Raw genomic sequence first — 57,671 nt, forward strand, 5'->3', positions numbered from 1 at the left:
TTCGCCCCGCGGCGCGCCCGGCGCGGGGCCCCCCCGCCCGGCCCCGGCCCCCCCCCCCCCCGGCGCCGCGGGGGGGGGGGGTGGGGTGGGGGGGGGGGGGGGGGGGGGGGGGGGGGGGGGGCGTGCCGCCCCCCCCCCCCGGCAGGCTTAGGCGGCGAGCGTGCTTTCCACCTCGGACCCCGAGGGCTCGTCCACGTCCCCGATGGCGCGGGTCAACCCCTCGTCCGGTCCGTCCGCGCTGGTGCTGCTGTCGATGGCGTCCGCGTCGTCTCCGATCAGCAGATCGTCGGGCTCCGGGGTGGCGACGACGCTGAGGCCGGCGCGCTGCTTCGTGCGGTTGGCGGTGGCGTCGATGATGAGCTGTTCGACCTCGCCGACCTGGAAGCCGTTAGCGACGCACCACTGCAGCCACTTGCCGACCGTCGGATCGGGTGCCCGCCACGAGGACCGGGTGATGCCGCTTTCGTTGGCGGCGGCGATGGCCGCGAGGGAGATGACCGAGTAGCGGCCGTCGCTGACGCCCCGGGCGGGAACGCGCTTGGTGCCGGGCCGCTTGGTCTTTCCCGGCGACAGCAGGTCGTCGAGCATTTTCCGGCCGCCGTTGACCCAGGTCGCGAGGACGTAACCGGAGTCGGCCAGCATCTCCGCGATCAGCTTGGCCGTGCCCTTGGGTGGGGTCTTGGCGGTCAGGAACGTGGTCAGCCATTCGCGGCGGACCGTGTTGGCGATCTCCATGGCCTTGTTGTTCTCGATGACCCGTCGCCGTTCTGCCTTCTCCTCCTCGGTCATGGGACCGCTGCGAGTGGAGGTCACAGCGTAGGCGGGAAGGGCGTGGCCGTACTTGCGCCAGTCGGTGCAGTAGCTCGTCTCCGTCAGTCGGTCGTCGTAGGCAAGGAACAGCCGCACAGCGTGCCCGGGGCAGTCGCGGTGCGCCTCGGCGTCGACGCGGTTACCCTCGGCGTCGCGCAGCTCGGTAACCTCCTTGATCTTGGGGTCGTTGTACCGAGGGTGTTCGGACAGCAGCGTCACCCCGGCGGTGACGAGTTCGGCGCGGCGGGCCGCCTCTGCGGCGATGGCGGCACGTTTGCCGCGATAGTCCTCTACCGCGCGGGCGAACGCGAACGGACCTTCCTCGGCCTCCTGTAGCAGGCTTTCGACGCGGTCGGGGTCGTCGGCGAATTCGGCGAGCGCGGCGACCTGGGTGAGGTCGAGCCCGAGGGTGTGTGTGCGTTCGGCGGTGCGCTTGTCCAGGGTGGCGAGTTGCCGGCCGGCCTTGATTTGCTCCGGCTGGTAGCCGGTGCGCTCGGCGATGTCGTGGTCGTTCATGCCGTCGAGGGCGAGTTGTTCGATGGCTCGGGCCTGCTGGGTGGCGGTGAGTTCCGTGCGGTGGACCTGCCGGAGCATGCTGATGATCTGTTCGCGGTTGGCGGCCAGGTCTTCGCGAACGATGACCTGGATCCATTTCTGGTTCGCCTCGACGGCGGACCAGTAGCGCTGCTCGCCGTCGATGATCAGATATGGGCCGTCCTCGTCTGGTCCGAGCGGGGCGACGATGAGGGGTGAGAGCAGGCCGCGAACGCCGTCCTGGTGCAGGTTCTGCACGATGCCGGGCAGGGCCTGCGCATCGTCGCGGGCGTTGCCGGGGTTCGGCTGGATGTTCTTGACCCGGACCATGCAGTGCCGGCCGGGCAGGGCGGGGGCCTCCTGGGCCTCGTCGGTTTCGTCAACGCCTGCATCGGTAGCGGTTGCTTCGGCGGCTTCGGTGAGTGAGGCGGCCTCCTGGGCATCGTTCGGGGCCTCGGTCTCAGCCGGCGGGTCGAGCTGCGGTGCGGGCGCGGTTTCCGTAAGCACGGTTCGTGCTCCCTTCGGGTTGTGGGTGTGTTGGTTTGCCCGGTCGCGTCTGGGGTTGCCGTCCAGAGCGCGCCAGGGCTTGTGGGGGTTGTTGCTGGTAGCGGAGGTGGCGGGCTGCGCGGTGCGCTGTGGAGTTGTCAAGGAACGGTGATCGATCGGTCAGGCCGCTGTGGGTAGCGCGGTGAGGTGCGGGCGGCCGGGTGGGGACGGCATGGTGCAGCCGGTGCAGGTGCTGTCGTCCCAGCGGTGTGGGCTTGCTCCGTCGCCTGCCGGGCACGGGCGGCGTTGTAGGTCGGTGATCTCGGCGCGGTTCAAGCAGATCGGGCACAGTCCCCAATTGGCGGTCGGCGGACCGGAAATGGGGGTGTCGCAGTCAGCGCAACACCGGCCGGCCTGCCGAAGGGCGCGACCGATGATGTCCGCCGTGGAGATCGCGCGGCGGGCAGCGGCGGGGAGGCTCTTCCACGCGGCAGTTGCCTGCACGCGCTGCCAGTCATCGTCGGTTAGTGCAGGGAGGCTGGCGGGGTCTTCTGCCTGAGCGTGGAGGTATGCCTCGACCTCCGCGCGGCCGAACAGGGGGCCGGTCCATTGGAAGGTGCGGGCGAGAACGGATACGAGGTGCCGGGCGTCGGGCTCGGCGAGGTTGCGGGGTAGTGAAACGCCGTGAGGCAGCCCGATGAACAGGGGCATGGTTTCTCCATTGACGGTGGAATGACGTCACGGGGCGGCACGCGTAGGGCGTGCGCTGTCGAGAGCGCGTCCGGTGTTGGCGCGGCCCGTCGATGAGGTGCTGCGGCCGGGGGCCGGGGGCCGGGTGCCGGCGGGCGGCACCCGGCGGACCGGTCAGGCCGTGGCCGCGATCTCCATGGCACGTACGCCGACGCTCTCCATGTCGAACGCGGCATCGGGGTCGCTGAGCGTCTGCGCCGCGCTGGTGACCGCGTGCAGCATTCCCCCGGCGGTGCGGTCCCCGCCGTCGATGAAGTGGTTCAGGATCAGCCGCTGCTCATCCTCGGTGAACCGCAGCCGCTGCCCGACCACCCGAATGGTGTGGTCTGGGTCGGGGATCCGCCGACCCGCCTTCTCTTCAAGCTCCTCGATCGCCCGGCGAACGTAGCGGACGTCGAGGAAGCGGCGCACGGCGTCGCGGGCCTGCTTGCCGATGAGGCTGAGGTTTGCCTCGTGGGTGTCGTTGCTCCACCGGATCGTGCCCTCGTCCATCTTCGCGCCGAGGTGCACGGAGCGAAGCACGTCCTTGGTGATCGTGACGCCGTTGTCGCAGACCTCCACGACCATGCGCGGGGTAACGCTCATGGCACCGGAGCCGGTCTCGCTGTTGGCGAAGACGATTCCCGCGAAAACGGTCGGATTGTCCGCGCCGGTTGCCCCGGTGAAGGGACTGCGATAGTTGCGCAGCAGGGTGGGGGCGAGGGACCTGATGGCCTCGGAGTGCACGCGGACGACCATGCGCCGCTCGCTCAGGTCGCACGCGAGCTCCACCCGCAACCCGGACTCGCGGATGCCGGACAACACCGACATCAAGACATCAAGGTGATCGATGATCTTGTAACCGTCGCTGAGGAAGGCGCGCAGGACTCCGCCGCCGTTGCCGTCGGACAGGCAACGGGCGAGGTAGCGCTTCCCGCGCTGAAGATCAAGCCATCCGTTGACGTTGGCGTCGTAGAGGTGGAGAGCTTGAGTGCGGGTCTTGCGCAGGTAGGCGGTGGGGATGCCGAGCTTTTCGCCGAGTCCAGCGTCGCCGATTTCGGTGGGCAGGTAGAGCCCATCGGCGGGAGTGACGCCGGTGTCGGTGAGGATCGGTTCTGCGCCCGTGATGCGCAGATGACCGGCTTCGGCGCGCAGCATTCCAGTGCCGGCCACGATGTCGAGCTTGTGGGCCTGCTGCTGGCTGAGGATGGCAGTCAGGTCTGCCAGGCTGGCGTGGCGGGCGGTCAGAGGAATGGTGTCGAGCGTGCTAGTCACGGTGATTTCCTTCGGTCGGGAATCGTTGGCATTCGGTCGGGGGTTGCCGCCCCTCCCTCATGTATTTAATGATACATGACATGGCGTTTCGCGTCTAGTCGGAACCCTCTTCCCGAAGGGTGCTTTGGGGGGCTAGGGCATCGTTTCCGTTGACTCGGCAGCAGGCGATGGGAGGGCTTGTGAGGGGTCTGGGATGAGTTGCATCTGTGCGTGGCGAAGGGTAGCGGTTGCGGCATAGATAGCCTCAAGCACTTCGATGAGTGTGGGGTCATGAGCATCTGCGGCTAGCTCCGCCAGCTCGCCGCTGCGTATCTGGCAGAGGTCGAGGCTGCGTAGAACGTCGGACAGCCTGTTGCGGAGGTCGTGACGCCCCAGTGTCATCAACTGTGCTTTCGTGTAGGGCTCGTTTCGTACGGCCCACATGCACCAGCAGGTGAGGTCAATGGAGTCGAGGTGCTGGTGCCAGTCGGTGGGTTCTGTGTCCGGGTGAAGTGCGAGGATGAGGTCACGGCGAGTAGCGGCGTCGTAGGTGTTCTGAATGATGCCTGGCCGCTGATAGCGCTTAGTGTGGGGTTTGGGTGCAGTCGGTGCGGTGCGCCTCGGGTTGGCGGCGTGGAAACTGGATGTGCACGAGCGGCATAGGCTGCCTTTCGGATGGCCAGGGGCACGTATTTAATGATACATGGCTCTGCCATATGTGTCACTCGCGTGTGGGTGCCTTGGGGCGCTTTTCGCGCATCCGTGCGCGTTGTTGAAGATTCTTCCCGGCGGCCTGATCTTCGATCTACCATGTTCGGGGGTGAGGGGCAAGCCTGGGGTATGGGCTTGCGGCTCACCCCCGAACATGGTTGCCCCTTGGGCAGGCCGCCGGGAAGAATCGGCGCTGCTCTGATTCATCCCGGAGCCTGCCTCGCCGGCGAGGCGCCGCGGTTCAGCGGCGGGACGCTGACCCGGCGGGAGGCCATCGGCCGGAGGCCGATTCGAGCCGCAGCGACGACGAGGGCTTGCGTCCGGGCTAGTGGCGGGAAATAGGGGCGGACGCCGCTGATTGCTGCCCGGGGGACTGCCTTGCTTCGCACCCCTCGGGGAGCTGAACCTTCCCCGTCCTACTGTTGATCCACGCCTGCACCCGGCGGCGTTTCCAGTACCGGGTCATCCCCGCTCCGGGTGCTGGCTCTTCGACGTCAAAGCGGGGAAGGTAGCCATCCTCGCCGCGGTCCCACGCCGCCCTGCTGAGGCCGACGTAGTAGTCCCATGCCCCTTGGCTGATGTCGAGGATCTTCCGAAACTCGGTCGCGGAGATCAGTTCTTCTGGATCGCCGACGAGGTCGACGCAGTGAACGCGTGCTTGCCCCGCCTCGACGATCTGCGGCAGGAGGATGTCCCGGACGTGCTCCAGCTCAACGACAGAAAACCACGACTTCTTGTCCTGCTTGACCGGCGCGGGCCAACCAGAACCCTGCTCTCGCTGCTTTGGCGAGGTCTTGAGTCGGACGGTCGCCTCGGACCGGCGGGTCAGCTCGGCTGCGCCGGCAATATCGGTGTGTGGTCGGCCACCGATGTGCCGGATCTCCATGTCTGTCCCTGTCCGCGAGTGGCCAGCGGCTGGAACGGCCGGGGGAACAACGTCCGCGAACGAACGAAGTGGCAACCCCCCGGCCGCTTGAAACAACCAACGTTCCCAACCTCACGCCGCGAACGCGGTGTGAGGCCGAAGAGGTTCCGATGGTAGCAGTCGGTCGACGATCGTCATGGGAAGGACGACCTGACAGGAGGCGGCTCAGGGAGCGGATGACCAGCGCCAACCGAGACGCGGCCACTGCGCCGGAGCCCGGTTGACTCGGCCACTCTGCCGGAGTCTGGTTGGCGTGACGCACGCTAGAGCGCGACGACCTGCCTGGTTGGCCGCCATGGGGGCCTGAGTGCTAGGGCTGTCGTGGCGCCTTCGCATGGGACTGGTCGCTTCGTTGGAGGGCAGCGGTGATTCGGGGGGTGAAGTATCGTCGGTGGGACGGCGCTGCTCGTTCCCCCGTGCGAGCGGCGCTGCTCTATCGGCGCCGACTGATGGCGGCCTGACCTGCCTGAGCAGGCGGGGAACTGCAGATGTGGCCGTGTATACCCAGGCTGTGTTCCTCCGTCACCCCTCCACGTCGGCCAGAGTCTTAGCGACCAGTTCGGCGATCTGTGCCGGGTGCGCGTACCAGCAGTACAGCCCGAACGAGACAGGCGTCCAACTCTCCCCGCTTGCAGTCGGGAAGAGTAGTTGCCAGCTGCCCTCGCTGCTCAGGGACAGGTGTCGGTCCCCTCCCAACTCCCAACGGGTCTCTGAATCCAAGACGTGCACTTCGGTGACCTCGATACCACGGGATCGTAGTTGCTCGATGACCCCCACAACCAGCGTGTCCATATCGAGCGCAGGACTACGGTCATCCGGCACCGCCACCCTGTGCAAAGGCAGCCTGGCGTCTCGCAGAAGGGCTGCGGCCTTGCCGAGCTCCGCTCGGGCGGTGTCCGGTTCGCTGCCGAGTTCGCCGCGCTGGTGCGCGGTGTCGAGCCATACGCCCAGCCCCTCGGCGACGCCAGCGAGGGCATCGATGTGTTGACCCAGTGCTGCCACCACCGCTTCGACGTCGCGAGTGGTCCGCAGCGCGTACGGCTCGCGCAGCACGTCGCTCAACGTCCCGGTCTTCTCCGCCAGGTAGCGAGCACTGGCCACGGCGTACAGCGCGGTAGTGGTGCCCGGCTCGCGGTCGAGCCCTTCTAGGTGCTCGTTGTCATGCTTCTGATCTTGATGGATCTGCTCGTAGTCGTTCTCGACGCTTAGCTCGTACGCGCCGTGGTAGTGAACGGGCACTCCCGCGATGGTTTCGGTTTCGATTACGCTCATCGTCGCCCCTCCCGCACTCGCCGGCGACCGGCCGGACAGCCAGCAAGGTACGCGCTCGGGACCCAGTCTCGGCGCACCCCTTGCCCGGCGCGTTGCTTACCAGAGCAGGCACCGGCAGACAGCCTTCCGCGCGATGCGCTCAGAAACGGACTACAACAAATCTGCGATCGAAATGTGTGGCACCAGCGGTGCGCTCGCCGAGGCTGATATGCCTGCCCGTGGAACGTTCCCACGGACTGCGCCGGCATGGAGACCGATCATCGAGGGGACGGCCTACCGTAATGGACATGCATCAAGCGGAGGTGCCTGAGGGCCCGATACGTGACCTGCCGCTGCTGCGCGAGCAAGCGGGTGTTCGCGACCGTACGGTCGACGACCACATGTTCCGGGTGGGGAACTCAAGCTTCCGGCTCCAGATATTCGCCGGGAACGGTGTACGCCCGGTCGCGGTGGCGACGCAGACTCACCGCGAGGGCGCGGCTTTGATGAACGGGGCGGAGCGGTTCGTCGCGGCGGTCTGGCAGCGGCACTGCCCGGATGAACAGGATCCGCCGATCTTCATCGCGCACCAGCTGCTCGATAGCCAGGACCTTGGACTGATGCACTATGGATTCACCGCCGTTGGCCCCCACACAGTGGGTGCGCCGAGGTGGGGGCCGCGGCTGGGCGAGGCAGAGCTGTGCGTGCTTGTCGGTGGTCCGGTCGACGTGTCGCGCGGAGACGGCTACATCGAGCCAGCGCGGCCGCAGGAAGGCCGGATGCGGTACGCAGTCGCCGCAGTGCTCGGCCTTCCCCGACCCGATCTGCACGGCGACCCGCCCTGCATGCCATCCGGGGCGCCGTGGTGGCGGCGTGTCGGCCGCCAAGTGGCACCGAGGCGCCGCGTCCGCGAATGCTGCTCCTATCACGACGGCGACTGGGGTGCTGCTTCCGAGGCCGCGATCCGCGCACTGGCCCGCATCGAGGCCAGGCCCACGGACGACGGCGGCGAGGACGACCAGCTATACCGCCTGCTTGACGCGTTGCGGACGCTCAGCGACGAGCATCGCCTCGACGAGTGGACGATGGAGGCGGCGGCGAGTCTCTTCACCGATCCGATCCAGCCGCTATGGGGCGAGGGCGGTCCCTACATTAACGGGCGGCACCGCAGTCAGGCCATGCTTGACGCCGGCACACGCCGCACCGTCATCGGCATTTGGGAATACCCCGGCGATGACGCCTGAGCGCACCCGAGGGCGCCTTGCCCGACGGGCTGCCGCTTCTGGAGGCCGGGGACGAACTGGTGTTCGAGGTCTTTACCGGATCTGCCGACGCTGCCGCCTCGGATGGGTCGAGTAGCCACTCTCGCTGCCCCGCTACTAACGGCGCGGCCTCGCAGGCACCGGCCTGGCGGCGCTGCCGACCGCGCATCCCGGCTTGGCTTGGCACACTCTTGGGCAGCCTGCCGGAAGGCCGCGCGTCTGTGGGCCGCTGCCGGCCATGACGCGCCCGGCGGCTACCGACCCCGCGGCATGTGCTCGCACGTCGTAGCCGGCTGACCGAATTGCGCCGGCGGTCTTGCCCGGCTCAGTGCTGAGTCACCCTTTGGTGCCGGTCGAGGCGGCCGGGCCGTACCGGCAAACGGGCAATCGGCGAGGCCAACGCCACCCCGACCGCTCATCTGACGTCCGGCAATCGAACGCATGTACGATCCGGTGGTGGCGGAGGAGGTAGTGAGGCGGTGGTGGAACGGCGTCTGGGGACGCCTGAGTCGGCGCGATGTTTGGTTGATCCGTCAGACGCGATGGAAGGTGGTAGCTCGTACCGGAGACAGTGAAACCGGGCAGATGCTGCGCTGGACGTACGACTCGAAGGACGAGGCCGCAGCGATGGTCGATCGTCTCTTGCGCGCCCACTCTGCAGGGCGGTGGCGCGAACGGCAGGGTGGCACGCCGCCCTAGAAATCGATCCCGCCGCGAGTCAAGTGGCACCTCGTGCAGCACGGTGAGGCGGGCGGCGGCGAGGTCAGGCGCCGCCGCGCCCCACCTGCAGATGTGCCGGTGCCTTCCACCCCGCCTGCCTAGGACAGGAAGTCAATGCAGCGTTGGGGAGGTGATCAGCGTCCGGCCGTCGCGTCATACTCAGCGACAATTTCCCGAGGGATCCGGCTACTCCTTGCCTGAACATGCGCGGTGCCGGCTCGCCCTTGGAGGGAGCCGGTGTCGCGCTGTTCGAGGTTCGGCGTACCGCCGCGCGTCGCTCATTCTGCGTTCTGCCTGGGTGTGGTGGTAGCCGTGACGGCGGTAGGGAGCGGCTGCTCGCGCTCCCGGGATGCGCCTGCTTCGAGCGGCCCGCGCAGCCGTAGACGGGCTGACGGCTCAAGACCGAGTCGGCCTGACGTGTCCACGCGGACGGAGGCTCGACACACCGATGGGGCAGCAGCGCCACGGCCACCATCGACCGCAGTATGGGTCGGGTGACGATGAGCGCCTTCCCCCAGCCCGCGCAGCCCAGTTTTTTCGGCGACGACGGCCCTCTGGGGGACAGCCGCGAGCCGGTGCTCATGTCGCTGAACCCCGTTTACTACGACCTGATCTGGGCCGGCGAGAAGACCCACGAATTCCGGCGCCGGTTCCTGGCGGGCCAGTCTGTGCGCTGGTACGTCTACCTCACCGGGCCGGTGGGCCGGCTCGGCGCGGTCATCGACCTCGGGCCCGCCGTTGTGGATGCTCCGGAGCAGATCGCCGAGATCGCCGAGCGGACTCGCGCCGGTAACGGTGCCTCGGTCTTTGAGTACGTGCGGGACTTGGACCAAGCATTCGCTATCCCGATCCAGCGTGTCGCGGAGTACCCGGGAATGCCGTTGGCGCAGTTGAGGGCTGAGTTGGGTGGGTTTCATCCTCCCCAGGGATACACCAGGCTGCGCAACCATCCCGATCTGCTGAGCATCTGCGAGAAGGTCAGGGCCGGCGCACTGTGCCGCGTGATGACCGTGCCTGGTCACTAATGACCAGGTTGGCTGCGGTGAACCGCGTCGTCAGTCTGCGCAGAGCCGCCGAGGTTGAGTTGTTCCGGAGCGCGGTCGGCATCCTGCCTCTTGCGCTCGGCAGCAACGGGATCGAGCTTTGGCGGCGGGGGAGGACCTCGCACCGGCAAGCGAGGCGTTGCGCGGCCGTGCGCAGCGCATCCGCTCGTGCTGCGGCGTGAGTGCCCTGAAAGCGCACCGGCTGGCCCGGGGTCTGACGGTGGATCAGGCTGTCGCTCAGATCCGCGATCTCTACGAGAGCGTGACAGGGCAGATTGCAGGCTGAGCCGGGAGTAGCTGACCCGGTTCGAGGGTGACGATCGCCCGAGCAGCCGTTACCAGGACCTGCTCTGTCGCTACTACCTGAGCGGTCCGGTGCAGATGGGCTGGGCGGTCGACTGCTCGACCGGCGTCGATGAGCGCTTGACTGCGATGGTGCCGCCGAACACTGGCACTGCGCGGGTGCCTGGTGGTTCCCTGGAACGGGAAGCCGACACCGCCGTGCAGGAGGCCGTCATGTGGCGACGCGATCTGCTCCGCACAGCCGCCGCAGCGGGCGCGGGTGCGCTCATTCCTGCTGGCCTTGTCGATCTGATCGATCAGATCCGCGCCAGCACGGATCGGGCCCTGAACTCTGGGGGCCTGTCCGTCTCCGATTTGGACTGGTGGGAGCAGGCGGTGCGGGAGCACGGGTTCGCGTTCAAGACCCGGCCAGCCGCTGGCCTGTTGTTCGACGTGGTTGCCGACTTCGCCGAGTTGGCCGCCCACGCGCGGCAGCAGCACCCCAGCGATGTGCAGGTCCGGCTCTGTGTCCTGCTCGGTCAGCTCGCCGGCATCGCCGGGAATCTTCTGGTCGACCTCGGTGGGGTCCGGGCGGGACGGCGCTGGTTTGCCACCGCGGTGACGGCCGCCGACGAGACCAACGACCGGTCCTTGCATGCCTGGATTCTCGCCCGGCAGGCCACGGTCGGGCTCTACCTGGGGCAGCCGGCCCAGACGGCGATCACCCGGGCACGTGATGCCCAGCGTCGGGTCGGGAGGGCACGGTGTGCCGGGTCGGTGCTCGCCGCCGCCACCGAGGCTCGGGGGTTGGCGCGACTGGGAGACGCGGCTGCCGCCAGGGTCGCTCTCAAGCGTGCCCGCCTCGGTGCCGAGGAGCTGTCTGACGCAGACCGGGCGAACAGCATCTTCGGGTACCCCGAGCGGCAGCTCGGGTTCCACGTCGCGTCCACCCTGGCTTTGCTGGGGGCGCAGGGTGAGGCCGAGCGGGCGTGCCAGGACGCCTTGGCGTTGTATCCGGCCAGCGAGCATGTGCTTCCCGCGCTGATTCGTCTCGATGCTGCCGCCTGTCTGGTCCGCGACGGCGACGTGGCAGGGTTCGATCAGGCTCTGGAGACTCTTGTCGCGGTGCCCGAGGGGTATCGCACTGCGCTGGTGGTGTCTCGGGCGCGGGAACTCGCCGCCGTCTCACCCGGTGCCGGTCCCGGCGTCTGTCGTCGTGCGCGGGACTTCGGCACCGCCGTCGACGCACTCGTTTGATGATCTACCGGCGGTGCTGATGCCGCCGGCATCGGCCGTCGGTGGTGTGCCGTCTGGGGCGTGGTCGGGCAGGCCGGGGCGCGGCGTGCGAGCACAGCATCACCATCTACAGCCCCAGGAGAGCAGACGTGCACCCCGTGCGGTGGGCCCTGAGCCACCGGCGGCTCAGGGGAAGACTGACACTTTCGGCGTTCCCGGCGGGCTGAAACGCGCTCGGCCCACCTCGCGCGACAACGGAGGTGGGCCGAGCGCGTTCGTCAGGTTCAGGCGGCGGCGTGCTGGTCGAGGAACTGGATGAGCTTGAGCGGGGAGCCGTCGAAGTGATCGCGGACGCGCTGCTGGATGGCGCGGACGTCGTGGCCGGGCAGGAAGTCCCGGTCGGTGTCCTCGCCGCAGCCGCACGCGCAGGGGCGCATCAGGTACGTCTGCTCCTCAGGCAGGTCGCAGTAACCCACGGGGTTCTGCGAGCCGTTCGCGACCGGGTCAGGCTGACCGAGGTACGCCTCCCGGACCGGGTGACCGGCCGGCAAGGGCTGTCCTTCGAGGGCGCCGCGTACACCGGTCGCGGTGGTGTGCTCGCTGTAGCCGGTGATCTCGGCGACCGCACGGACGACGCCCTCACCCACGATGAGCGCGAACCGCTGACGGCTTGCCTTCTCCCGGTTCATCTTCCAGACGCCCCGGCCCGCCTCCCACGCCTCGTCTTCGGTCATGCGCGGGAAGCAACCGACGTGCGCCCTGCCGAGCGGGTCGCCCTGCACAGTCTCGTAGCCACCAAGCTTCAGCCGAATCGCCATCGCGTCTCCTATCTAACTGCACGGGAATCTCGTAGACATCATTGCATCACACAGAACCTCCCATGAAGAGTAGCTTTGATGTCTTTCTGTTGCCGGATTGCATAGTTGGTGGCCGTGCTCGTGGTCTCGGGCTAGTCAGGGTGCTCCGCCCGGGATCCGGTGTCCGGCGAGCCCTTGGAGGCGCTCGCAGAAACGGTCCATCGGCTCTCCTGCAAGCCCATCGTCTTGAGGTAGCGCCCCAGGTGCACGCCTAGATCAACTTCTTAGCGGTGTTTTTTCGCTGGAAGCTACGACCGGCCCGAGGGGCACTGCCGCCTTGGCGGGGCCCCTCGTCGCGCGGATCATGCCCAGACGTCGACCAGGGTCGTCAGGGTTACACCTGCGGGTAGGTCGTCTGCGCTTACCTCGGGGTGGTAATCCGTGTGTGCTCGCGGTGGCCGGTCCGCGGTGAGGACGTGACGGATGCGGCTGGCTAGGACGCCCGCTGACGCGACGCCCACCGCCGTGGGGTGGGTGAAGACGTACAGCCCGACGACGTCGCGGGTGCCGCCGGCTGCGCTGAGGTTCGCCGCGAACATCAACTCGATCGCCTGCCAGAGCAGCGCCAGGTCATCGGAGGTGACCCCGGTACGGGCCGCTTGGCCGGGCGAGTAGTGCAGTCGCGTCCGGTAGAGGCCGTACGGCACCGTCCACTTGATGCCCATCGCCGTCTTCTCGCCCTTGTCGACGTCCTCCTGCCGGGTTGGGGTGACCCGAGTGATCGCGTGGTCGACGGCCAACACCGGGTCGAGGCTGCGAGCGAACCCCATCTGCACCGGGCCCCGGATGCTGGTCGCTGTGTTGCCGGAGCCCTTCCCTCCGGTGAGCACCTGCCCGAACATGCGGCAGTCGAAGTAGCGCTCACACAGCGCGGCGACGGGGTCGTCGGGGCTGGCCTTGAGGACATGGCCCCATCGGGTGTTGAGGGCGTGCCCGGCCTCGACGAAGATCCCCGCGCGGGGGTCGTCGGGGCGCAGCAGCGGGACCATGTCGCGGATGCGTCGCTTGATGGCCACGTCCGTGACGATGCCCTGGCCGGTTTCGTCGTCCATGCGGGGCGAGTTGTTGTTGTCCGGGTCGCCGTTGGGGTTGCCGTCGGTGACCTCGAACAGCAGCACGGCGTCGTGCCGGAGGGTCGGGTCGAGGTGCGCGTCGGTCACTGGTCAGCTCCGTACCACTCGCCGGTCTGCTGGTCGAACCGCAGCACCGCGCCGTCGATCACGCACACGTCGCTGCGGTCGCTGGGGTCGAGTTCGGCTGTTGCCTCGTCGTCGTAGCCGTCGATCTTGCGGATCAGGTCGTCCCAGATGTTGTCGCCCTGGTAGCTGTTGAGCTGGTTGACCCAGACTCCGACGGAGACGATCCGGACCGCGACCGGGTCACGGTCGTCGGCAGCGCGCATGATCTTGGAAACGTGCTGCTGGGTACCGAGCAGTGCCGGCCCGATCAGGTCGACCTGACGCAGGCCGGTGGCGCGCAGCACCGCACCGCGCTCGGCGACGAGGGCGTGCACGATCCGGGGGCCGACGACCTCCCAGAGCCGCTGCGTGCGGGTCAGCTCGTGGTACTGGGCGATCAGGTCGGGGTGCTCGGCCGCTGCGGTCAGCACCTCGTCCAGGACAGCGCGCACCGTGGCGTCGACCTCGTGCGGTTCGACGTCGTATCCGCCGGTTGTCATGAGTCCTCCCTGGGTTTACCTGATCGGAGTCGGGCGATGGCCGTCGCGAGTAGTGACCCGGCGCCTCGCTCAAGGCGAACCATCACCCGGGCGACGCCATCCGCGAAGCGCGGGAACGGGAGAATCGGGGGTGCCTCGTCTAGGCGCTCACACCACTGCGGGGTGCGGTGCGGCCACCGGGCGCGGGCCGACCACCGGCGTCGCATCAGGTGCGACATTGCCGTGGTCGCCGTGATCGACGCGACGGCCTGCCAGGACCGGCCGCTGTAGTCGCCGTCGACCAGCAGCATGATGACCAGCGCGGGCAGCGCTGCGGTGCCGAGCACGCTGACGAGCTGGTAGCCCTCCGCGCGGTGGTACGCCTCGGACGCGAGCCGGTTCGGCTGCGGGGCGTCCATCACAGACCGCCGGCGTCGATCAGCCAGAGCTGGCCGCCGTGGGCGTGGACGTTGCCGTGCGCGTTGAGGTCCCCGGCGCCCTCCAGGAGCGGATACGGGCCGGGGACGCTGCCGTCGTCGGGCAGGTAGGGCATGGCCACGACGGTGCAGGTGAGGCTGCCGCCGTGTCCGTCGGGAATCGTGATCTCGTGCAGGGCGGCTGCCGGGGCGTGCGTGGCGCCGCCCTGGCGCAGGCCGGTCAGGGTGCGGACCTCCTGCCGGTTGGTGGTGTCGTCGCCGAGCTTGTAGACGGTGCCGGCGCGGTGGTCAACGTAGACGGTGCGCCGCGACCCCTGACCGATCTGCTCGCACCCGTCAGGCTCGAAGTCGATGAGCCCGTGGTGGTAGAAGGCGATCCGCTCGGCGGTGTCAGCGTTCCCGATCAGCGCCATGACCAGACAATACAACACCCCCTGTTGTATTACACAGCAGGGGGTGTTGTCTTCGCGCTGATCACCTCGCCGACCCCGCAGTCAGAGGTAGTAGGGCAACTCGGGCAAGACCCCCTCAGCCTGAAACTCGATGCGGTCCCGGCGCTCGCGCTCGGTCTCTTCGCGGCGGATCTGCTGAACGCGCTCGGTCGACAACCCCAACACGCCAGACAGCTGGGTCGGCGTTGCGCCGAGCAGCCAACCCGCCAGGATCAGCGAGTCGCGCTCCTCGTACGCGAAAGTCGACAGGGTTCTGTGCTGATCAGCCGTGCGGTTGGTGTACCGCAGCAGGGTCATCATCCCGTCCTCAGTGCGCGCGTCGATGATGGCGACGCCGGACGGGCTCTCGATCAGGTGGTAGCCGAGGCCTGAGAGGTCATCCTTGGCCTTGTTTCTCAGCATTTCCGACACCCCCGCTTTGGCGGCCTCGATCACCTCCGGTGCCATGGAGGCGCACGCCGTGGCGATGGACTTGTGGAGATCGCGTTCGCTGTCCTCCCACTGGGCCACGATGGCAGCCCGCGTGTCGACCCGGTTGAGTTCGTCGATGGCGGTGTGGGTGGCCGTGATGTCGTTACCCTCGACGGTCACGCACCATTCGACGGTGTGCCAACCGCGGTACAGCTGCGCAGTGCGGGCGCCGAGGTGGCCAGCAAGAAGCTCCGCCTCGTACGCCCAGGCGACGGTGCGGGTGGTGGTCTCGGGGGCACTGTCCAGGTCGGCGGGACCGTAGATGCGGACCTTGAAGTTCTCCATAGCCGCAGCATAAGCGCGCTTTAGCCAAGACGTTAGCTTGCTTTAGTTTGGCCTGGGTGTGTCGGGCCAGGGGACGGGTGACCGGGTGCGGAGCAACTGCCACCACGCGTGCGGCGCGTCAGCCTCGGTGGACACACCAGGCACCCCCATCACCGGAGCAGGACTTCGCCGTACCCGTCGTCGCACTCGCCCGGTGATCGGCCGCCGGTGCTGATGCCCGCGGCATCGGCCTTCGGTTGCATGCAGTCCGGGCTGGGCGGTACCTTCGGTCGGTGGGCTGACGCGCCAGCGGGGCCCGTTCAGCGTCGGCGGCGTAGCCGCTGCGACACGGTGGGCTTCGGAATCCCCGTTGCTCGGCTGATCTCTGCTTGGCGAACGTCGTCGTCGACCAGCCGCTGTGCTACCCGTGCCCACGTCGCGATGTCTGTCGCCTGCGCGAGGGCATCGACTTCTGCGGCAGTTAGCTGCCGCCCTTGACGTACCCGTGCTGCGATCTGTGCCCGCTTCGTGGTCAGCTGTGGGCGGTGCTGCCCTTCCCTGGTCATCGCTGCGCGTGCTCGATCCGGGTCCCGGTTGGTCTCGAGGGCCTGACGGCCGGTGCTGCCGGCCTGAGCCTGCGGCATCGCGGCGAACCGTTGCAGGGTGGCGGGAGACGCCAGGGACTGTCCGGTCGACAACCCATGCCGCTGGCGGTACTCGGCCGCGGTGATGCCGTGGGCATACCAGGCGTGGGTGCCGAGCGCCCGCTTCCAGTCACCGCAGTCGTGGCATCGCAGCGCCTGGCCGTCCTCGCTGGCATCGAGCTGCGCCCACCGGCCGTACCCGTCGGGGTCGCCGGGGACGGGTCCGATGGCGATAGCCGCGGGCGGCCGGGGCCGCCGATTCGCCGCCTGGCTTGCCTCGGTCCGTCCTCGGCGGCGCACGCCCCAGTCATCGAGGCGGCTCGCCAGCGTCGCCCTGGAAACGCCGTGGCGTTGCGCGAGGACGTTAACGCTCGTACCGGCGAGGTACGCCTCGACGATCTCATCCCGAGGCAGTGGCAGCCGGTTCGGGCCGGTCACTGTGGGAGCTGGGCGTACGCCCCGGTTCAACGGCGCCGGCGGGTCGCGATGCGTCGCGTCGCGGGCATGTTCCTGCCCGGCTGCTCGTAGAACATGAGTGATCGCCGAGGCGTGCACGCCGTGGCGGCGGGCTAGCTCGGTGCCGGTCTCGGGGGCCACGTCCACGGGGTAATTCTTTCAAGGAGTTCCCTGCGGGTACTCGCCCGCCAGGGTTGGTTCTGCTCAGGGAAATGACGGCTCGTAGTCCGCGCCGCAGTAGCGCACTCGCATCTAAGTCGCCGCTGGTGCTGATACCGCGGGCATTGTGCCGGCAGTGACGTCGTTGTTGAAGCTTCGCCGAGCATCGGCGGCGTTGCCGGCCGCCAGGTGGCGGCCAGGGGAGCGGCGAATCTGCGAGCGTGACCGCGCGGTCTCAGCTAGTCGGAGAGCTGGGTTGCCCGGTGGCCGTCAGCCGTGCCAGGCGGGTGGTGATCGCTCCGTGGTTGCGGCCGTGCTCTTCCATCAGCTCGGAGATGTCCGCGCCCTCCGCGGCGCGTCGGGCGAGCCGCTTATCCTCGTCGGGCGTCCAAGGCATGTGTGAGTTGGGGTGGACCGCGCGGAGGTCTTCCATCCGGTAGGCCGGGGTTCGTGGGGGCGCCAGCGGCCGGCTGGTGTTTGGGCCGGGAAACGGGGCCAGGCCCAGGGCGTACAGCTTGTACCGGATGCTGTTGCCGGTGCGCCCCAGCTCACCGCCGATCGTCTCGGCGTCAGCCCCTTCGTGGTGGCGGCTGGCCACGTACGCGGCCTCCTCCTCCGACCATGGCCGGGGACGACGCGGCGAGGGCGGCCGCGTCGATGGTCCGGGGTTCGCCACGGCGGCGAGAAACACCCGCGCCACTAGCGCCAGATCACGGCCCGGCAGGTACCCGGCGAACTCGGCGATGAGGTTGCCCTCGCCGTCGGCGCCGATCACCTCGACGTTCGGGCCGTCAACACCTGTGGTGAGCGTCAGCGTGTAGTGGCGGCCGGCGTCGTTGAGCTCCCACGACAGTGCGGCCGGAGGCGCCGGCCTCGTGGCCGCGGGATTGGCGGGTGGGGGCGGCACCGGGTCGTGCGTGGGCGGCGGCCAAGAGTTGATGGGCAGCCGGTGGAGGTCAAGACCGAACAGGAGCTCGTCCACATCGTCGGTGGCGTAGTGCACCGAGCCGTCGTCGAGTCGGTAGGCGACCTCACCGGTCACTCGATCTTCGATGCTGGCCAGCGCGACGTGCAGCCTCTGCCCGGCGAATGGGCTGTCGACCCCGGGGTCGGTGGCCCCCGGACGGAACGTCAACGTCGCGTACGTTGCGGGGCCCATACCCTGGTACGTCCTGCCAGGGTCGCCATGCCAGGTGCCACTCTCGTCTTTAATCGCATAGATCAACGCCACGAGCGCACCTTACGGTCGGCCACTGACAGTTTCAATGACGTCGCCTTACGTGACCCGCCCGGTTCTCTGGGGTGGCCGTCCTGTAGCTGCGGCCAGCTGCTCCCCGGCGGGCACCTGACCGGCTTCCTTGCGGACCCGGCCGCGCGCCCGGCGCGGTGATGCCGGCGGCATCACCGCTGGCGGGGCTGGTCGGTTTCGAGGCTAGGAGGGGTGCTCAGAAAGCAACGGGGCGGTGAAGGTTCCGAGCGCCGACTGCGCCCGCTCCAGCCCTGCCGGCCCGAACGCGAAGGCGTACATCCGCGCGGCGAACTCGCTCTCGGGGCTACTCGGAGTCGTCGGCCTAGCCGACGAGCCGTGCCTCTTTGTCCCTGGGCGGTGAGCGGTAGCGGTTTGTGGTGGCGCTGCTGCCAGACAGACTCTTGATGTCCGCTGTCGGGCACGACAGGTAGCGGGCAAGGGCTACATAACCGTCGATGCGTCACGAACTCCGCGACACCGTCAACCAGCGTGCCCTGCCGCATTCTGAGTTGCGCGGTGCTGCTGGCCGCCGGTCGTCGGGCAGGTCGGCTGCCGTCGCTGCCCTCGGAAGCGTTGCGGTTGATGCGGTGTTCATCGGCGGTGCATAACGCAGACCACTCTGCCGAGGACCGTCGCTTGGTCACCTGGGATGACCGGGTGGTGACGGCTGCGGGGGACGAGTTCGATGTGACCGTCGCGGGTGCGGTACTGCTTGACGGTGGCCTCACCGTCAATGAGGGCTGCGACGATGTCGCCGTTGTCGGCTACCGGCTGCTGTCGCACCACGATGACGTCGCCGGGGGAGATGCCGGCCTCTACCATCGAGTCGCCTCGCACCCGCAGTGCGAACAGGATGCCCCGGCCTACCAGCTCCGACGGCAGGGACAGCACCTCCTCAACGTGTTCCTCAGCGAGGATGGGGGTGCCGGCGGCGATGGATCCCAACAGCGGCACACGCGTCCCGCGATCGGAGCCGGACTCGGCTTTTGGAGCGCCGACGGAGCTGGGTCGAGTGTCGACCGCCCGCGCGCCACCGGAGGCCCGCCGCAGCAGGCCACGTCGTTGGAGGACCTTCAAATGGTGCGCCACGGAGGACGGGGAGCCTAAACCGACGGCCGCGCCGATCTCGCGCACCGTTGGCGGGTAACCGTGTCGCTCGACCCATTCGTGGATCGTGTCGAGGACCTGTTGTTGCCGCTTCGTTAGCGGGGGCGGATCCGGCGATGGGCCGAGAACGGTCACGTTTGAGACGATACCCGCAATCTTCGATCACCTGTACTAACTAGGGCGTGTCGAATCGCGTCCGCGGTGTGGCCGCAGCGAGTTGTCGAGACGCACGACGCGTGGGTGGCCTGTAGTCGTGTCGGCCAGGGCCGTGTGATAGAGGTGGGCCCCGTGGTTATTGGAAACTGCGAACGCCGCAGGCGGTCCGCTGCGGGGCACGGAGGCCTTCGGCATCGCGGGGCGGTGGCACCAAGACGTGGCACGTGCCCATTCGCTACGCGGTCATTCGGCAATCGCCGTCAAGTCCGGCGGTTCGCCGCCGGTCTTGAAGAAGGTGACTGCCAGTTGTATTGCCGTTTCGGGCCGGAGTTGTAGGTCCTCGGCCGGGTACTCGGTGGGCACCCCACCGAGATCAAATGCCACTCCGTCGCTCGGGATCTCCGCTGTGGGGTCGTGCAGGTAGGCGCCATCGTCGGTGATGTGTACCGCGAAGGCGTGGGTGGGGTGACCGAGCCCGATCTGGATGCCGGGTGGCAGGTCGTCGGGGTCGTCGGTGGTGTCGCTGAAGATGGTCAGCACGACGGGCTCGCCGGCCTGCTGGATTTCGCGGAGGAGGGCTTCTAAGGCGTTGGGGTCGGTCAGTTCGACCTCGTGGTTGTCGCGCTGGTCGCCCCAGTCGTAGGTCCAGGTCACCTTCATGCGATCGCCTTTCCGTTGCCGGTGTAGGTACGCCAGTGGCGTACCTGCCCGTCATCGTCGCGTACGTAGACGGCCAGCTGCGTGCCGGCCGGCAAGAGCCGGGAGAGGATCGTTTCGCAGCCGTAGGGGGTGTAGTCGCAGGGAGGATTGTTCGTCACCACAGCCGCCTGGGTGATCCGGTCGCGGCGCATCCGGGCGGCAAGCTTGGCCTCCAGATGGTCGGTAGTGGTGGCGATGAGCTTGTAGGCCGGCTTGAGGTCGGCGGCGGCGGCCGGGTCGCGGCCCGACTTCAGGGGTATCCGCTTACCACCGATCAACGCGACACCGGAGGTGGGGTCCTTCGCTTGCCGGCGAGGCAGGTCACGAGCGGCATCTTTCAACCATTCGGGCAACGGCTCAGGCGGCGCCGGCACGTCCGTTGCACTCGCAGACGTGCCGCGTGCGGCGGGCGGTTGGCCGATGTCGCCACCACCGCCCGTTATCAGTTTCCCAGGTCACCGACCTGCCGAGCCTGCGCCAGCGCCGTATCGACGTGTTGCCGGGCGGCAGTCCCGCGCGTCCGGACGGTCACCAGGACCTGCAGCACCTGCTGCAGCCGCGCCAGCGTCGGACCAGGCTGCCCTCCCTGCAACGCCGCCGTGACCAACCGTCGCGCGTCATCGACCGCAGACGCCGCCGCCGCGAGATGGCTGTCGACGGCGGTCAGCGCGGCCACCACCGGCGTGAGGGCGGCGATCGTCTCCTGGGGCGACGGCTGCTGCGCCACGGCACCCAGCGACCGCGACGCCTCACCCAAGGCGCCACCGGCCTCCGCCAGGTCCGACCGAGCCGGCCCGAGCACTGCTCGTACTCGAGCCAACCCCACCGTGATGCCAGTAAAGCCGGAGGCCACCGCCCGGACGGCGATCTGCTCGATCGCTTGGTCGGCGGCCGAAGCCTCCTGCTGCGCCCGGTCCACACCCGCCGCCATCGCCTGAACATCGGCGCCAATGGTGTCGGTCAGCGACATCGCGCCACCCTCCGGCTCAGGATCCACACCGAACCGTCGCAGCGTAGGGACGAGCGCCTATGGAGCACAACCAATCGGTGACAGCACCGATCGGTTCGGCAGACCGGCGCGAGTTGTGCCGGTATGCAACGGCCCAAGCCACCCTTTGCGGGCATGGGAAACACTGGCGGGCGCAGGCCTGGCGGCGAGAGCTGCGGCCCACCCGCACTAGCATGGGGAAAGCACTCAACCGGCGGGCGGCTGAGCCGCTCAACTGCCGCCCCACCCCCACGGGAGTGGGGCGCACATCATCTCCAGGAGTGGTCCCGCTTGTTGCGCGGCGCACCCCCACCGGCGTGGGGAGAACAGGGCCTGCACCTGAAGGAGTAATCGCCGTACGGACCACCCCCACGGGCGTGGGGAGCACGCCGGCGGCTGGGCGCCGCTGCGCATCATCGGCGGCCCACCCCCACGGGCGTGGGGAGCACGCCAGGATGAGCGCCACCGTTTCCGGTCGGACCGGCCCACCCCCACGGGCGTGGGGAGCACCCTACAACCCCGGACCCGGTCCTATGAGTGCGGGCCCACCCGCCACGAGCGTGGGGAGCACGGACACGCGGCGACCGAGCGGCGACTCGTGTCCGGCCCACCCCCACGAGCGTGGGGAGCACACCTTGGACGTGCCGTTCAACGCGGCGACTGCCGGCCCACCCCCACGAGCGTGGGGAGCACCGAGATGAACGCCCGCGCGGCCGTCCATGCCTCGGCCCACCCCCACGAGCGTGGGGAGCACACTCCGCGACCTGCGCTTTTCCCCAGCCTTGCGGCCAGATGATGTCGGGCTTCGGTCCTTGTGGATCTATTGGCCCGTTCTCCAGCTGTCGTTGCCGTAATTGATGCCGGGTCGCATTCGCCGAGGTCGGGGTTCCAGAGGGGAAAACATGGGCGGTTGGGGGCGCTCACCGTTCGGGGGCGAGGTTGAGCAGGCCGCAGCCGAAGGACTTCCCGCGGCCGATGCCGGTCAGGATGGCGGTGCGGACGTCGTCGGCGTTGGTGATCACGGCGGTGCCGTCGAAGCGGGTGATGCTGTGGCGGACGTCTTTAATACGGCCGACCGCAGCGGGTTCAGGCTGGACGGTCAGAGTGCGCAGGTCGAGCCCGCTGGTATGGGCTTTGCGGTGCCACCAGTCTTCGGCGGCGGTGCCGAGCAGGGGTACGACTTTCCCGGCGGCGTCGCCGACGGCGACGCGTTTGGACGCGTTCGCGGCGATGCGGTACCGCACGCGCATGCCCGGTTCGAGGGCTTTCAGGAGGGGGCCGATGTCGCGGATGGCGACCTCGCCGTAGCCGTCGGGTAGCCGGGTGAGGTGTGGGGGGATGCAGCTTTGGGCGAGGAGGGTGGGGCCGGTGCGGCTGTGATCGAGGCGGAACAGGACGCCGCCGCGGTGTCGGGCGTGGTCGCCGAGGTCGTTGGGCACGAGGCTCATGACTCTGCGGTGTAGGGCGACGACGTCGCGCAGGTCGTTGTTGCAGCTGCGTTGGCGCAGGTCCAGCGCGATCCGGACGAGCCAGGCGTTCACGCTGTTGTTTCCTTCCGGTAGCGGTCGATTGCGGTGAGGTAGTCGGGGCCGAGCCCGGCGCAGAGTTCGGTGGCCATGCGGTGGTGGGTGACCCAGATCGTTCGGGACAGGTATCGGCGGTGCTTCGGATGGAAGGTCACGGGTATGTCGTTGACCATTAGCTGTCTGGCGTCGGAGCTCGGTGGTGGATGTTCGACCACGAAGTCGACGTCGACGTCGGACGCCGGTTGTCGGGGTGCTCGGCGAGCGAGAGGCACCCGGTGGTAAAGGTCGTGCACCGCGTTCGGGCCGGGACCGTGTAGGAGCAGGGGCGCTTCGGCGGGGCAGGATCGTCGACCCAGGTACGGGGCCCAGACGGGCTGGTCGAGGGCTGCGGCGATGGCGGTGAGGGTTGGCAGCGCTCCGGTTGCCGCCACGGTGAATACGGCGTCGCTGAGGTAGCGGCGGCGCGAGACGATCGTGGCAGTTGCCGCGGGACGTCGGGTGCCGCTGGCGGTCATCACCGTGCGGGCGGGTGGGAGCCCGCCGCCGACGGTGTGGAAGTCAACCAGCGGGGTGCCAGGTCGGTCGACGCGGATGGTGAATTGCAGCGCGCCGAGGTCGTGGTCGCCGTCGTCGATCGGGTGCTCGCGGTGGCGGCCGAGGGCTGCGGCGATCAGGCCGATGAGGGCGGAGCGGGTGGGATAGGCGCGGGTGTCGCGTTCGGTGAAGGTGCTGTGGTCTCCCCAGGATTGCAGGGGACCGGCGAGCCTGATCAGCAGTCCGTTCACCGGTTCTCCGTGGCGGCGATCGCGGCGTGCACGAGGGCGTCGTAGGAGGTGACCCGGGCTCCGAGGTTGTCCAGCGGCTTGTCGGCGGTGGTGGCGTGGGCGTGGTGCAGGAGCCCTTTGCCGGCCAGGAGTTGGTGCACGCGGGCGGTGTAGTCGTCGAGGGCCGCGCTGGCGCGGGTGGCGTAGCCGCCGTTGTAGGCGGCGCGTACGGGGGCTTCGAAGGCGCTGGCCAGGGAGACGGGCCGGTCGGCGCGGACCGTGATGTAGGCCAGGTCGGGCAGGGTGAACGGGGCGGTGGAGTTCTTCTTCGCGCCGGGGATCGCGGTGATGAACGCGTGCAGGAAGTCGGCGGCCAGGCGCGCGGCGAGGGCGTCGTCAGGGATCTTATGGGCCCAGTCGGTGACGTTGTGGCGCAGGTCGGCGAGGTTGACGCTGGCGTACCGGTAGAAGGTGCCGGCGCTGAACTCGGCGTTGTTCATGTGGCCGCTGCCGCTTTCGTCGGCGTCTTTGGTGAGGTCGTCGACGGCGGTGAAGAAGTCGACTTCGGGGCTGGTGTCGTGCACGGTGAAGGCGTGGGCGACCTGGACCGCGCCGTCGACGTGTGCGGAGGGCGCGTCGGCGAGCATCCGGCCGAACAGGTTGATCACTCCGTTGCGGCTGGTGATGATCTCGTTGACCCGGTCGCGAGGCAGGATGGTGTCCTGCTTTTCGCCCTTCTTTGGCTTGGGGCGGGTGGTCGCGGCGGTGAGCGCGTCGTGATGCTCGATGCAGACGGCGGCGAGGTCGTCGAGCGCGCTTTTGGGCAGGTAGAGCAGGACCGATGTGCCGCCGTTGGGCTCCAGGGCCAGGCCTTTGCCGGTGATCGCTGCGGCGATCTGCTGGCCGGCGGTGGCCGCGACGTCGTCGGCCCAGCCGGCGTGCCGTAGCCGGTTGGCCACCTCCAGCGGGACCCGGCGGGTGCGGGCGGCGGCGTCACCGGTGAGGTTTTCCAGTTCGAGCCGTACGGCGCGTTTCCAGCATTGGCTCGATACCCGGGTGCGGTCCACACCGCCGAACCGGACGGTCTTGGGGGAGCCGAGGTCGTCGCGGTTGAGGTTGGCGTACGGGACGGTGTGCAGCAGGTGGATGTCGATGAATCGGGCGCCGGATCGGGTAGTGGTCACGTCGTCTCCTGCAGGGGGTTGATGGTCGCGGTGCGGTAGAAGTCCTGGAGCCAGCGTTTGGCGATGGCGTCGCGGTCGGTGCCCCACCAGCTCAGATCCCGGACGAGCTGCGCCCAGTCGATGGGCACACCGAGGGAGCGGATGCGTCGCACGAGGGCGGGCAGGTGCTGGTGCACGCCGGTGAGGTTCTGCCGGACCAGCAGGTGCAGCCGGGCCTCGGCGGTGGCTTCGCCCATCGCTTGTCGGGGTGATTGGGGGTGTCGTACCGCCATCCCCAACGCTGTGCCGAGGCTCGAACGCCGCACCGGCCCGGCGGCCTTCTCGATGGGCGTTTTGGCGTCGGGCGGGGCCGGTTCGTCGTTCGGCTGGTCGTCGCGCTGACGGCCGGGTTGGGCGGCGATCATCGCCGCGACCGCGTACATCGCCCATTCCTGCGCGGGTGTCGGCTGGTGAGGTAGCCACCGGGCCACGGTGGCGTGCGCGGTGTGGGCCTGCTCCGGGGGGCGGCGCAGGGCACGGCGGAGTCCGGCCCGCCGCCCCGCGTCGGTGCGGCAGACCGAGTGGATGTGCGCGACGAACTTGTCGCAGGTGTCCAGCCCCAGTCTGGCGGGGGCGGTGGTGCTCACAGGGCTTCTCCTTCGCGTAGTGCGGCGGCTAGGCGGCGGTGCGCGCCACGGACTGCCCGGGCGACCCGGGGCCGGTGCGCGAGCCCGTCGGTGGCGTGGTCGATCGCCTCATGGCCCAACCCCTGATACGCCTTCGCGGCCAACTGCCACTGGCGCTCGCGCATGTGCTGCCAGAACAACGGCTCAGCCCGGGACCAGTAGTGCTCCACCGCGGCGCGCACCCACGGTCCGTCCTTCGCCGTGCGGCCCTTGGCGGGCTTGTCGTCGTCGACGGGCTGGGTGGCCTCGCGCCACGCCGCGCGCAGGATCGAGGTCAGCAGGGCGCCGACCTTCTCGGCCGCGGCGTGCAGATCCTCGGCGCCGAAGGCCGCGTCCTCGTCATGCTCAGAGAGCCAACACAGCACCGGCGGTGTCACCGCGGTGAACCATTGCCGGTCCTTGGCCTGCCCATCCTGGTCAAACCCGTATGCCCGGACGCGTAACTGACCGCCGTGGTCGTGCAGCCGGGCGCTGTCGATGATGCGCGGCCGGCGGTGATCCGCCGTGGCGTCGGCGGGCAGGAGCGCGTACACGTCACGCCACAACGCCCGCGCGCCGTCCGCGCGCAGCCGGTACCAATCGCCCTGCCGACTGAGCTTCAGGATCACGTAGGGGTCGGGCAGCAGACCTGTCGGCTGTCGCCGACCCCAGGTCACGTACGCGTCGGTCGCCGTCTGCCCGTCCGGGCTCGGCACGAGCAGGACCGCGTGGTGCAGACCCCCGGTGAGCAGCCCACCCGGCCAGGTCACCGGCTGCGGCGCCCCCAACGGATCGGGGTGGTCCTCGCGCTCCCACGGGCACCGGTCGGCCTCGTCTGGTGCGGTGTGCGCCCGCGGCACTCCCACGACCAGCGACTCGAACAGCGTGCGTCCCACGGGGTGATAGGACATCGAGGTGCGCAACGGCCCGGCGTAGGCGTTACCGAACCGGGCGCCGTTGACCTCTCGCGGCGTGCACTGCCCCGACGCCCCGTAGTACAGCTGCGCCACCAGGTGCCACGCGGCCTCACCCGCCGCGACCGGCATCGGATCGGCGTCCGTGTGGTGGCCGAACCACACCTGCGTGTTGCCGGCCGGACGACCAAAGACGAGCTTGTTCACCCCGGAGGACGTGGGGCACTGCGCGGCCAGGCGCGGGTCCTGCAACCAGGGCCGCACCGGATGGAACAGGTCGAACGCCTCCCGATGCTGGTCGAAGTAGGCGTTGACCCGGTCGGGGTCCAGGCGCCCGCGCCGCATCCAGTCGTCCTGCCGCTGCGCCCAACCGGCGACCTCATCCAGCCCGGTGACCCGCGCCGTGATCGCATACAGGATCCGCCACAGTCCCGACGCGGCCGGCGGTACCGGGACCGCCAGGTCCTCGAAGGTGTGCGCCTGCGTGAACAGCTCACGCAGACCAACCAGACGGGTCTGCGTGCCGGCCAGGACGGGGAGCCACGGCTCGGAGATCAAATCAAAGGAAGCGACCACTGCTCACCCTTCACGACGTGCATCCGTCCGACATTGCTCGCGCCCGCTGGGCGCTTCCCGCCCGCCCGTCCGCCCGCCGAGCCAGGAGCTGCGAAGGTCCTGACGCTTTGTTGGGGTGGGCCGCTGACGATTGACGCAGGCGGGCTGTCGACGGTCGCCTGGACCTACGGGCGTGGGTGTGAGGTGGCCGGGTGCCCTGCCCGGCCGCCCGCCGCACCCCGCACGCGTCGATGGTCAGGCAGCTCACGATCTGCGGCATGCGGGGATTTACCGAGACCGCCCAGTTCTTCACCAAGCTCCTCCAAGCTGACTATGGAAGCAGGTCGCGCCCAACCGATCGCGGACAGTAGTTCACCGTGGCCGACGGGTTGCTACTTTGTGTTGGCGTGTCATCACGATCTTTCGACGACCAGGCCCAGGTCGGCGTCTAACCACACCCGACGGCCGCCAATGTCGATCGGGGCAGGGCCGTTGGGCCCGAGGGTGAACCACAGGGGCTGAACCTCGGCCAGCCAGGCGTTGTGCTGCCAGGACGAGGGCGCCGGCACCGGCGGAATATAGCCCTGCACCAGATTCTCGGGCACCGGAATACTCAGGCCCAGAACCTCACGCACGTCGTCGCGGCTCAACCGTCCGCCCGCAGGAAGCCGACGCTCACGACGCGGGTCCAGCCACTGGCTGCCGTCGCGGCCGAGGTAGCAGCACACCACTCGCGCCGAGTCGGCGCCCAACCTCGTGGCGGCACGCTGCTCCGACAACCCCGAGTCGGTCATCGGAACCAGGTCGTCGAGGGCCGTCGCGTCAGGGATGAGATACAGATCGGCAACCTGCTGCCCGGCAACACCCTTGGCCAGGTAATCGATGTACTCCTGCTCGGCTTGAGGGCTCGCTGACTGCGGGGGGCCGTAGACCGCCTCCACATGTCCCTGCACGTCATCGGGCACCCGGATGCCCGTCACGCCGGCGAGTCTCTGCCGGGTAGAGCGCAACAGGTACGGGTGGTAGACATCGCCCCAGTGCGGCGGCTTGGCGAAGCCCTCGGCGCCGTGCGGCTCCAACACCACCAGCATGGGACGGGTCGCCCACGCTGGGCGCGGATGGTCATGCCGGTGACACCGCCCGGCGCGTTGCAGCAACTGCGCCATCGGCGCGAGGTCGGACACCACCACATCAAAGTCAAGATCAAGTGATTGCTCGATCACCTGCGTCGCTACCACGATCATCCGTTCGGGACGGGTCGTCGCGTCCCGGCCGAGACGACCCGTGATCTCCCTGGTGATCTGCTCGCGCCGCGACGCGGGGAACCGCGAGTGCAGCAACCGGACCTCGGCACGGTCTCCCACCCACTCGCGGATCGCGAGGTAGGTCAGTTGCGCGTCGGCGACGGTATTGCAGACCACCGCTGCCCGGCCACCCTCCTGCAGCAAGGGCGCCAAGCAGGTCCGAATGACCAGTCGCCGATCACGGTGATCTTCGATTCGGCCACGGAGGTGCCGCACCGGTCGCACCTGCACCTGCAGGTCGATCACCCGGCCCGCTGCGACCATCGCCTGAGCCCGTGCCGAAATCGCGAGCACCCGCCCGGACGGCGACGCTGGTACGAACGTCCACCCCGGGTAGCGGATGTCAACCCGCTCCGTCGCCGTGACACCGGCACCACGCTGATAAGCGGAAACCAACTTTCTGACCTGACTTACCGGGATAGTCGCCGACAGCAGGACAACCGGGCACCGGAAATACCCCAACCAGTTCAACAACTTCTGCAACAAGCGCTGCGTGTACTCGTCGTAGGAATGTGCCTCATCGACGATGAACACCTTCCCCGACATGCCCAACATCCGCAGCGCGTTGTGCTTCGTGGTCATCGCCGTCATCAACGCCTGATCGATCGTCCCCGCGCCGAAGGGCGCCAACATCCCGCGCTTGCGGCCCCGCAGCCAATGAGGCGCCGCCACCCTCGCGTCCCCGTCAGTGGACACCGCCGCCCCAGACCCATCCAGCCCGGCCTCAGACTGCGCCTCGTATGCCGCGTTCAACCACGCCATGCTGTGCAACAACGTGATCGGCGCCGGCCCGCTCGCGACCGCCTCCACGAACCGGCGAACCCGCCGATACATCTCATCCGCCGTGGCCATCGTCGGCAACGCGAAGTACAACCCACTCGCCCCGCAGCGCGCGGCCAGCGCCAGCGCCGCCGTCAACGAAGTCTCAGTCTTCCCGTCTCCCGTCGCAGCGGTCACCACCAACATGCCCGGCCCGCTGACCTGCGGCAGCAACTCATCAATCACCGATCGCTGCAACGCGTTCGGGGCGAACGAGAACATCTCCTCGAAACCGGCCGCTCGCAGCCGGGGAACCCCCAACCCCGCCGCGGCCAACAACCGGTCCGCCTCAACGCCCATCTGCTCAAAACGTGCCGCCACCGTCTGTACCGATGCCACCTGCGGCACACACGGCAACTGCCGCCGAAGAAAATCCTCCTGACTAGCCAACCAATCCGCGAGGATCACCAATCCCGTGACCAGCACCAAACACGGGGCAGCCACGGAGATAGGAGCCTTCGGGCTACCCAACGCCTGATCAAGAACCTCAACCAGAGCCTCCCGCTGCCGCGCCCAACCACCACCACCAAGGAACCGGCGGTCACTGCGACTGACCTGATGGAATCGGCCATGGTGACCCCCGAGCGCCTGCGCCACCAAGGCACACGGCCGAGTCCCCGCCAACCCTTCGTTCTCGTAGCCGTAGCCCGCGAGCAATGCCACCAACGACACCTGCGTCGCCCGGTCATGCGGCAAGCGCCCCGAACCTTCACCGCCGTACTCAGGCGCGCCCCGAAGCGCCGAAGCCGCCGCCAGATCCTGCCCCTGAAAACCCGGTATCGCCTTACCAAGATCATGAAGACTCGCCCACAGCATCACCAACCGCCTCGCATGGCCCTCGTCCACACCAAGGCCAGCGGCAATCACCCTTCGCTGACCCGTGGTCAAGTACCGGTCCCACAGTCGACCCGCGACGGCGCCGGTATCCACCAGATGCCAAATCAGCGGGTATGGTGCCAAGAGCCCTCGCCACTTGCCCCACAGTCGAAGATCCACATCGGGTTCGTCGATCGTCATCTGCACTGCCTCTACCACTGAAGAAAGACCACTACGGTGTGCCATCGGAGCAAATCAGAGAGGTACGACAACGAGTCGGGCGTCAACCAAGACCTGCGCCCGCGCTTCTAAACGCCCAGTTCAGGAAGGGTGCTCTCCACGCCCGTGGGGGTGGACCGTGTCCGTCGGGTGGCACTGCCCCGGTTGTGGTGTGCTCCCCACGCCCGTGGGGGTGGACCGATCACTGGACCACGTCCCGGATCGTCTCACCGGTGCTCCCCACGCCCGTGGGGGTGGACCGCAGACAGCGACGGCGGTGAGGTCGCTGGTGACGTGCTCCCCACACCCGTGGGGGTGGACCGGCGGAGACGCTGCAGGGCCGGGCGCGGGCCTGGTGCTCCCCACGCCTGTGGGGGTGGCCCGAAGCAGGAGTTGATTCGCAGGGCGCGCAATGGGTGCTCCCCACGCCTGTGGGGGTGGGCCGGCGGCCGGTAAATACCGGCGGCGCATCGGCTGGTGCTCCCCGCTCCCGGTGGGGGTGGGCTGCCGCCAGCGGCCGGGAAGCGCGCACCCGGCCCGCGTTCCCCACACCCGTGGGGGTGGACCATACTGCCGCGCGGTCAGCCGCATCATGTCCGCGTGCTCCCCACGCCTGTGGGGGTGGGCCGGTCTGGGACACCGTCACCGGCGCGACCGTGGCGCGCCTCCCCACGCTCGTGGGGTGGGCGATCGACCTCACCAAGGGCCAGGAAATTTTCTTCTTGCAGCGCTGGATAGCCCAGCGGGCCAAGCTCTCGCCTTGGTGATCCAGCATGCCCTCGCGAGGTCGACACGCCGCCGAATTAGTACAAGTGGGTCAATTGGTCGGTAGTGTGGCGGTTGTGACAGTCGACGAGTCGCTACCGACGCCGACGCCTCGACAGCGACGGATCCTCGCTGTGATTCAGGGCTGGGTGGATCAGCATGGCTACCCGCCGACCGTACGAGAGATCGGTGCCGCAGTGGGCCTCGGTTCTCCGTCGTCGGTGGCGCATCACTTGAAGATCCTGCAGCGGCACGGTCTGATTCGCCGGATCCCGGGTGGACCGCGGGCGCTCGACGCACGCCCGGCCGTCGTGCCTAACCGGCAGGGTGCAGTCTCTGTTCCACTGCTGGGGGCCATCGCTGCGGGCGCGCCGATCCTCGCCGAATAGCATGTCGAGGATGTTCTTCCCCTGCCCGCCGACCTCGTCGGCCGGGGCACGCTGTTCGCGCTGCGGATGCGCGGCGATTCGATGGTCGAGGCGGGCATCGATGACGGGGATGTGATCGTCGTACGCCAGCAGCCAGTGGCTGACTCCGGGGATATCGTCGCGGCGCTGATCGGTGACGAGGTCACCGTCAAGCAATACCGAGTCCGAGATGGGCGGGTCGAACTCGTCCTCCGCAATCCCCGCTATCCCATAGTCCCCGCCGACGGCGCACAACTTCTCGGCAAAGGTCGTCTGTGTCCTGCCGGCCAGTAAAGGCTTCCTTCGTCGCAGCACCAGACAACAAATGGTCTCTACCTTGGCAGATCATGCAGCTTCGGGAAAGGGGAGCCGGGACACGCCGTACCCGCGCGAGGGCTCGTTAGCCCGGGGTGATCCTGGGCGTTGCCCCGGCTCCCGGCTTACGTCCCGTTTTCCGCTGCGGAGTCGGGTGGGGCAGGGAAAGCGAGGCCCTCGTCGTAGAGGATGCCGGCGCGCAGGCAGTGGTGCAGGCTGCCGAGGAGCCGGGCGTAGATGCGCCGTAAGGCGGCGGGGTGGCGGTCGCCGGTGGCGCGGCGGCGGTCGTAGAGGGCTCGGGCGCCTGGGGAGCGGGTCAGCGTGGCGAAGGCCCAGAGGTGGCCGGTTTCGGCCAGGATCGGGTTGGCCTTGCGGCGGTGGCTGACCTTGCGGGAGGTGCCGCTTGCCCAGGTGATCGGCGTTGCCGCGCAGAGCGCTCGCAGGTTGCGGGCGGTGGGGAATCGCTGTGGGTCGTCGCCGAGTTCGGCGAGCAGTCGGGCGGCAAGGAGCGGTCCCAAACCGGGGAAGCTGCGGTAGATCGCTGTGTGCGGGTGCTGCTCTGCCAGGGCGTCGATCTGTGTCCAGAGGGTGTGCGCCGAGGCGATGGCAGCGTTGAGCTGGGTCAGCAGGGCAGTGGCGGTGTGTCCCATGGCGGTTTCGACTTCGGCGGGTTGGCGGAGCGTACGGGTGTGGAACAGCTCGTGCAGTCGGCTGGCCTCGGCGGTGATGAGACGGGTACGTCCGGACGCGGTCAGTAGCGTTTCCAGACGTCGGTGGGTGAGCCGGGCCGCGCGGGTCGGAGTGGGGGCGGCGGTGAGGACGGTTCGGGCTTCCGGCCTGGTGAGGCCTCCGGGCAGGTGCGCCCATGCGGTCGCCGCCGCGGGGTAGTAGTCGCGGAGCACCGATCGGAGCCGTCGTGCCAGGAGGCCGGCGGTGTGAAGTGCTTGTCGGTGGGCGCGGGTCACCTCTCGCAGCGCGGCGGCCTCGGACGATACCGTCGGTGCGGGTCGGTGGGCGTTTCCGTCGACCCGTAGTACGTGCGCGAGAAGGTGGGCATCGCCCCGGTCGGACTTCCGGCGCTGCGCAGCGAGGCGGCTGCGGTAGTTGGCCACCTGCGTCGGGTTGAGCACAACGACCGGCTGACCCGCCTTACGCAGGGCGGCGACCATCAGACCGCGGCCAGTCTCGATCCCGATCGGGATCGAGCGTCGGTTGCGCCGTACCGCGGCGAGCGCGGCCAGGAGTTGGGCCAGACCGTGAACGTCGTCGGTCACACGTAGGTGGGTGATGAGCTGACCTTGCTCGTCGACCACGGCCACGTCGTGATGACTCTCGCCCCAGTCCAGGCCCGCGTAGTACTTCATGATCGTCCAGTTCAGAGAAGGGGCCTGTGGTGCAGGTCGAGCGCACGGTCTCGCTTGAGGGCTCGACCGCCCAGGATCGCAGCGGGCAAGGACCCGGCCAGCCGATGATTCGATGATCACCGGGTTGGACACTAGATCGACTTACGGCCGGGATCGAGTCACGCCGATCGGTTGCGGGATTGGCCCTACCGTGGCCGGCCTTGCGGAGGCCAGCGACCATCAGACCGCGACTGGTTTCGATCCCGACGGGGATCGAACGTCGGCTACGTTTCACCGCGGTAAGTTCGGCTAGGAGTTGAGTCAGCCCGCTGGCGTCGTCTGTCACGCGCGTGTGGCTGATGAGCTGGCCGTCGGCGTCGACCACGGCCATGTCGTGGTGGCTCTCGCCCCAGTCCGGGCCCGCGTAGTAGTTCATGGTCGTCCCGTTCGAGGGAATGGGTTGTGGTGCTGGTCGGGCGCACGGTCTCGCTTGAGGGCTCGGCGGCCCAGGATCGCAATGGGCATCACCCGACCAGCGGTGTCCGAAGATCACCGGAATGGACACTAGACTGGCTTGCGGCAAAGATCGAGTCACGCCGGCCGTCTCGGCCTTCGTCCGATCACGGGCGGCATGCCCGATACGTGCGCCTCAGCAGCCCCAGCAGGCCAGAAGATCTTTGCGCAGTCTCGGGACCAGGTGAACTGGAGGCCTCGCGAGGCGTCGGGGAACCGCCTGGGGCTGGTGTGCGTCTCACCCTCTGGTGGTTCGCTTTATCCGTAGTGTCCGTCTGGCGGTGTGTGCCGCCGAAGGAGGTCGACGATGCCTCGCCGTGTTACCGCACTGCTCACCCTGACGCTGCTGGCCCTGCCTGCCGCCTGCGCCTCACCGTCCGCGTCCGCCGTGCCGAGCGTGCCGCACGCTGAGCAGTCGTACTGGCCTGCCCAGGATGCGCTCAACGACGCCGCCGAAGCCGTGGATGGCGTCGGCGAGCGCTGGCCCGACGTGTACGCGGACGTGAGCCTCGATGTTCCCGCTGGTGTGCTGCTGGTGCACCGCATACCTTCTGCCGGTTTCGACGAGGCGGTGCGTCAGCTCGGTGTGCACGTCACGGTGCGTTTCGTCGATGCTCAGCATTCCGCCCGGGCGCTCGACCGGTGGGTCGAGCAGATCGCTGCCGACATGGATTACTGGCGGCAGCGAGGTGTGGCCGTGTACGAGGTGGGGCCGACGATCGGGAAGTGCGTCAGCGTCGGCGTCGGTGACCCGCAACGCGACGCCGCTGCGGTCACCGCTCACTACCCGGGTGTGCCGCTGTGCGTGGAGCAGGGCGCGCCGGCGGTGCCGCTCACCGCCGAATGAACCCATGCGCGATGGACCAGGCTGATTGGGCGACTGCGGATCCTGCACCTGAGTCCGACTCTCCGCCAGTTGGTTGGTCTGCGGATAGCAGCGACTCGGGTGCCGCGGGGTCCATTGACCACGTGGATCGTCTAGACGTCGTGGTCGACCGGCAAGGCGATAGAATCGGTCGGCCTGCCTGAAGATCGCCGGCCGCTCGTCCGGACCCGCGGCCGACGGACGCGGTCAACGTCAGACAACGGGCGTTGTCGCACTCGCACCTTACGGTGACGGTTATGGATGCATCCGGAGTTGAGGGGCCACGCCCGCGGAGCGTGGCACTGGTCCGTGAGCATGGCGGGGCGCGTACGCGGACCGTTGACGAGCACATGTTCACCGTCGGGCAGTCGTCGATGCGGTTGCAGCTGTTCACCGCGCCGAATCGGCGGCCGGTTGCGATAGCGACGCAGACTGATCGAGAGGGCGCGTCGCTGGTGAACCGGGCGGAGCGGTTCGTCGAGGCGGTGTGGCAGCGGCACTGCCCGGGCGAGCCGGAACCGCCGATCTTCATCGCCCATCAGCTGCTGATGGGTAAGGATCTCGGGTTCTGCCACTTCGGGTTTACCGTCGCGGGGCCGTTCGCGGTGGCCAGTCCGCCGAGGTGGGGATCGCGGCTGACCGAGGACGAGCTGGCACACCTGGTCGGCAGCCCGGTCGATGCGGGACGCGGGGGTGGCTATGTCGCCCCGGAAGCCCCAGTAGAACCCCGAATGAGCTTTGAGGTCACGGCCGTGATCGGACTGCCGCGGCCGGACCTGCACGGCGAGCCGGCGTGTATGCCGGCCGGAACGACCTGGCGGCGGCGCCTGGTCCGGCAGGTGATGCCGCGCCGCAGACTGCGGAACTGCTGCTGGTACCACAGCGTGGATTGGGCCGCCGCGTCAGGTGCGGCCGTCGCCGCGTTGGCACGAGCAGACACCGAACCACTCAAGGGTGCCCCCACCGATGATCCCGAGGACGCGCGGATGTTCGCCGCTGTGACCGCATTGCGCGCCCAGGGCCTCGACAGCGGGGTGTTGAAGGCTGCTGAGACGTTGTTCCTCGATCCGATCCAGCCTGAAGTGCCCGGCGCCGTCGTGCCGTACATCAACGGGCGACACCGGGCCGACGCGATGCTCGACGCCGGCGTACGCCACACCGTCATCGGCCGCTGGAGCGACCCAGACACCGACCGGTGACCAGCGGTGCGTACCGCGATGCGGCGATCCGGGATCTCATCGCAGCGACCGATCAGGTTGATTGGGTATCCGGGCGCGAGCCGTGGCGCGAGTTCCTGCTCGGGCTGATCCGCGGCCGGTGGCCGCAACGCCACGGCTGGCCGGTCATCCCCCGCCTGGCCACGCAGCGGCAGGACACCGCTCCGCGGAGCGGCCCGGCTGGCGGATGCGGGCGGCGAATCAGCTCTACGACGACGACGGCCTTGACCGCGAGTAGTTCGTCTTCGCGGTCGCCTACCAACTGTGCCATCGGTGCGAAGCTGGCTGGGTGGAGGCGTGGCATGCGCTGGAGCCCTATCGGCTGGAGGTTCCCTTCGGGCCAAGGGCGAATGCGCCTGCGCCGCGACCGGGCTGCTGCGGCGCCGTGGAGCGCGCCCGGATCCGCGATCGGCGGTAGGTCGCCCACTCACTGGTCCAGGTCGCAAGGTCGTGGACCCATACCTGGGTGCTCTTCTCGGCTTTGCCTGCCCACTTCGCGGCGTTGCGGATCGCGAAGTCGTCCACGGCGTCGGAATCAGTCGCAGCCCACGTTGGAAGTTGCGACACCCAGCGTCCTGCTTGGCCGGGGGTGTGGCCGCAGCCGATTAGCCACTGGATCAGCAGTGCCAGTTCCACCCAAGGCGCTGCTTTAGTCGCGAAAGCCCAGTCGACGATGCGTAGGCCGCTGCTGGTCACGATCAGATTGGTCGGGTTGAGGTCAGAGTGCACGAGTCCGTTGCCGGCCATCAGGGGATGCGCGAACCCGAGCCGGTCCGCCGGGCCGTACCAGGTGCCGTTCGGCGCGCGGGTGTTCTGTAGCTCCTTGAGCGTCGCGGCGAGGAGGTCGAGATCGGGACTGGCGGGGGACAGGTCGGGGTGAGGGCCAGCAAGGTGCTCGGTCGCCACCACCAACCAGTCGTCGGACTCGAAGTGCCAGAGGACCGCTGGCGGGTACCGGTCGATGGCCGTGGTCGCCGCCAGCTCGTAGCGTAGTGATCGGACGCAGAGGTCGGCTGAGGCCGCCTTGATGAAGACGTTCGCGGTTGGTCCGGTGACTGTCGCGGCGATGTCCGCGTGGTCACCGTGGGAGGCCGGGGTGACGTCGAAGGGTCCACCGACCCGTTCGGCGATCGCAGCGGTGACGTTGTCAGGCAGATCGGTCCAGGCACTACGCATTGATCATCTTTCTCCGGTCCGATGCTGGGTGAGTTGAGCTCTAGGGCAGCTGAACCTCGCCCCGCCGTGTCAAGCGCTAGTCCCCAGTGGCCCTCCGCGGACTCCGGTTGGCCGGCTCCGGGCCATTTCGGGGGAGAGCTGGTAGCTAACGCGGTCGCTGGACGCGACGGCCCCTGGTTCGGTTTCCGGGCCTTCGAAGCGGGCCGGCGCTCCGCGGGGCACGGCGCCCTCGCTCATCCGCAGGCGCGGCGTCCACGTTACGGGAGCCCGCGTCCGCCCTGATGCGGCGATAGCGGCGCGTCTGTTCAGCGTCTGAAGCGGTACACATAGTGTGAGGGGATGCTGACCATCCTCGCGACGCTCGGCTACGTCCTGCACCCCGACGGCGAGCAGGTGTTGCTGATCCAGCGGGACAAGCGACCCGACGACGTGCCCTTCGGCTACCACAACGGACTGGGCGGGAAGCTCGAGCCGGACGAGGACGTGGTCGCTGGGATGCGCCGGGAGATCCGAGAAGAGAGCGGTCTGGAGTGCCGCGAGGTGCAGCTTGCCGGAACGATCTCCTGGCCCGGCTTCGGCCGCGGCGGGGAAAACTGGTTCGGGTTCCTGTTCCGCATCCCCGACTGGAGAGGACAGCTGCGGCCGGAGTGCCCTGAGGGTGAGGCCATGCCACCGACGGTCAGTGACCCCCAGTGTGAGGTCGGCTCCCGTCCACGCCCGGGTGGAGATGAGTACCGCGTCGCGTTGGCGGGCGCGGGCCTGCAGTGAGCGGATGGCCGGAGGGCTGATGCTGGCCGGCGGTTGCACTACGACCATCTCCATGCCGTCCAAGAGCGCGGCGATGACGGTGAGCCAGTCGGGGCCTGGCTCGGGGACCAGGGCGAGGCGGTCGAGTGGGGTGTCGTGGTCGACGCTGGCACAGAGCGCGCCGAACGCAGGCAGGCCCACCACTGCGGCGTACGCGCCGGTGCCTTTCAGTGCGCCGGCCAGCAGGATCGTGACCAGCGAGATCGGGCCGGCCGCGGTGACGGTCGCCCCGCGGCGTATCCCGCCGGGCCATGGCAGCAGCGGATGCAGAGCGGAGTGGGTTGTGACGATCCGCGCCGTGTCGGGAGCGGCGAGTTCTGCTTCGGCTGCTGTCTGCACCGGTTGGGCGAGCAGCGCCGTCGCTCCGCGGGTCTGGGCGGCCCTGTTGACGCGATCGAGGGCAGCGCGCACGTCGGTGACGCCGCTGATGCGGCCGCCGCCGTTCCATCGTTCGCCCACGTCCTGCTCCGCCCCTCGCTTGCGCTGCGGGGAAGGGCAGCTTACCTGCGGATATGTGATCCGGTTCGCGGTCGAATCGAACATCCGTACGAAGTTCAGAGTAGCAAAGGCTGGCGGAGGCAAGGTGCTGGGGATGATCATGATGCGAAGGCATCGGCGCAGTCCGGGCAGATGGTGACGTTGCTTGGCGAAGTCCTACCGGCCTGTGCTCAGTGTCGGTAGCGGCGTGGCGGGTAGCTGGTTGGGCCGGCCGAGACAGCCGTTGATGAACGACAGCCTGCGCAACTCGGCGAAGGCCGTGTCCGGCTTCTGATCCTGAGTAAGGCGATTGACGCGCTCGTCGTCGGCGCCCACGCGATGGAAGGCGTCCTCGCATATGGCCTCGCTAGTCAGCGCGGTACCCGACTTGTTCAGCGACTCCCGGGCGTGCTCACCCTGCCGGTAAACAGCGTTGATGGCGTCGACGCGGTCCTGGAACTGGTCCTCGTCGAAGATGTCGCCGAGCTTCCCGGACCCGACCAACGCCACGGCCAGGAGCACGACGACGGCCGCCGTACCGATGCCGAAGCCGAAGCCGACGGTCTTGCCGATCCCATCCAGGAAAGCGTCGGAGCGGCTCCGGGGCGGAGGCTCAAGGTGGGCGGGGGCAGGCTCGTCGACTGCGGCGGCGGGCTCGGTAAAGAAGGGGAGCGTACCGACCGGCACCCTTACTGGTCGGAAATCGCTTCCGCTGTGCGCGCCGCCGGTCCTGTGGTCATCCCTCTGTCCCACCCCTTCGACCGCGGCACTGCACGCATCACCTATGTCGTTGACCCAGAGGCATGAGATGCCGCAGATAGAAGTGCGACCACGATGTTGATTGGTTCGTCGAGAACCTGCGGCTCCGCGATTCACCCAGCGTCACTAAGCACTTCTCGTCGCCAGGTGGGATTCGACCACCAGGCGCGGTCGAGCACTTCCTGCGCAATGCGGTTCCCAGTCGTCAGGAGGTCGGCGGTCTCCTGGCGCAGCTGCTGTGGGAGCCATTCTGCAGCTTGCTCGGCGACCCCGCGTTCGATCGGGCCGGACGCGGCCGTCGTTCCTGCAGCCAGCATGGCTTCGTACGCGCTGGTCAGCGGGTATGGCAGCGGATGGTCGTGAGTTTGCAGGTTGGCGGTCAGGGTTAGCGGAATGTCGAGGCCGTCGAGGTCGAGGTCCCCGGCGTACCAGATCCTCGCGGGCGGCTCGCGTAGCTGGAGGTGTTCGGTGACGTGCAGGGTGGGTTCGGCGAAGGCGGCTTCCCAACCGTTGGAGAACGCGACCGCGGCGAACGGGCTGGGGTTGTGACGGAGCGCTCGCCAGGCGGAGTCGAACGTCGACTGGTTCTCGATGAGAAGCAGGTCGCCGCGGTCGGCGAGGCGGGCGGCGCGTAGGGGTGGGATGGGGCGTTCGTAGGCCAGTTCGTGAGGGCTGAGGCGGTGGGCGGCGAAGATGCTGCTGGCTTCGATGCGGGCGAGTTTCTTTTCGTCGCCGAAGATGTCGAGGGAGCGTTCTTCGCGGGCGACGATCGGCGGTGGGCCGGCGAGGTGTTTGAGGAGCCAGGTGTTGATCTCTTGCAGGCTGGCGCGGATCCCGGGGCCGGGCCGGCTGATCCGGGTCCATTCGCGCAGCCACCGCGATATGCCCGGGGCCCAGAAGACGGTGTCGAGGTCGATGCTGATCGTGGCCGGGGCAAGGTCGGTGATGACGGTGATCCAGGCCGGTAGGGCGGGCTGGGCGGTCTGGTCCCAGAGTTTCTTGCCTTGTGGGGGTTCCAGCCGTCCAGCGGCGGCGAGGGTGTCGAGGGCGGTGCGTAGGCGGGCACGGGCGCCGGAGCGGGTGGCGGCGTGCTGCTCGATCTGCGCCTGGATGCTCATCAGGCTAACTAGGGAAATTCGGGTACGGCCGGTGCTCGTGGCATGGGTGGCCAGGGCGTCGTAGAGGCGCTCGGTAAGCGGGGATCCCGCGGTCACGCCGGGTCCGCCAGTACGGGGGCGTCCGCTGGTTCGTCGCTCGCGTTGTTCGTGATCGGGATCGTCGTGCCGAGGGAGGCGTCGGTGATGGACACGACCGCGGAGGACATGCCCAGGCTGGAAACTGCGGGACTGGCGGTGAGGGGCTGGCGGCGTAGCTGCTGCGGGATGGTGGCGGTGGGGATCGCGGCGGGCGCGACGATGGTGTGATTGCTGGCGGTGGTTTCGACTTTGAGTTGGATCCAGTGAGAGAAGGCGCTCAGGGCGTGTTCGTCGCGTGAGGGGGTCATGAGGATGAGCTGGACGTTCAGGCCGCGGGCAACGTGCTGGATAAGGCGCAGCAGGCCGGGTTCGCTGACTTTAGCGAAGATGTTGTCGATGACCAGGAAGGTGGGGTTGTTGGTGCGCATCGACTGCATGAGCGCGGCGATGAGGATGCCGGCGGTGACACCTTCGCCGCCGGAGGTGCGCCGGGCGAGTTGTTCGATCGGGTAGTGGGTGCCGTCGAAGGGGACCTTGGGGATCAGGATGGAGACCGACAGGTTGGCGGTGATGGCTTCCACCAGGCGGTGCATCGGTGACTGGTCATCGTCGGCGCCGGTGGTGATCATCCGCTGGAATGCTTCCCGGAGTTGATCGGTACGGGCTTCGCGGCCGACTTCACTCCAGGTGATGCGCAGGAAGTCCTGGCCGGCCCAGCGGCCGAGTTTCGGCTCGTTCGGGAGCCGGGACTGTTTGGTGGTCGAGACGATGCGTCCGCGAATGGTCTCGATGATGTTCTTGACCGCGCGGGCGGAGGCGTCGAGTTCTTTCTCGAAGTTCTTCAGTTCGCTTTGTACGGCGGCCAGGCGCTGGCTGGCGTTGTGGTGGTTGCTGGCGGCGTTGCTGATGAGTTCGTCGACGGTTTCGGATTTGAGCCGGTCGACGATTTTCGCGGCAGCGTCCTTGGAGGCGCGGCTGCTGCACTGCCGTAATGCCTCGGCGTGGGCGTGGGTGCGGTCCTCGGCGTGGCGGTAACGGCGGTCGACGTTCTCAAGGTTGCCGATGGTCCGGTCGACCAGTGGCTGGAGGTCCTCGGGGTTGAGCCGGTCCAGGGCGGGGGTGAAGGCGTCGAGGTTGCCGCTGTCGGCGGCTTCGTCGAGCGCTTCGCGGATCAGGGTGAGCCGTGCGGTTGCGGGATCGGTGTCGCCGCCGCCGGGGTGTTCCCGGAACCGCAGGTCGGTCAGGTCGATGTGCCGTCCGAGTTTGCCGGGGGCGGCCAGGGTGGTCGCGGCAGTCTCGAGACGGCTGGCGAATCGGTCCTTGACGGTCGAGGTGAAGACGGTCAGCCGGGTCTGGGCGGCGATCGAGGCGTCAAGTGTGGTAGCGGCGTCGGCGCGTTGGCCGGCGGCGTCGCTGATGCTCTTCTCCAGCTGTTGTTGGAGTTGGATGAGAGTGTCGAGGCTGCCGGAGTTCCACTGGACCAGCAGCGTGGCGTTCGCGCCGTCAATGTCTCGGGCGGTGGCGAGGTCGCGGAGCGCGCCGCGTTCGCGCTCGGTGAGTTCCGCGCGGCGTTCCTTGGCTTTGTCGACGTCGTCGCCGGCGTCCGCGAGGTCCTGGTCCCAGGCGGCTTGGGACCTCTGCGGATCGTCGGTGTGGCGCTGTGCGGCGTCGTGGACGGCTTGGGCGTCGAGGTCTTTGAGCTTCTTGGTGATCTGTTCGATGGTCTTGTCCGCGTCGCGCATGGTCAGCCGCAGTTCCTCGTCGGTGACCAGGCCGTCGTACTCGGCTTGCAGCGCGAACACCTGCTCGTGCAGGGCATCGGTCGAGGTCGTGCCAAACGCCGCGGTCGACGTGCCGGGCGGTGCCGGATGGGTGCGCACGACGGCGGACACGACGGTCTGCCGGCTCTGCAGGTCGTGTTCCTTTACAGAGAGCGCGAACCGGCGCCGGCCACAGTCCTCGCGGGTGCGTTCCAGGTCTTGGCCGCGGTCCTTGTCCTGCTGGATCTGCCGTTCGGCGTTGTCACGCCGGCTCTGGGCGTCGGCTTGACGCTGGTCCAACTCCGGAGCCTCAGATTCGAAGACGACCAAGGCCTGCACGCTCCTGGCCTCGTCGAGGGCAGTGCGTTCCGTCCCCCGGTAGCCCTCGGCCTGCTCGCGGGATTCCTCGGCCAGGGAGTTCGCGTCTGCCGCCGCGCGCTCGTGCTCGCTCTGTTGCTCGATGAACGCGGCCTTGTCCTCGTGCAGGGCCGTGATCTCGGCAGCGAGCCGGTCCCGGGCGCCGGCACCGATGCGGGTTCGCCATCGGTCGAGGTCGTGCAGCAGTTGCTCGACGGTGCCGGCGCGGTCTTGTGCGGCATCGCGCTCGTGCAGGGCCTGCTCGTGGCGACTGTTGGCGGTGGTGGCGGCTTCGCGGCCGGCATTCTTGTCCCAGTGTGCGGGGTCGGGCAGCAGTACCGCCCGTTGCGGCTGGCCGGCGCCGGTGCCGGTGCTGAGTTGGAACGCGGCGGCGGTGGTCAGCACGACGGGTGCGGAGAGGTTGAACTCGCCAGCGTGAACGGCAAGCCAGTCCGCGACCTGCCGGTAGTCGTCGTCGATGGTGACGACCAGGCCGTCGGCGACCTCGGGGTGCCGGAGGGCGAAGTCCTCGGCGACGTGCGGGGGCAGGTCGGCCAGGCACTGCCAGCCGGGAAGCACCGCGCGAGTGGTGGCGGTGCGTACGCGTTCGGCCAGGGCCTCGACATCGTGGCGGGGTGGCAGGAGCTGCGTGCGGTTCAGAGCGTCGACGTCGCGTTCGATCTGCCCGGCGACGATGCTGCGGTCGCGGATCTGGGAGCGCAAGGATTCGCGGTGCTCCCGCAGGGCGGAGTCGAGGACGTCGGCGTGCTCGTCCAGCGATACCGGGTCGAGGTCGATCAGGCCCGACGCCAGCAGGGCGGCGCCCAGCTCATCGCTGGTCTGGTTCCAGGTGCGCAGTCGTTGCTCGGCGGTGACAATCTGTTCGCCGACCGTGGTTATCCGGGGTTGCACGGCCCTGGCGTCGGCGGCGGCGCTCTTGCCCGCCGCGGTGGCAGCCGCAGCAGTCGCGAGGGCCTTGCCGCGTTCATCGTGGGCGTCCTGGGCGACCCGCTGATGGCGGCCCTTTGCTTGCTCGCCGGTCTCGGTGGGCAGGACCGTGCCGGACTCACGGAGCTCGCGCCGTAGGAGTTCGCCGTCCTTGCGCCGCTGGGCGACATCTTCGAGATCACGGCGTGCGTCGGCGTGCTGGCCTGCCAGCACCGGCTGCGCGGCGGCGATGCGCTGCAGTTCTTCGCGGGCGGCGGTGTCCTCGGCGTTGATCTGCGTGCGCTGCCCGGCGAGGCCTTCGGCGTCGGCGGTGTAGCGGGCGGTCAGAGCGTGAGCTGCGCAGGCGAGACGATCCCGCAGCGGCGCGGCTTCGCGGACTTTGCGGTCGAGTTGCTCGGCCGCGTGTTGTTTGATCTGTGATGCGGTCGCTGACGAGGCGATCAACGTGCTGGCCCGAGCGACCTGCTGGTGGTGCTCGGCGTCGCCGACGAGCTGGCGGGCGGTGTCTAGGTCCGCGCGGACCTGGTCGAGTTCCATCTCCCGGCGCCGCATCATCGAGGCGGCGTGCTGCTGACGTAAGTGCCGATGGCGCTGCGCCGCGCCGTCGCGTCGTTCCCGGGCGTCATCGACGATGGCGTCGACCCGGGTCAGGGCCGTGCTGGTCAGCGCGGTCCACTGCTCGACCACATGGCTGGCCTGCGCCCACTGGGTGAGGGCGGCGGTGCGGGCGGTCAGCTCGGTGGTGTAGGTGGCGGTGGAGTCGGCCAGCTGGCCGGTGTGCTTGATCGCCTGTTGCAGGAATTGGTCGGTGGCCAGGTTCACCGTGCGGGCGGCGACCTTGCCGCGCAGCCGGCCCAGTTCGGTCGTGATGACCGTGGTGTCGGCGTCGTCGGCGAGGATGTCGATGAGGCTGTTGATGAACGTACGGGAGCTGCTGTAGGTGAACAGCCGGTCGGTGGCACCCTCATCGACGTTCATCCGCAGCAGGAACTGGCGCAGGAAGTCCAGGTCGAAGTTGCGCGATCGGAGTTCGTCGCGCCAGTGGTTGTCGCGGGTCTCGTCGGCCAGTTGCAGGCTGGGATCTTGGTGTTTCGCGGCGATCAGGTGGTCGAAGAACGCGTCGTGGTCGACCGGTTCCCCGGTTGCCGAGCGTAACGGCAGGGTGTCGAAGGTCAGCTTGTCGTTGCTGACGAAGCAGAAGAACCGCTCGTCGGCGCGTTCCTGCGCTTCGTTGTCACGCCAGGCGGCGTAACCGGCGACCAGGCGGGGCACCTGGCCGAACAGGTTCGGTGCGGCGCCGGGGATGGCGTGCTCGCAGACGACGTAGGTGGTCTGGCCGACGGGAATGTAGTCGTCGAACTCCTTGGCCGGGCCGGACTTCTTCTGCGCGCGTTGCGACATCTTGGCCAGGAACTTGTTGCGGTGTGGTTCGTAGAGGTGCATCCACATCGAGATGAAGGTGGTCTTGCCGCCACCGTTCTGCAGCATGATCACGACGTCTTCGGTGTCGGTTCCGGCGCGCATGTCGATGATCAGGTCGGGGAACCGCGGGCGTTCGATACCGACGTTCACCAGGCGGATCCGGGTCGGGGTGAGCATCAGTTCTCCGTCGTCTCGAGGCTTGCGGTGTGCTCGCGCAAGGCGTTGAACAGGGGGTTCATGAGGAAGTCGCGGTATTGCAGTAGCAGGCGCCGCTTCATCCGGTACCGCTTGCGTTCGGCGGGCTTGTCGCGGGTGGTGTCGAGGGTGAGCCCGATCTCGGCGAGCCCGTCGAGGGTTTTGTAGACCAGGTAGCTGGTGGTGCCCCGGGAGATGGCGTGGTCGGTCTTGCTGTAGGCGTCGCGGGAGGTCCACCACGCCCACAGCGGGGTGTCGTCGTCGCTCAGGTCGCTCGGCATGTCGGCACGGCCGGCCTGCTGCTGCTCGCAGAAGTCGCGGATGTACTGCTCCAACTCCTGCACCGAGATCGGCAGCTGGGAGCGTTGCGGGTCGTCGAGGAACGACTCGATGTCGATGCCGGTCGGGAAATGCCGGGCCAGCAAGGCGACGATGACCAGCATCCGGGCCGCCCGATCGTCGGCGTCGCCCTTGTTCCAGGCCAGGTCACCGGTGCCGGTCGGCCACGCCCACGGACTCGACGGCCGGGGGTAGATGATCAGGCCGACGTCCTCGGAGGCGTCGGTGACCTCGCAGTCCACGCCGTCGAGCACCTCGTCGACCGCGGTGCGGAACTCGCCGTCGATCACATAGCGCTGCGCGAGGTGCCGGTAGTCGGCGCCGGCCCCGCTGGCGCCCGGGGTGCGGGTGATGTCGGTGGCGTAGCCGATCAGCCGGCCGACATCGACGAGGTCGGTCATGCGTTCTCTCCCGGTTGGGGGCCGCCGGCGAGGGCGGGTGTGAGCAGAAGGTCGTCGCCGGACGCGCCCGGCAGATCGAGGACGGTGCCGTCGTGGGTGACGGTGATCCGGTCGGGGTCCAGCAGGTCACGGTGGCGGATCAGCACGGCGGCGGCCTGTTCGTCGGCGAACTCCGCGGCGAGCGGCGGCGCGTAACTGGTCAGTACCAGCAGGCAGACCAGATGCGGTAGGGCTGCCTGGTCATCGGCGCGGCACAACTGCGGGTACTCGCGGACCGCCGTGCTCAGCAGCGCCGAGAGCCGGATGGGGCGGCGGATGTCCCCGAGAAGCTGGCGCAAGGCGGCGCTGGTCTGCGCGCTCATCCATGTCGGTGGCGAGGTCAGTTCACCGACATCGAACGGGTCATTGGCGGCGGCCGGGGTGGGCGTGCGTTTGCGGGGCGTGGTGTTCTCGAGCACAGCGTGGGCTGAGACGACCCGCGGCTTGCGTACTCCCATCAGCTGCAAACACGAAGGTTCCAGCAGTTGCCCGAGATCGCGCATCGTCAGGTCCAGCAGCGGCTTGAACAAGCTGTCTTCGGCGTCCATCAGGGTGCCGCTGTAGCGGGTCCAGATCTGCCGGTCCTGTTCCTCCTCGAAGACCTGCTGGACCCGGGCCACCTCGTCCAAGACGGCGGCCAAGGTGTGGCTGCGCAGCTCCAGGATCCGCCGGGTCTGCATCAGCTGCCGCGCTCCGGGCTCCCCTGGTTCCAGCCGTTGTTCCACCCGGGTTTTGAATTCCTCGGTCGTCGTCAACTGCTCGCGAAGCAGATCCAGCAGCCGGCCGATGTGCGGCGCGACGTCGCTGGCATAGTCCACCGAGCGCACGTCGCGGCGCATCTGTGTGATCTGCGCGCGGATCTCGTTGACGGACACCTGCAAGGTCATGTGCTGGCGCTGGACCGAGGCCACGACCTCGTCGACGTCACCGCGGGCCAGCTGCCGCTCCGCCACGATCAGGTCCGCGGCTCGGCGATCCTCCAGATTGAGCAGGTAGAGCCCTTGGTGCATGTTGATCGCGCGGGCGTCCGCCTTCAGCGTCGGCTCTTGCTCGTCCTCGGCGCCGACGACCAGCAGATAGCTCAGCGGCTTCTCCCGCAGCTGGTATGGCTCGCCGGTCCAATCGCCGTAGGGGTGCCGGATGGCCGAGCCGCCGCCGCTGCGGTTGAGCAGCACATCTACTGCGGCGCTCACCGCGTCGCGGTGTTCCTGTCCCGGCCGGTCCGGACCGGCTCGGCGTGCGAGCGGAAGCAGCCCTTCGATCAGCTGCGTGCGGGTCCAGCCGCCAGCTAGACGGTCCTCCAGGACCAGGTGCAGGGCGCCCAGGGCAATTGATGGCAGGTCGTAGATGTCCCAGGACGGGTGGCTGCCGACCAGGTTTTGCAGGCGGATCGCCAATGTTGCGATCATGCCGAAAGATTGCCGTTGTCGCGGTTGCCAATTGTTGACGAAGTCATCCAGTGTCGACTCCACCCGAACCTCAGCCTCCCTCATCCTTTGGATCATTGCTTGTATTCGGCACTGATCTTCAGGCCGTCTGTGTGTTCAGCGGTGAACGTCATCCTGAACGAGCGTTGCGACAGAAATTGAAGACTTAGAACATCTGTTCCCAGCAAATACGCGCCGGAAGGCCGCGTTCGCGGAATATAAGTGCTGGTGGTCAAGCGATCATGCTTTCGGTCATGGTGTCGGTCACTAGTTGATCTCTCTCGGCGGCTGTCGCCCAGTGGATCACGCTTCCGTCGGGGCGTTTGGAGACGACCAGGAGTCGATCGATATTCTCGGCGACGGCTTTGACGTGGCTGATCACTGCGATAAGCCGGCCGCCACGGGTTTGCTGCGCGAGAGCGTCGAGGGCTCCGGCGAGCGCGTTGGGGTCGAGCGCGCCGAAGCCTTCGTCGAGAAACAGCGCCTCGATACGTCCGCCGGAGCGGCTGGCCAGTTCGACGACGGCCAGGGCCAGCGCGAGGCTTGCCATGAATGTTTCGCCGCCCGAGAGCGTTTTGGGGTCTCGGGATTGCCCGGTTTGGCCGTCGATGATGCGGAAGTCGTCGGCGAATCGGAAGCGGTGGCCGGTCATGCCCAGGAGTAGTTCGGAGCCGAGGTCGAGCAAGGTGTGCTGGCGCCGGGCCACGATAAAGGAGGGAAATTTGCCGTCGGCCAGGAGCCGGCAGAGCTCTTTGAGCCCGTCGGTCAAGGGCTGGGCTTGGGAGATGCAGGTGTCAAGCTGTGCGGCTATGGGGATCTGGCGTTGGGCCTCGGCCAGGTGCTTGGTCGCGAGCGTGAGATCGGCGGCGGCGTGGCCGAGGAGGTCGTCGAGGTCGTCGCTCGTGTCGGCTTGCGATTCCGTCAGAGCCCGCTGCATGACTTTGTTCTGGGCTGCGGCGGCGGTTTGTAGTTCGGTCCGGGTTGTCTCGCTTACCTGTTGAAGGCGTTGGGCTGTTTCTTGGATCTCTCGTGCCCAGATGGCACGCGCTTGCAGATCGTCACCTGAAATTTCGGTCAAGCTCTCGGCATTGAGGAGCTCGGCAAGATCGGCGGCACGTTCGCACGTAGTGACGATCTTCATGTGCAGCGCTTGAGAGGGGCGTTCGATCTCGGCCAGATGGCGCTGCTGGAGGGTACGTTCTTGCGCTCCGAGCCCTTCGCGGTGTTGGGCGGCGCGTTCCAGGTCGTTGCGTATGTCGTTGAGTGCGACCCGGCGCTGTTTCGCGAGAGTAAGGGCCGTGTTGATGGCCGCTATCGCCGGGAGGCCCTCGGTCTGGAACGGGACTGGCAAGGTGGCCAGCCGGGCGCCGAGAGCGGTGGCCTTCTTCTCGTACGCGAGCTGCGCGTCGGCCAGCTCGTCGCGCTTTTCAGAGAGTCGCCGCTCGTGAAGTTTCAGAGCCACGGCAAGTTCGGTCGAGGCCTTCAGCGCTGCGGCGCCCGCTTCGGCCGCCTTCTCGGCCTCGGTGGAGGCTGTGTCGGCTGCCGTGCGGACGGCGGCCAGGATGCGGTCGTCCGGGTCGTCCAGGTCGACGGTGCCGAGTAGGCGGGAAAGTTCGGCGATGAGGTCGGTCTGAGTCTTGCGGGCCGTCTCGCTGTCGACCTCGGCGGCGGCTTGCGCGGAGGTGGCGTGTTCCAGGTTTGCGGTGGCGGTCGCTACCGCCTTGTCGGCTTTACGGACGACGGTGTGGGCTGTCTTGACCTTGGAGGTTGCCGTTCCCAGTCCGTCCGGGGTAGGGGCGACGAAGTCGGCGGGCAGTTCATGCGAGCAGATGGGGCATGGGTCGCCGGCGTGGCTGCGGCTCGCCGCGTGTGCGGCCGAGCTGGCGCGTCGGCAGGTCTCGAGGTCTTCTTCGGCCTGGGCGAGCACGGTGTGGGCTTCGCTGGCGGCCTTCTCCGCTGCCGTGAGAGTCGCCTGAGCGGATACGACGGCGGCGTCCGCCTTGGCGCGCGCCTCGTCAGCCTGGCGGCCACGATTGATCTGCGCCCGGACGGCAGCCAGTGCCGTCGTGCACTGCTCGACGTGTTGTGTCTGCTCGTCGGCGTGTTGCTTGGCCGTGCTGGCGGCGGTGTCGGCGTTCGCGGCGTGGGTAGCTGCGCCTTCGGCGTGTTCGCGGTGGCCGGCGAGGCCGGTTCGCTCGGTCGCGAGTGCCTCGGCTTGTTGGTGAAGGTGGTCCTTCTCCGCGTTCAGGTCGGGTTGCTGACGTGCGGCGTCTTCCAGGGTGGCGATGGCCGTGTTGACGGCATCCTGCCCGGTGCCGTTCGCTTCGGCGGTGGCGAGATCCGCTCGTACGGAAGCGATCGCGGCGTCGGCCGCCGCGATCTCCCGCGTGACCCGGTCCGACTCGATGCCCAGGGTCGCGTCGGCGGTCAGGAGCCGCTGATAGGTGTCCGCAGCGTCGGCGACGTGGACGCGTCGCAGGGCCGCCGCCGCGTCGTCGATTTTCTGGGCCCGGTCGGCCAGGCGTTGGCGTTCGCGCTGAGCAGCGGCGATGGTGTTCTTAGCGTCTCGCAGCCGCGTGCGGCGGGTCTCGCTGTCCTGCTTGCGCTGGGTGGCCGCGTTCGCCTCGGCTTGTGGGTCGACGAACATGAATTGCCGCCGACCGGTGATGGTGGCCAGTTGCGGGTGGATGCGGTCGTAGGCTTCGCGGGCCCGGTTCTGCATGATGTCCAGCTGGTCGAGCCCGAGGATGCTCTTGAGGATCTCGGTGCGCTGTCTGCCGGTGGTGTGCAGCAGCTCCTGGAATTTGCCTTGCGGGAGGATAACGGCCTTGAGGAAGGCCTTGGCGTCGAGCCCGATCAGGTCTTCGATGGCCGCGTTGACCCGGTCTTTGTGATCGTGGCGGATAGTTGTGTCGTCAAGGCATTCCAGGACGTGCTGAGCCGTCGGGGATCCGCTGCGGGAGGTGGAGCGCAGGACGCGCCAGGTCCGGTTGCGGGCTCGAAAGGTGAGGTCGACCACGATGGTGTTCATGCCGTCGGCGATGAGCGGGACGGCGCTGCGGTGGTCCCAGGTGCAGCCGCCGTAGAGGGCGTAGAAGAGGGCCTCGAACAGGGAAGTTTTCCCGGCTCCGGTCGGGCCGACGATGGCCATTAGGGACGCGTCGGTGAAGTCGATTGTCTGCTCGGCGCGGTAGGCGCGCAGGCCGGCCAGACGCAGGGTCAGTGGTCGCACGATGCGCCCCCTGCGGCCGTCGGGGCGAGGGTCTGGGCCAGGGCGGTCTCCTCGGCGAAGACGGTGTCGCGTTCTTCGTCGATTCCCTGCCGCAGGGCGGCGAAGACGCGGATGACCTCGGCGACGGCACCGTTCTGGACACCGCCTTGCTCGGCGAGGTACTGGCGGAACTCCTCAACCAGGTCGGTCTCCGGCGCAATGGCGTCGGGTCGTGCGAGTCCGGTGTCGTTGCGCTGGTTATCCGCCAGGTTAGTGATCGGCAGGATCGTCGCGTCCGGGAGCAGGTCGTAGACCTGTTCCTTCAGCGTGGGGATCGGGGCGGGGCTGTGGATGGTGATTAGGCAGATCTCGTCGGCGAAGTCGGCGGCCTGCCTCCTGAGCTCGTCGAGCGTGCCCTCGAACTTGCGCAACCGGCGGCCCCTGTGCAACAGCACTTTTTCGATCTGCGCGGGTTCGCCGGCTTTGACGGTGACCATGACGATGCCTTTGCGGTCGTTGACCTCGCCGAAGTCGAGTTGGAGGGGTGATCCGGCGTAGCGGCCGGTGATGGCGGTGTTGGGTAGCCGCTGGGGTTGGTGGATGTGTCCGAAGGCCGCGTAGCTCACCGGCGGCAGCGCGTCGAGATCGGTCGCGTAGGTCTCGTCGACGTGCAGGGAGCGTTCGCTGTTGCACAGTTGGGCGCCGCCGACGTGTAGGTGGGCCGCGAACATGGCGATGTCACGGTGCGGGTCGAAGTCACGCATCAGGCTGTCGGCCAGCGCGGCTTCGTAGCCGCGGATTCTGCCGTTGTAGGCCGTCCCCCAGGTCTCGGGCGGCCCGAAGGCGTCGACGACCTCGCTGACGTGAACGAAGGGCAGTACCGCCAGGCGTAGGACCTGATCGTCGACGACCGGGAAGCGCAGTACACCGCCGTCGTCGCCGTGGCGCGGCTTGTCGACGAACCGCAGCCGGCCGTTGGCGCCAAGGAGTCGGTTGAAGATCCGGAAGAGGGCGGCCGAGTCGTGGTTTCCCCGGACCACGACCGTCGGGGCGATCGCCGCCAGATGTTGCAGGGCGGCGGCGGCGCGTTCGATCTCGACGTAGCCGGGCAGGTACTGGTCGAACAGGTCGCCGGTGTGCAGGATGACGTCCGGCTTGCGCTCGCGGGCGATGTCGATGATCTCGGCGATCACCGCGTCGTGGTCCGGCGCGCGGGATTCCTGGTAGGTGGCACGACCCAGATGCCAGTCCGAGGTGTGAAGCAACTTCATGGTGTCCTCTTCGCGGATGAGGCAGTTAGCTGGCGTTTCGCGGACGCCGGGTGTCCGCAGATGATCACGCACCGTGCAGACCGCTCTAGTTTGGCAGAACATGGAAGCAAGTCAAGTGGCATGGTAGTGTCGGGTTATGCCAGAATTTCCTGACGTCCGCGCGGCGCTTTCGGACGTGTCCCGGCTTCAGCAGGAACTGACGGCCGCTCTGGACGACGGCAGGCCGGAGGACGTCGACCGGATCCTCGCCGAGCTCACGGTCGCGGAGCGGCGCCGTAATCGGCTCTTGCAGCGGGCCAGCAACGCCTCCCCTTCGGGATTCGACGCCGTCCCGCCGGTCCGCGAGCAGTTGGCGGCCGTCCTGGGCTTGCTGAGCCGCCCGGCGGCGGTCGCGCTGATCAAGGATGCAGCGACCGCACGATTCGGCGAACCGATCCAGCCCAGCCGACTGGCGTCGGTGCGCCGCGACGAGCAGCGGTCGTGGCATGCCGCGAACCGACCCAGCAGCCAGGGCCGCAGCCTTGCACGGCCGGCCTACATCGTCCCGGCGTTGACCGCGGACCGCTTCGCGCCGGTACGCGGGATGCTCGCCATGTCCAGCTGGGCGCTGGAAGTGCGAATTATCGCTCCGGCGAGCCATCGTGTCGACACGCTGCATATCCTCGTTCGACTGATTGACGAACTCGACCGCGATCCGGAAGCATTGTGGGCGCCGAACATCAGGCGCATGGTGTGGCGCTTCGCCCGTTCGGTGGCCGGCGCTATCGACAACCGCGACGGGGTTGGTAACCAGCAGATCCGCGATGCCGCCGAACGCGAACTGGCGCTCATCGCTCCTGACGACACCGCCGAACGTCATGCGGCAGCCGAACGCGCGCGTCGGCAGCTCGACCCGGAGATGCTCCTGTTCGGATCCGCGTTACGTAACGCATCCCTGAATTCCTCCTCGGAGGCAAGTGCATGATCGTCGAAGACGCCCGCGAACGTCTCGTACGGTTCCGTGGCGGTTTTCCCGCGAAGCCGCTTGATGCCCGCCGTATCGCCGGCCTGCTCGAAGCGCCCGGCTGCACCCGGCGGCAAGTCCTTGATGCCGCGTCGATCCCGATGGAGGACCTGGTCCCGCTGCTGGGCGGCCGGTGGGCCGGAAGTAGCCCACTGGCGCTCGATCGTGGCCGGCGCTTCGAGCAGCGCGTCGTGGCCAACGGCATGACCGACCTGCTGCCGTTGGTCCGGCAGAAACTCGGCTTACAGGTGCAGGACATACGCCAACTGGACCTGTCCTCGCCCGAGCTCAAGACCCAGTATCCCGATCCCGAGATCGATCTCACGAGGCTGCGGGTGAAGCTGACCCGAAACGCCGTCGAGCAGATGCTCGACGGCGATCAGGCGGCGATCAATCTCCTACGCCACCCCTATCTGCCGCTGTCGGTCGGCGACATGCCCACGCATCTCGAACCGGACGTCGTCGCGTTCGCCGCTTCCGGGAACCTCGCCCCGCTCGAGATCAAGTCGTTTTCGTGCGTCAACGGGGTCGCCGACCCTGCGAAGGTGTCCGAGGCAGCCCGGCAGATGGCGGTATATCTGCTGGGGCTGCGCACGCTGGTCGGCGATCTGGGCGGGGCCAAGGATCGTGTGAACACAAGCGGGCTGCTGGTCATGACCGAGAACCTGTTCCTGCGGGCTACCGGGCACGTGATCAACCTGCGGCCGCAAGTCCAGCGTCTGGAGCGGACCCTGCGGGCGTTCCCGGACGCGACCAGGCTGGCCCCGTCGGTTCCGGTCTCGATCGAACTTCCAGACCTGCCCGACAAGGACGCGGCCGAAGTAGTCAAGGACGCGGCCCGCGAACAGGCACGCGAGGCGGTCGGCGCGCTGGGGATGCGGTTCGGCGACGGCTGCACCCGCTGCCCGATGCTGACCTTTTGCCGCACCGAGGCGCGACTGCAGGACAACGTCGCCCAACTGGGCAACCAGGCCGCCAACCTGTGCGGCGACGTCGGCACGGTCACGGCTGCCCTCGAACTCGCGGCGGGCAGCCGGAAACCCGACGGCGCCGCCGAGATCGCCGTCGCCGACGAACTGCGCCGGGCCTCGATCGCGCTCGAGCTCGCCGGAGCGCGTGGATGAGCCTAGACGTCCTACTCGGCCTGACCGCCGTCGCGAATCGGCGTGCCGTGCCTCGCGCCAGCCAACGCCACGTGCATCTGCATCTGGCCCGGCGGCCCTTCGTCGTCGTCGGCTACCACGTGCCCGGAGACCCGGGATCCCCGCTCGGCATCCTCTGCGGCGACCGGCGCAAACAGCCGCGGGTCATCGCGGCAGGGGAACCACGCGACTACGACGAGCGGTGGCGCACCCTCACCGAGTTCGCGCTCGACCTCAACGGCTATCTCGGCCGTTACGCCATGCCGTCGGCGCCCAGCCGCCGCCAGGGCCGCAGCCCGGCCCGAGCGTATCCGGTGATCCCGCAGCTTGTGGTGCCCAACGCCGACACCGCACAGTGGCTCTGCCAGGAACTCGGTCTGCTCCTGCGCTATCTACAACCCGAACGCGACCCCCGGATCAACCCCGCGCTGCCGGTGGCCGGGGCGCACCTGTCGTTCTTGGACCAGCAGCGGGTGCCCGGGGCGTCGCTCGTCCTGGCCATGACCGAAGTGCTCGCCCAGCATTGGAAGACCGGCCAGCTTCCGTCGATGGACAGCAACCTGGCCTCGCAAATGGCCTGGATCCGACGGCCCGACACGATCCTGGAGGCGGAGAACGCGCTTCCCGCCGGGCCCGTCCCGGATCCCGAGTGGGAGCGGAAGACGTACACCCGCTCGACCAAGGTCTTCAATCAGCTGCGTGGCGTCGCCGGACGGCCCGGCGACGCCGTTCGGGAAGCGTCCAACACCGTGTGGGAAGCCTTGGAGCCGGCCTGGAACGCGGTGTGGGAATCACTGGATGCGGTCGACGAGCTTCCCGAGGCCGAACACGTCCTCGAACGCGCTCGTGGCGATGAGATGCAGTGGCATCGTCACGCCGAACGCGTGCGCGGCAACCGCGCCTACTTCCGGCGCCGGCCGCGCCAGCTCCAAGTCTTTCGGTACCTCAACCGGTTGGAACGGCTGACCGGCAACCTCGACCGGCAGATGGCTCTCGATGACCCGCAGATCATGGCCCGCCACGTCGCCTCCGGCGATGCGCTCTGCGGAACGGTCGTCAAAGTTCTGCCGGAAGGCACCGGCCGTCAAGGCCGCCGCCAGCCCCGGCCGATCGTGCACATCAGGCCAGATCTCTCCTTCGCCCGCCCGCTGGGAACCCACCTCTGGTTCCAGTGCGCCGTCGAGACGTCCCGCGCCGGAACCCCTGTGCGGCCCACCGTGGAGCTAGAAGTCACCGGGCTCGAGGCCGACGGCATCATCGAACTGACCGTCGTCAGCAACGCGATCAAGCGCGAGCACCACCGCCGGCTTCCGCTACCCGACACCCGTCAGGTCTTCGCCCCGTTCGAACCGCCGACGTTCCGCCCCGACGCCATCCCCGACGTTCTCCCCTGGACGCACCGCGAACCCGAGGCAGACTGATGACCGCCGACCCTCGCACCGCCCACACCGCAGCCGTCGACGAGGTCTGGCACCTGCTCGACACCGGAGCCCAGGCCGTCATCGTCAACTCGCCGCCCGGAGCAGGGAAATCCACGCTCGTCCGCGCGACCGCCCGCCGGATGGCGGCCAGCCACGGTCAGATCCCGATCATCACCCAGACGAACGAACAAGCAGACGACCTCGCACGCGACCTGCTTGGAGATTTACGCGACTCACCAATTCGCGCCGGCCGGTTGCACGCCGAGAAATACACACCACCTGCCGGCGTCACAGCGTCAACAGACATCGACGAGCTCAACGAGTGCGACATCGTCGTCGCGCCCGCCGCGAAATGGGGCTTCGTCCGCGCCGACCACCGGTGGGAGCTCGGCATCGTCGACGAGGCTTACCAGGTGTCGTCGGTCGACCTCGCCAAGTTCGCCGACAGGTTCGACGCGCTGCTCCTGGTCGGCGACCCCGGACAGCTCAGCCCCTTCACCACCGCCGACGAACGCGCTATCAGGTCCACGGGCAGTTGGCCACTGGAAACCGCCGCCGGCACCGTACTCGGCACCTACCCCGACACACCCGTGGTGCCGTTGCCCGTGTCGTGGCGGCTCCCGCCCAGCGGGGCCGGCATCGTCTCCGACGCTTTCTACAGCCGCGCCTTTACCGCCGGCTCCGACCACGGCGAGCGAGGCCTTCGTCTTCCCCTCGGCACCATCCGTGACTCCATCGACGAAGTTCTGCGGGTCGCGGAAAGATACGGCTGGTGCCTGGCCCAGCTGCCCGACGCCCAACTTCCCCGCACCGACCCGCAGGCTGTCGCCACGATCGCGAACATCGCCCAGCGGCTGCTCTCCAGCAAAGCCCGCTTCCAGGACGGCAAAGAGCTACGGAACCTCTACCCCCGCAACATCGCCATCGGTGTGACCCACCGCGACCAACAAGCCCTCGTACGCGCGGCGGCCGACACGGTCTGCGAGTCCCTCGACCTGGCGCCGGGCTCAATCGTGGTCGACACCGCCAACAAGCTTCAGGGCCGGCAATTTGAAGTGGTAATCGCCTGGCACCCGCTGTCTGGGCGCCGCGATGCGTCCGCCTTTCACCTCGAAGCGGGACGGCTCTGCGTCCTCGCCTCACGCCACCGGCAAGCCTGCATCGTCGTCACCCGAGCGGGCGTCCGCCAGCAACTTGACGCCTACCCCCACACCGAACCCGTATGGATCGGCGCCGCAACACCAGAGGTTGACGGGTGGGAGGCGAACCATCGATTCCTCGACGGCCTCAACCAATTCGCTGTTTCCGTCGATGCATGACCCCACATTTTCAACCAGCGATACCGGAACTGCTCCAGCACAAGAACCCGCCAGCCCGGCTCGTCGTCGGATCGACCCCGCACCGACTCGAGGTACACCCGTCCAGGGCTCACTGGTGTGCCTCTATGCCTGCGGTGCGTCCTCCACGCAGCCGGGCTTCTTATGAGATGGGCTGATCAGGTCCAGATGAAGCTGCGGCGGGCTTGACGTCGGGCGGGCCGACCGCGGGCGATGCGGGGTGCCATGGCGGCGATGGTGGCCCAGCGTAGTCGCGGGGCCAGTCGGCGGCAGACGATGAGCCAGGCCATAGTGCGCTCGACGACCCAGCGGCGGGAACGCACGGCGAAGCCGCGCTGGTCGGTGGGTTTGCGGACGATCTCGAGGGTGGTGACCAGGATGTCGGGGTTCGGTCGCCGAGTGGTCCGGTGAAGCCCGGGTCCGCGAGGACGTTTCGGATCGGGGCGGCCATGTAGGTGCCCAGCAGAGCGGTCATGGCGCCGTCGCGGTCCTGCCAGTTTGCGGCGAGGACGCTCACGGTGCCAACAGGCCTATGGTGTCGGTGACGATGAACCGCTTGCGGCCGTTTTCTTACTTCCCGGCGTCGTAGCCCCGGCTTTCTCGGCCGACGGTGTCAGCGCCCTTCACTGACTGGGAGTCGATGATTCCCGCCGACGGCTGCGGCTCGCGGCCCTGGTGCACCCGCGCCTTGATACGAAGCGCCGCCAGGAGCTTCTCGGTCATGCCGGCGTCTTCCCACTGGGTGAAGTACCAGTACACCGTCTTAGACCGTGTGTCGTTTGGGGTTGTTGAGGTGCAAGGTCATTCGTTGAGCTGGTGTGAGTGACGCGGAGAAGTACTGCCCGGACGCGTTGTGGCACCTCGCGCAGCCGTTGTTGCCACCGCACCCGGAAAGACATCAAGGCGGCGGGCGGCCGCCGGACCGATGACCGGGCGATGCTCGCGGCGATTGTGTACGTGTTGGAGTCGGGTTGCTCGTGGCGTAAGTTGCCGGGGTCGTTCCCGGTGCACTGGCGTACCGCTCACCGTCGGTTCGCCGAATGGGTTGCCGCGGGAGTGATGACCGCGCTGCACCAGGCGACGCTTGACGTGCTCGGCGTCGCCGGCCAGATCGACTGGTCACGGGCGAGTATCGACAGCATGCACGTTCGTGCGCTCAAAAGGGGGACCTGACCGGCCCAGCCCGGTCGACCGGGGCAAGCCCGGCTCCAAAATCCACGTCGTCGGTGAGCGGGGCGGGTTGCCGCTGTACGTGGATATCTCGGCCGGCAACCTCAACGACCACAAGCTGCTCGAGGGCATGGTCGAGGGCATTCAGCCGATCCGCCAGCCGGCCGGCCGGCCCCGGAAACGACTGGCCAAGCTGCACGGCGACAAGGGCTACGACTACCGCGAATGCCGCGAGCTGCTCCGCGAGCGCAACATCACCGCGCGGATCGCCCGCAAGGGCATCGAGTCATCGAAGCGCCTCGGCCGGCACCGCAACGTGATCGAACGCTGCCTGGAATGGACCATCCGGTCCCGGCGGCTGGTCCGCCGCTACGACCGGAAGGCTTCCCACTACCTCGGATTCCTACGCCTGGCCTGCGCTCTCATCTGCTACCGCCGCGCCGACCGACTCAACCTGTTGACCAGCAACAAGCCCAACTGACACACGGTCTTAGTTCGCGGGGAGTAGCCGACCTGTCTCAGTGCCTTGGGCGTCGAGGAGCACCAGGATCTGACCGTCGAGACCTGCTCGTCTGGCCGTCACGAGCCATCCTCCGACCGACACGCTGTCGGCGCAAAACATGAGCGTGACTCCTCGTGCGGTGGTGAGAAGTGTGCCGCTGGCAGCGGTGATCCACCGACCGCTCTCGTCGTTGCAGCCGTCGGATCCGCGCCATTCACCGTCGGCCGTGAACTTCACGTACGCCGCTCTGTGCCCGGTGCGGGGTACCCAGCGACCTGTCAGCTGGGATCGGTTTACCGGCA

Annotated in this window: 44 protein-coding genes, 3 pseudogenes and 1 CRISPR repeat array (1 of these 48 running past the window's edge); of the genes and pseudogenes, 12 read left to right on the forward strand and 35 right to left on the reverse strand. The window is 68.2% G+C overall.

The window, feature by feature from the left end:
• Nucleotides 1–147: 147 nt before the first annotated feature.
• From ACGFIQ_RS24900 to ACGFIQ_RS24920, 5 genes are all read right to left on the reverse strand, one after another.
• Nucleotides 148–1,851, reverse strand: a complete 1,704-nt coding sequence (locus ACGFIQ_RS24900) for a ParB/RepB/Spo0J family partition protein (protein ID WP_393247410.1) — start codon at nucleotides 1,849–1,851, stop codon at nucleotides 148–150.
• A 159-nt stretch (nucleotides 1,852–2,010) separates the two neighbouring features.
• Nucleotides 2,011–2,541 (reverse strand): hypothetical protein, encoded by a 531-nt coding sequence (locus tag ACGFIQ_RS24905; RefSeq protein WP_393247412.1) that lies wholly within the window; start codon nucleotides 2,539–2,541, stop codon nucleotides 2,011–2,013.
• 153 nt (nucleotides 2,542–2,694) lie between these two features.
• Nucleotides 2,695–3,834, reverse strand: coding sequence for a DUF932 domain-containing protein (locus ACGFIQ_RS24910; protein ID WP_393247414.1), 1,140 nt, complete (start codon nucleotides 3,832–3,834; stop codon nucleotides 2,695–2,697).
• 1,015 nt (nucleotides 3,835–4,849) lie between these two features.
• A complete protein-coding gene (locus ACGFIQ_RS24915; RefSeq protein WP_393247416.1) occupies nucleotides 4,850–5,410 on the reverse strand; it encodes a hypothetical protein in 561 nt (186 codons plus the stop codon).
• 561 nt (nucleotides 5,411–5,971) lie between these two features.
• The gene (locus ACGFIQ_RS24920) at nucleotides 5,972–6,721 is read right to left on the reverse strand and encodes a hypothetical protein (RefSeq protein ID WP_393247418.1); all 750 of its coding nucleotides are present in this window, start codon (nucleotides 6,719–6,721) and stop codon (nucleotides 5,972–5,974) included.
• A gap of 287 nt (nucleotides 6,722–7,008) precedes the next feature.
• On the opposite strand from ACGFIQ_RS24920, the gene ACGFIQ_RS24925 reads away from it, so the two are divergent.
• The 3 genes from ACGFIQ_RS24925 to ACGFIQ_RS24935 all read left to right on the forward strand — a co-directional run bounded on the left by ACGFIQ_RS24925 (nucleotide 7,009) and on the right by ACGFIQ_RS24935 (nucleotide 11,264).
• Entirely contained in the window at nucleotides 7,009–7,944 is a 936-nt protein-coding gene (locus ACGFIQ_RS24925) for a hypothetical protein (RefSeq protein WP_393247420.1), read from the forward strand.
• A gap of 1,238 nt (nucleotides 7,945–9,182) precedes the next feature.
• Nucleotides 9,183–9,707, forward strand: coding sequence for a hypothetical protein (locus tag ACGFIQ_RS24930; protein WP_393247796.1), 525 nt, complete (start codon nucleotides 9,183–9,185; stop codon nucleotides 9,705–9,707).
• Nucleotides 9,708–10,187: 480 nt separating this feature from the next.
• Nucleotides 10,188–11,264, forward strand: a complete 1,077-nt coding sequence (locus ACGFIQ_RS24935) for a hypothetical protein (RefSeq protein WP_393247422.1) — start codon at nucleotides 10,188–10,190, stop codon at nucleotides 11,262–11,264.
• A gap of 263 nt (nucleotides 11,265–11,527) precedes the next feature.
• Here ACGFIQ_RS24935 and ACGFIQ_RS24940 read toward each other — a convergent pair whose 3' ends face one another.
• The 18 genes from ACGFIQ_RS24940 to cas3 form a co-directional block, all read right to left on the reverse strand.
• The gene (locus ACGFIQ_RS24940) at nucleotides 11,528–12,061 is read right to left on the reverse strand and encodes a hypothetical protein (RefSeq protein WP_393247424.1); all 534 of its coding nucleotides are present in this window, start codon (nucleotides 12,059–12,061) and stop codon (nucleotides 11,528–11,530) included.
• Between the two features lie 341 nt (nucleotides 12,062–12,402).
• Nucleotides 12,403–13,260, reverse strand: coding sequence for a type I-C CRISPR-associated protein Cas7/Csd2 (gene cas7c, locus ACGFIQ_RS24945; RefSeq protein WP_393247426.1), 858 nt, complete (start codon nucleotides 13,258–13,260; stop codon nucleotides 12,403–12,405).
• A complete protein-coding gene (locus ACGFIQ_RS24950) occupies nucleotides 13,257–13,778 on the reverse strand; it encodes a hypothetical protein (RefSeq protein WP_393247428.1) in 522 nt (173 codons plus the stop codon). Before ACGFIQ_RS24950 ends, cas7c begins: the two co-directional genes overlap by 4 nt.
• Entirely contained in the window at nucleotides 13,775–14,176 is a 402-nt protein-coding gene (locus ACGFIQ_RS24955) for a hypothetical protein (RefSeq protein ID WP_393247430.1), read from the reverse strand. The genes ACGFIQ_RS24950 and ACGFIQ_RS24955 overlap by 4 nt, the downstream gene beginning before the upstream one ends.
• Nucleotides 14,176–14,607: a hypothetical protein gene (locus tag ACGFIQ_RS24960; RefSeq protein WP_393247432.1), complete on the reverse strand. Its 432-nt coding sequence runs from the start codon at nucleotides 14,605–14,607 to the stop codon at nucleotides 14,176–14,178. Before ACGFIQ_RS24960 ends, ACGFIQ_RS24955 begins: the two co-directional genes overlap by 1 nt.
• Nucleotides 14,608–14,688: 81 nt before the next feature.
• Complete coding sequence (locus ACGFIQ_RS24965; protein WP_393247434.1) at nucleotides 14,689–15,402, reverse strand: hypothetical protein; 714 nt, start codon at nucleotides 15,400–15,402, stop codon at nucleotides 14,689–14,691.
• A 299-nt stretch (nucleotides 15,403–15,701) separates the two neighbouring features.
• Entirely contained in the window at nucleotides 15,702–16,622 is a 921-nt protein-coding gene (locus ACGFIQ_RS24970) for a hypothetical protein (protein ID WP_393247436.1), read from the reverse strand.
• A gap of 253 nt (nucleotides 16,623–16,875) precedes the next feature.
• Nucleotides 16,876–17,799 (reverse strand): hypothetical protein, encoded by a 924-nt coding sequence (locus ACGFIQ_RS24975; protein ID WP_393247438.1) that lies wholly within the window; start codon nucleotides 17,797–17,799, stop codon nucleotides 16,876–16,878.
• Between the two features lie 681 nt (nucleotides 17,800–18,480).
• On the reverse strand, nucleotides 18,481–19,131 hold the full coding sequence (gene lexA / locus ACGFIQ_RS24980) for a transcriptional repressor LexA (RefSeq protein WP_393247440.1): 651 nt from the start codon (nucleotides 19,129–19,131) through the stop codon (nucleotides 18,481–18,483).
• 264 nt (nucleotides 19,132–19,395) lie between these two features.
• Entirely contained in the window at nucleotides 19,396–19,812 is a 417-nt protein-coding gene (locus ACGFIQ_RS24985; protein ID WP_393247443.1) for an Imm1 family immunity protein, read from the reverse strand.
• Entirely contained in the window at nucleotides 19,809–20,204 is a 396-nt protein-coding gene (locus ACGFIQ_RS24990; RefSeq protein ID WP_393247445.1) for a DddA-like double-stranded DNA deaminase toxin, read from the reverse strand. The genes ACGFIQ_RS24985 and ACGFIQ_RS24990 overlap by 4 nt, the downstream gene beginning before the upstream one ends.
• Before the next feature lie 89 nt (nucleotides 20,205–20,293).
• Complete coding sequence (locus ACGFIQ_RS24995; RefSeq protein ID WP_393247447.1) at nucleotides 20,294–20,821, reverse strand: DUF6244 family protein; 528 nt, start codon at nucleotides 20,819–20,821, stop codon at nucleotides 20,294–20,296.
• 257 nt (nucleotides 20,822–21,078) lie between these two features.
• Nucleotides 21,079–21,593: direct repeats of the CRISPR family, unit length 29 nt; unit sequence CGGCCCACCCCCACGAGCGTGGGGAGCAC.
• Nucleotides 21,594–21,759: 166 nt separating this feature from the next.
• Nucleotides 21,760–22,380, reverse strand: coding sequence for a type I-E CRISPR-associated protein Cas6/Cse3/CasE (locus ACGFIQ_RS25000; protein ID WP_393247448.1), 621 nt, complete (start codon nucleotides 22,378–22,380; stop codon nucleotides 21,760–21,762).
• Complete coding sequence (cas5e, locus tag ACGFIQ_RS25005) at nucleotides 22,377–23,150, reverse strand: type I-E CRISPR-associated protein Cas5/CasD (protein WP_393247450.1); 774 nt, start codon at nucleotides 23,148–23,150, stop codon at nucleotides 22,377–22,379. Before cas5e ends, ACGFIQ_RS25000 begins: the two co-directional genes overlap by 4 nt.
• A complete protein-coding gene (cas7e, locus tag ACGFIQ_RS25010) occupies nucleotides 23,147–24,313 on the reverse strand; it encodes a type I-E CRISPR-associated protein Cas7/Cse4/CasC (RefSeq protein ID WP_393247452.1) in 1,167 nt (388 codons plus the stop codon). Before cas7e ends, cas5e begins: the two co-directional genes overlap by 4 nt.
• Nucleotides 24,310–24,939: a type I-E CRISPR-associated protein Cse2/CasB gene (casB, locus tag ACGFIQ_RS25015; protein WP_393247454.1), complete on the reverse strand. Its 630-nt coding sequence runs from the start codon at nucleotides 24,937–24,939 to the stop codon at nucleotides 24,310–24,312. Before casB ends, cas7e begins: the two co-directional genes overlap by 4 nt.
• Nucleotides 24,936–26,447, reverse strand: a complete 1,512-nt coding sequence (gene casA, locus ACGFIQ_RS25020; protein ID WP_393247456.1) for a type I-E CRISPR-associated protein Cse1/CasA — start codon at nucleotides 26,445–26,447, stop codon at nucleotides 24,936–24,938. The genes casB and casA overlap by 4 nt, the downstream gene beginning before the upstream one ends.
• 392 nt (nucleotides 26,448–26,839) lie before the next feature.
• Nucleotides 26,840–29,566, reverse strand: coding sequence for a CRISPR-associated helicase Cas3' (gene cas3, locus ACGFIQ_RS25025; RefSeq protein WP_393247458.1), 2,727 nt, complete (start codon nucleotides 29,564–29,566; stop codon nucleotides 26,840–26,842).
• Between the two features lie 748 nt (nucleotides 29,567–30,314).
• Between cas3 and lexA (ACGFIQ_RS25030) the strand changes: the two are divergent.
• Nucleotides 30,315–31,050: pseudogene (gene lexA / locus ACGFIQ_RS25030) on the forward strand (transcriptional repressor LexA).
• Nucleotides 31,051–31,196: 146 nt separating this feature from the next.
• Here lexA (ACGFIQ_RS25030) and ACGFIQ_RS25035 read toward each other — a convergent pair.
• Together ACGFIQ_RS25035 and ACGFIQ_RS25040 are read right to left on the reverse strand one after the other, a co-directional pair.
• Nucleotides 31,197–32,435 (reverse strand): IS110 family transposase, encoded by a 1,239-nt coding sequence (locus ACGFIQ_RS25035; RefSeq protein WP_393247460.1) that lies wholly within the window; start codon nucleotides 32,433–32,435, stop codon nucleotides 31,197–31,199.
• Nucleotides 32,436–32,643: 208 nt separating this feature from the next.
• Nucleotides 32,644–32,850 (reverse strand): annotated as a pseudogene (locus ACGFIQ_RS25040) (transposase); the annotation flags it as partial.
• Nucleotides 32,851–33,234: 384 nt separating this feature from the next.
• Between ACGFIQ_RS25040 and ACGFIQ_RS25045 the strand changes: the two are divergent.
• On the forward strand, nucleotides 33,235–33,774 hold the full coding sequence (locus ACGFIQ_RS25045) for a hypothetical protein (RefSeq protein WP_393247462.1): 540 nt from the start codon (nucleotides 33,235–33,237) through the stop codon (nucleotides 33,772–33,774).
• Nucleotides 33,775–34,172: 398 nt separating this feature from the next.
• Complete coding sequence (locus tag ACGFIQ_RS25050) at nucleotides 34,173–34,991, forward strand: hypothetical protein (protein ID WP_393247464.1); 819 nt, start codon at nucleotides 34,173–34,175, stop codon at nucleotides 34,989–34,991.
• Nucleotides 34,992–35,324: 333 nt separating this feature from the next.
• Here the strand turns inward: ACGFIQ_RS25050 and ACGFIQ_RS25055 are convergent, their stop codons facing one another.
• Nucleotides 35,325–36,185 (reverse strand): phosphotransferase, encoded by an 861-nt coding sequence (locus tag ACGFIQ_RS25055; RefSeq protein ID WP_393247466.1) that lies wholly within the window; start codon nucleotides 36,183–36,185, stop codon nucleotides 35,325–35,327.
• Between the two features lie 339 nt (nucleotides 36,186–36,524).
• Between ACGFIQ_RS25055 and ACGFIQ_RS25060 the strand changes: the two genes are divergently transcribed.
• A complete protein-coding gene (locus tag ACGFIQ_RS25060) occupies nucleotides 36,525–36,953 on the forward strand; it encodes an NUDIX domain-containing protein (RefSeq protein WP_393247468.1) in 429 nt (142 codons plus the stop codon).
• A gap of 693 nt (nucleotides 36,954–37,646) precedes the next feature.
• Here ACGFIQ_RS25060 and ACGFIQ_RS25065 read toward each other — a convergent pair.
• The 7 genes from ACGFIQ_RS25065 to ACGFIQ_RS25095 all read right to left on the reverse strand — a co-directional run bounded on the left by ACGFIQ_RS25065 (nucleotide 37,647) and on the right by ACGFIQ_RS25095 (nucleotide 50,794).
• Nucleotides 37,647–38,156 (reverse strand): hypothetical protein, encoded by a 510-nt coding sequence (locus tag ACGFIQ_RS25065; protein ID WP_393247470.1) that lies wholly within the window; start codon nucleotides 38,154–38,156, stop codon nucleotides 37,647–37,649.
• Between the two features lie 185 nt (nucleotides 38,157–38,341).
• A complete protein-coding gene (locus ACGFIQ_RS25070) occupies nucleotides 38,342–39,442 on the reverse strand; it encodes a hypothetical protein (RefSeq protein ID WP_393247472.1) in 1,101 nt (366 codons plus the stop codon).
• Nucleotides 39,439–44,088: a hypothetical protein gene (locus ACGFIQ_RS25075; RefSeq protein WP_393247474.1), complete on the reverse strand. Its 4,650-nt coding sequence runs from the start codon at nucleotides 44,086–44,088 to the stop codon at nucleotides 39,439–39,441. Before ACGFIQ_RS25075 ends, ACGFIQ_RS25070 begins: the two co-directional genes overlap by 4 nt.
• The gene (locus tag ACGFIQ_RS25080; protein WP_393247476.1) at nucleotides 44,088–44,846 is read right to left on the reverse strand and encodes a hypothetical protein; all 759 of its coding nucleotides are present in this window, start codon (nucleotides 44,844–44,846) and stop codon (nucleotides 44,088–44,090) included. The genes ACGFIQ_RS25075 and ACGFIQ_RS25080 overlap by 1 nt, the downstream gene beginning before the upstream one ends.
• Entirely contained in the window at nucleotides 44,843–46,357 is a 1,515-nt protein-coding gene (locus tag ACGFIQ_RS25085; protein ID WP_393247478.1) for a hypothetical protein, read from the reverse strand. The genes ACGFIQ_RS25080 and ACGFIQ_RS25085 overlap by 4 nt, the downstream gene beginning before the upstream one ends.
• Nucleotides 46,358–46,544: 187 nt before the next feature.
• Nucleotides 46,545–49,544 carry an AAA family ATPase gene (locus ACGFIQ_RS25090; protein WP_393247480.1) on the reverse strand — a complete coding sequence of 1,000 codons (3,000 nt, stop codon included), beginning with the start codon at nucleotides 49,542–49,544 and terminating at the stop codon, nucleotides 46,545–46,547.
• Entirely contained in the window at nucleotides 49,532–50,794 is a 1,263-nt protein-coding gene (locus ACGFIQ_RS25095; RefSeq protein ID WP_393247482.1) for an exonuclease SbcCD subunit D, read from the reverse strand. Before ACGFIQ_RS25095 ends, ACGFIQ_RS25090 begins: the two co-directional genes overlap by 13 nt.
• A gap of 136 nt (nucleotides 50,795–50,930) precedes the next feature.
• Here ACGFIQ_RS25095 and ACGFIQ_RS25100 point away from each other — a divergent pair, with 136 nt between their 5' ends.
• The 4 genes from ACGFIQ_RS25100 (at nucleotide 50,931) to ACGFIQ_RS25115 (ending at nucleotide 55,679) form a co-directional block, all read left to right on the forward strand.
• Nucleotides 50,931–51,758, forward strand: a complete 828-nt coding sequence (locus ACGFIQ_RS25100; protein ID WP_393247484.1) for a hypothetical protein — start codon at nucleotides 50,931–50,933, stop codon at nucleotides 51,756–51,758.
• Nucleotides 51,755–52,921 carry a hypothetical protein gene (locus tag ACGFIQ_RS25105; RefSeq protein WP_393247486.1) on the forward strand — a complete coding sequence of 389 codons (1,167 nt, stop codon included), beginning with the start codon at nucleotides 51,755–51,757 and terminating at the stop codon, nucleotides 52,919–52,921. The genes ACGFIQ_RS25100 and ACGFIQ_RS25105 overlap by 4 nt, the downstream gene beginning before the upstream one ends.
• A 71-nt stretch (nucleotides 52,922–52,992) precedes the next feature.
• Nucleotides 52,993–54,360, forward strand: a complete 1,368-nt coding sequence (locus ACGFIQ_RS25110; RefSeq protein ID WP_393247488.1) for a hypothetical protein — start codon at nucleotides 52,993–52,995, stop codon at nucleotides 54,358–54,360.
• The gene (locus ACGFIQ_RS25115; RefSeq protein ID WP_393247490.1) at nucleotides 54,360–55,679 is read left to right on the forward strand and encodes an AAA family ATPase; all 1,320 of its coding nucleotides are present in this window, start codon (nucleotides 54,360–54,362) and stop codon (nucleotides 55,677–55,679) included. Before ACGFIQ_RS25110 ends, ACGFIQ_RS25115 begins: the two co-directional genes overlap by 1 nt.
• Before the next feature lie 588 nt (nucleotides 55,680–56,267).
• Here ACGFIQ_RS25115 and ACGFIQ_RS25120 read toward each other — a convergent pair.
• A complete protein-coding gene (locus ACGFIQ_RS25120) occupies nucleotides 56,268–56,456 on the reverse strand; it encodes a hypothetical protein (RefSeq protein WP_393247492.1) in 189 nt (62 codons plus the stop codon).
• Between the two features lie 59 nt (nucleotides 56,457–56,515).
• Here ACGFIQ_RS25120 and ACGFIQ_RS25125 point away from each other — a divergent pair.
• Nucleotides 56,516–57,348 (forward strand): annotated as a pseudogene (locus ACGFIQ_RS25125) (IS5 family transposase).
• A gap of 9 nt (nucleotides 57,349–57,357) precedes the next feature.
• Here ACGFIQ_RS25125 and ACGFIQ_RS25130 read toward each other — a convergent pair.
• On the reverse strand, nucleotides 57,358–57,671 hold the 3' end of the coding sequence (locus ACGFIQ_RS25130; protein WP_393247494.1) for an META domain-containing protein. Its footprint extends 577 nt past the window's final position; the window shows 314 of its 891 coding nt (coding positions 578–891); the start codon falls outside the window, past its right edge — the gene reads right to left on this strand; the stop codon is at nucleotides 57,358–57,360.

The sequence above is a fragment of the Micromonospora sp. NPDC048898 genome (genome assembly GCF_043198035.1).
Lineage (GTDB): Bacteria > Actinomycetota > Actinomycetes > Mycobacteriales > Micromonosporaceae > Micromonospora.

What these genes read in the sequence shown, in the direction of transcription:
- ACGFIQ_RS24955 (WP_393247430.1), bottom strand. Translation starts at nt 14,176, where the DNA reads ATGGACGCCCCGCAGCCGAACCGGCTCGCGTCCGAGGCGTACCACCGC.
- ACGFIQ_RS25060 (WP_393247468.1), top strand. Translation starts at nt 36,525, where the DNA reads ATGCTGACCATCCTCGCGACGCTCGGCTACGTCCTGCACCCCGACGGC.
- ACGFIQ_RS25105 (WP_393247486.1), top strand. Translation starts at nt 51,755, where the DNA reads ATGATCGTCGAAGACGCCCGCGAACGTCTCGTACGGTTCCGTGGCGGT.
- ACGFIQ_RS25095 (WP_393247482.1), bottom strand. Translation starts at nt 50,794, where the DNA reads ATGAAGTTGCTTCACACCTCGGACTGGCATCTGGGTCGTGCCACCTAC.
- ACGFIQ_RS24915 (WP_393247416.1), bottom strand. Translation starts at nt 5,410, where the DNA reads ATGGAGATCCGGCACATCGGTGGCCGACCACACACCGATATTGCCGGC.
- ACGFIQ_RS24975 (WP_393247438.1), bottom strand. Translation starts at nt 17,799, where the DNA reads ATGGGCCCCGCAACGTACGCGACGTTGACGTTCCGTCCGGGGGCCACC.
- ACGFIQ_RS24950 (WP_393247428.1), bottom strand. Translation starts at nt 13,778, where the DNA reads ATGACAACCGGCGGATACGACGTCGAACCGCACGAGGTCGACGCCACG.
- ACGFIQ_RS25115 (WP_393247490.1), top strand. Translation starts at nt 54,360, where the DNA reads ATGACCGCCGACCCTCGCACCGCCCACACCGCAGCCGTCGACGAGGTC.
- ACGFIQ_RS24930 (WP_393247796.1), top strand. Translation starts at nt 9,183, where the DNA reads ATGAGCGCCTTCCCCCAGCCCGCGCAGCCCAGTTTTTTCGGCGACGAC.
- ACGFIQ_RS24960 (WP_393247432.1), bottom strand. Translation starts at nt 14,607, where the DNA reads ATGGCGCTGATCGGGAACGCTGACACCGCCGAGCGGATCGCCTTCTAC.
- ACGFIQ_RS25055 (WP_393247466.1), bottom strand. Translation starts at nt 36,185, where the DNA reads ATGCGTAGTGCCTGGACCGATCTGCCTGACAACGTCACCGCTGCGATC.
- ACGFIQ_RS25100 (WP_393247484.1), top strand. Translation starts at nt 50,931, where the DNA reads ATGCCAGAATTTCCTGACGTCCGCGCGGCGCTTTCGGACGTGTCCCGG.
- ACGFIQ_RS24985 (WP_393247443.1), bottom strand. Translation starts at nt 19,812, where the DNA reads ATGAAGGTGACCTGGACCTACGACTGGGGCGACCAGCGCGACAACCAC.
- ACGFIQ_RS24925 (WP_393247420.1), top strand. Translation starts at nt 7,009, where the DNA reads ATGCATCAAGCGGAGGTGCCTGAGGGCCCGATACGTGACCTGCCGCTG.
- ACGFIQ_RS25080 (WP_393247476.1), bottom strand. Translation starts at nt 44,846, where the DNA reads ATGACCGACCTCGTCGATGTCGGCCGGCTGATCGGCTACGCCACCGAC.
- ACGFIQ_RS24905 (WP_393247412.1), bottom strand. Translation starts at nt 2,541, where the DNA reads ATGCCCCTGTTCATCGGGCTGCCTCACGGCGTTTCACTACCCCGCAAC.
- ACGFIQ_RS24920 (WP_393247418.1), bottom strand. Translation starts at nt 6,721, where the DNA reads ATGAGCGTAATCGAAACCGAAACCATCGCGGGAGTGCCCGTTCACTAC.
- ACGFIQ_RS24940 (WP_393247424.1), bottom strand. Translation starts at nt 12,061, where the DNA reads ATGGCGATTCGGCTGAAGCTTGGTGGCTACGAGACTGTGCAGGGCGAC.
- cas3 (WP_393247458.1), bottom strand. Translation starts at nt 29,566, where the DNA reads ATGACGATCGACGAACCCGATGTGGATCTTCGACTGTGGGGCAAGTGG.
- ACGFIQ_RS24965 (WP_393247434.1), bottom strand. Translation starts at nt 15,402, where the DNA reads ATGGAGAACTTCAAGGTCCGCATCTACGGTCCCGCCGACCTGGACAGT.
- ACGFIQ_RS25075 (WP_393247474.1), bottom strand. Translation starts at nt 44,088, where the DNA reads ATGCTCACCCCGACCCGGATCCGCCTGGTGAACGTCGGTATCGAACGC.
- ACGFIQ_RS25045 (WP_393247462.1), top strand. Translation starts at nt 33,235, where the DNA reads ATGCCTCGCCGTGTTACCGCACTGCTCACCCTGACGCTGCTGGCCCTG.
- ACGFIQ_RS25035 (WP_393247460.1), bottom strand. Translation starts at nt 32,435, where the DNA reads ATGAAGTACTACGCGGGCCTGGACTGGGGCGAGAGTCATCACGACGTG.
- ACGFIQ_RS24995 (WP_393247447.1), bottom strand. Translation starts at nt 20,821, where the DNA reads ATGTCGCTGACCGACACCATTGGCGCCGATGTTCAGGCGATGGCGGCG.